Origin of the sequence: Planococcus chinensis, from assembly GCF_020071995.1 — a bacterium.
Taxonomy (GTDB): Bacteria; Bacillota; Bacilli; order Bacillales_A; family Planococcaceae; genus Planococcus; species Planococcus chinensis_A.
In genome coordinates this window covers 461,374-515,872 of sequence record NZ_JABWTK010000001.1, presented here as the reverse complement: position 1 = coordinate 515,872, position 54,499 = coordinate 461,374, and the positions used below count along the sequence as shown (strand labels likewise).

The following is a 54,499-nucleotide window of genomic DNA, read 5'->3' as shown; positions in this document are numbered from 1 at the left end:
TAAATTGCGGAACGGCAACTCCGACCAGCAACGCTCCCGCGATCAATCCTGAAAAGCTTGAAGCAAAATAGCCTGTCCGTTTTTTCTTTGGTTCACTTGAATTGTAATATCCCATAGTTAATCGCTCTCCTTAATTTAATTTATTTTCGATTTCGTATGATGCTTGCTTTTCCGACAGCCACGCAGCATATTCGGTATTCAAGGCTTCATCGAACAGAGTTTCCTTGATCTGCTCTTTGCTGTTTTCCAGTGTTGCTTCCTGTGCTTCGGTTTTGTCCGTCACTTTGATGATGTGGAAACCGTATTCCGTTTCCACCGGTTCACTGATTTCATCGGTTTTCATCGCAAAAGCTGCTTCCTCGAATTCGGGAGCCATTTCGCCTGTGCCAAACGCCCCGAGGTCGCCCCCGCTTTCTGCGGTTGCCGTATCGGTTGAGTACTCTTTTGCCAGTTCAGCAAAATCTTCGCCGTTATCCAACTTCGCCGCCACTTCATCTGCTTTTTCTTTTGTTTCCACTAAAATGTGGCTCGCCTCTACTTGTTCCGGCTGTGCCAGGCTTTCTTTATTTTCTTCAAAATAGCTTTTGACTTCCTCATCCGTGATGTCAATGTTTGGACCAAGCAGTTTTGCGATTTTCACTTGCGTTTCGATATCCGCTGCTAAATCCCCCATTGTCATGCCGGTCGCTTTCACCGCTGTCTCTAAAGCTTCGGAACTGCCGTATGCTTCTTCGTATACAGCCATTTCGGCAGCAAGTTCTTCTTTGCTCACTTTAATATCCGCTTTCTCCAATTCCTGTTTAACGATTTCATTTGCAATCATGGCCTCAAGCGTTTCTACTCCCGTAGCCTTCACCATTTCCCCGTACAGGGCATCCCGCTCAATCGCCTTTCCATTTACCGTTGCCACCGCATCGCTCGGCACAAAACTTGCCACCAAAAATACCGCAGAGGCAATCACTGCTCCAATTGCTATATATACCGCTTTTTTCATCTTCAACCCTCTTCCTTCATCTCGTTAATCAAATCTTAACAAGCAAATATGAATAAACTATGACCAAACCGTTAATAGAGATGTAAACTTTGAACAAAAGAAAAAACCTGAAAGCCAATGCTTTCAGGTTCTGCCACTCTTTTATTCTTCTGTTGCCTCTTCCAACTTCCCTTTATGCGGCAAGCGGATGGTGAATTTTGTGCCTTTGCCTTTTTCGCTTTCTACACGGACGTCGCCGTCGTGCAAAGCGATCAATTGTTTGACAATGGACAGGCCAAGGCCGAATTGGCCGCTTCCCCGTGACAGATCCGCTTTGTAAAAGCGGCGCCAGATCAAATCGATTTCTTCCACGTCGATTCCGCTCCCCGTATCCTGTACTTCAATGACCATGAATTGCGGTTCTTGGAAAGCTTTCAATACAATCCGGCCATTCTCGGTAAACTGAATGCTGTTTTTCACGATATTGGTAAGCACTTGAATGAGCCGGTCCATATCTCCATAGATCATCTGCCCCGGTTCGGTTTTGATTTCAATGACATCGCCTTTTTCAGCCGCCTGCATCTGCAGCTGTTCCTGGATGATTTCCAAAAGTTCATCGGCTTCAATTTCTTCCTTCGCCAAGGTTACCTGATTGGAACGGATTTTCTCATAATCCAGGTTTTCGTTGACAAGGCGCATCAGCCGCTTCGTTTCATCACTCACCAAACGGATGCCTTTTTCCCGCTGGTCTTCCGCAATCATATTATTGCGCAGACCTTCGATAACGCCCGCAATTGTTGTCAATGGTGTCCGCATTTCATGGGAAACATCCGCCATGAATTGGCGGCGCCTGTTTTCGAGGCGGTCGATTTCCTCGCTCGACTGCTGCAATTTATCCGCCATTTTATTGAAATCCTTTGCCAAATCTCCAAATTCGTCAAACTGGGATTCAGGCAAATTGACGGCATAATTCCCTTCGCTGATCATGGCGGCAGCTTTTTGCATACGCTGAAGCCGGCTGACATGCAGCTTCGACAGCAGCAGGCTTAATAACAGTGCCACAGCTAAAGCAATCAGAATCGTCGTCAGCAGCGATTTATTGAGTTCCGAAATCATTTCGCTTGTGCCGCTGATGGGGGAAGCCAGCAGCACACCGCCAATCAAGCGGCCATTTTCCACATAAGGCAGCGCGACAAACGTAACGGTGTATTCAAAACGCTCGACATCCCGGTTAACGACCAGCGTATCGCCTTGTTCAATGACGTTCCACTCTTCCTGCGTCAGCACAACTGGCGGAAAGTTGCCGGTGGAAGGATAAAGAATGCGGCTTTGCTGATCAAAAACAATGAAATTGATGTTTTGCGCATCCAAAATCGACATATACGACTGCAAACCTGCCCCTGGCCGCGGGTTCTCCAATTCTTCCAAAATCTTTTGCCCGTAGCTTTCCAGCTCTTGCGCTTTTTCTTCGTAGGCAAAGTCTTCCACGTACCGGACAAACAATAAACTCAAAATCAAAAAAGCGATAAGCAGAATGCTCAAATGGCTGGCAATCAGTTGATAGAAATACTTAATCCGCATGTTCTTCAAACTTATACCCTACTCCCCAAACGGTATGGAACAGCGCATCCCCGCCGGCTATTTTCTTGCGCAGCCGCTTGATATGGACGTCAACGGTCCGTTCGTCCCCGTAGAATTGATAGCCCCACACTTGTTCAAGCAATTGTTCCCGGCTGAACACCTGCTTTGGATGCTGAAGGAAAAAGACGAGCAGATCAAATTCTTTAGGCGTCAGGCTTTGAACCGGTTCACCGTCTTTCTGAATCTCCCGGGTTTCTTTGTTTACAAGGAAATGCCTGGTTTGAATCATATCGGACACCGGTTCCGCTTTTCGGGCTCTTCGCATGACGGCTTTGATGCGGGCCATCAAGGTCAGCGGGCTGAACGGCTTGGTGACGTAATCATCTGCGCCCATCTCGAAACCGATGACTTGATCCGAATCGCTGTCTTTCGCCGTCAGCATAATAATCGGTACAGAACTGCCTTCTTCCCGTATTTTCCGGCAAAGCGCAATGCCATCCATGCCGGGCAGCATCCAATCGAGGATCAATAAATCAAAATCGTTCTGCCTGTATTTTTGATATCCCTCAAGCCCATCGGCTGCAAATTCTCCGGTTATTCCTTCTTTTGAGAAAAACAGTTCCAGCATGGAACTTACGCTCGGATTGTCTTCCACCACCAAAATTCTCATACATACCCTCCGTCTCTTCTTTCTATAAAAATAAATCACATAGTGGTTGGAAGCAAGCGTTTTAAAAGCTGGCTCACCCGCTCAGATTCCCCGATGCTTATCCCAAAAAAAAAACCGCTCTTTTAAGGAGCGGTTTTCCATCATCTTTTATGCTTTTTTCTCACGCGCCCGGTACTTTTCAAACAAATCGCCGATCATATCGTAATCGATGGCAATGTTGTTCTCGTAAGCGTACTTTACGCCGTAGCCGAGTGCCAATGTCATGGCTGAAGCCACTGTTCCGCCGATCACCGAGCCTGCGCCAGGGATGAATTTCAAGGCCTGGCGGTAAAGCGTATGGCCGATGGTCTGCGTTGCCGTGATGACGATCATGTCTTTGGCCGCTTTTTTGCTGAGCGGCTTATCGTACAGTTTAGAAAGCTTTATAATCATTCCCACCTGAAGGGAAGTCAACGGAATAACATCTGAACCCGGGATTGGGGAAGCTCCGATGACGCCTGCTGACACGCCTGCACCGATAATCCAGCGGTTGGCAGCAGAGGACTTTTCTTTCATGCTTTTAGCGAAGAGCAGGTCTTTCCCCTTCTTTTCGAGCAAAAAAAGGATTTCCTTCTTCAAGTTCTCCAGATTTTCACCGGTCTTTGAAGAAATCGGAATGACTTTGTATTTATTTTTGGTATGGTCTTTAACGAACTGAACAATTGAAGGGATGTTTTCAGCCGCGTCAATTTTGTTCAGGACAATCAGAATGTCTTTGTTGTGCTTTTCAATTGCCGTGAATTTTTCTTTCTCGCTTTCCGAGAACACGGTTCCGGCAGCATTCAAAAAGAACAGCACAACGTCTGAATTCTGGACAAACTCAAGCGTCTTCTTCGGGTTTTCATCGTTCGGGTCGTTCAAACCGGGAGTGTCCATAAATTTGATGTTTTCCAGTCCGCGAATATTATAAGGATCGACACTGATTGTCTCTCCCGGCATCGGGTTCGTGCTGGCAATATCTCCACCGATGATTTTATTGACGGTTGAAGATTTTCCTGCATTCACTTCCCCAATCAACGAGATGAGCAAATCCTGATCAAGCATGTCATTCACTTTTTTCATTTCGTTTTCAAACATGGCGTCCATTATCTGGCTGACTTCTTGTTCAAACTCTTTTACCATCTGGCGTTCCCCCTTTTTGATCTTTACTGACTATTATAACGAATTCAAACGGTTCTGTGAATTTTTTCAGTTTTGGATATACGGTTTCAGCAATGTATCTCCGTACTCCAGAAGTTTCTGCACGTCACGGGTATGCTTTTTGGTTTCGCTGTTTTTCTTTCGCTTTTCCATCGTTTTGATATCCAATAGCATATCCGGCAGTTTGGCTCCAGGTGCTTTATACAGTTGTTCCGATTGGATAAATGACCCTCCCGGCAAATAATAGCGCATGCCAAGCAAATTCTTCTCATACTGGAACAAGTTATGGCCCATCAGCGGCGTTTCATGCTCAATACCGAGAAGTGCGAGTGTGGTCGGCATAATATCCACTTGCCCTCCCAGCCGGTCCATTTTAACTCCATCAAACAAGCCGCCGCCGGTGAATAAGAGCGGAATTGTGTAGCGCTCTTTCATTGAATAGGAATGGCCGAGGAAGTCTTTGAGAAGTATATCGTCTTCGTAAGCGAGCGGAGATCCGTGAATACCGGAGTGGTCTCCGAAAATGACAATCAAGGATTCATCGAACAGTCCTTGTTTTTTTAATTTCTCAATAAAGTATCCGACTTGCTCATCCGCATAACGGATGGCCTGCAAATAATGGCCGACATGGGTGCCTTCGTATTCCATCGGCAAATCCAGATATTGCATGTCTTCCGGCAGGACGAATGGCGTATGGCTGGTCATCATGACAATATTCGAGTAGATGCGCTCGTACGCATCGAGTTGGCGCGGCAATTCACCTAAGGCAAAGTCCATCAGCACTTCGTCTGCCGGTCCAAACCCGACCTGTTTTATTTCCGGAATTTGTTCATTCGAAAATATTTCATCAAATCCCAGAACCGGATACAGCACATTGCGCTTCCAAAACTCGATATCATCCGCGTGGTACGTTGCTGAACCATAGCCATGCCCTTCCAGTGTTTGCGCAAGCGACGGAACTTGGCTGCCGTTCAACTTGTTGACGACCGGCACCATGCCTTCTGTATACAGTCCGGTATTGGCAATCCATTCGGCATCAGATGTCGTGCCTGCCCCAATTTGCTGAAAGACATTAGAAAAATACGCGCTCTCCTCAAGCAAGTCGTTGATGTTCGGTGTAATTTCCTGCCCATTCAATGATCGGCCAACCACAAAATTCTGCATCGATTCCACTTGGACCACGAACAAATGGTGCCCTTCCGCCAACCCGAACGTTTCGTGATTGTTTATCGGGACATATTCATTCCCTTTTAAGGCTTCCAATTCTTCAGGGGATAATGTAGTTGAAGAGGCATGTGCTTTCTCGTTTGCCTGTTGATACATTTGCACAAGCTGAGACTGGGCGTAGCCGTTCTCTTTTGCAAAATATGAGACATCAATAATGGGCTGTTTAATAGCATAGACTGTGGTAACTATACTGATAGCCGCTAACCCAACTGCCGCATATTTGAACTTAGGCGGCGTGCGCGGCGATTCTTTCCATTTTCTCGCAATCATCGCAAGCAACACAACGTCCAGGAAAAACAGGAAATCCGATGGGTTGATCAGCAGCAAAATCGTCGTCCCTACCGTACTGGACTGGGTAGCCTGCTGCAAATCGTAATAGGAAGGGATAGTGGTATAGTAGCGGCTATACAAAGTCACGGCAAAGAAAATTCCCGAAACGGCAAAACTGTAGAGCCAAGCGGCCAACCATACGTGTTTCTTGAAAATCAGCAGCACTGCAGCCAGCAGAAAAGCCCATACTGGAAACTCGACAAAAGCAATATGCCAGATGGATTTGGTATCAAAAATCAGAATGCGAAATGCACTTACCTTTAATAAAAGAAGAAAAAAGATCATTAAATAAGGAACTGCTTTTGTTTTGTTCATGAGGTTCACCTCCCTTTGCACTAATGAACCAAAACAGCGCTGCTTATACCTGCTACTTTCATCGGGTTCTCTTATATTATTCCCATATTCTTGTGATTTGAAATGCATCGCCTTCAATTTCTATCTGATAGACGTCCGGATTCGAAAGGTTTTTCCATTCTTCGAATCCATAAGTTTCATCAATCTGTTTCAACATCAGCCCCAACAGGTTGCCATGAGTCACTAAAATACTGCAGTCAGAAGCTAAAGACAGTACGGCCATTCCCCTTTCCGTAGCCTCCATTCCTGATTCGCCGCCAGAAAGTTTCATGCCTAAATCCTGAAAAGACTCTTTCAACCGCTCCATCCAGTCCGGCAAATCCTCTGTACTGAGTACCCGTTCTGCAAGGCGGTCCTCGATTTCAATCCCCAGGCTAAGGCTGTCCGCTGTCGGTTCAATGGATTTGATTGCCCTTGTAAACGGGCTCGAAATAATATGCTGAATCTCTTTGTCCTGAAAGAAACCGGCAAGCTGCTTAGCCTGTTTCTCTCCTTCATCCGTTAACAAAGCGCCGGGTTCTTGCCCCACTGCTTTGCAATGCCTCACCAAATAAATCGTCTTTTTCATCTGCCACACTCCTAATTTCCTCTTGCAGGACCGTTCTTAGCTCCATTATAAGTCTTTATGAAAAATCCGTCCGTTTTAGACCATTCGGCATACAAAATTTTCTCGATATCACTAAATCCTTCCTTCTCCAATTCCTGATAAAGCCATTCTTTCGATTTTCCGGCATACTTTAAAATACCTTCGTTCATCTCGCCTTCATCTACAAACAAAAATGTCAGCGAGTCGTCTTTTGGCTTGATTCCGATCATTTCTGGCGTGACACTGTCCTTTTCAGCATACTTGCGCAAACTGACCGTACCACCAGGCTCAAGATACAGATCGCGGACTTCACGCAGCGAAAATACGCCATGTTCGCGCAGCATCGTTCGGAGCTGTTCCATTTCCAGATGGTTTTTGTTCAATTCTTCTACCATGAACTCCCCGTCCTGAATCAGAATTGAAGCGTCCCCTTTAAGCATCACCCGGATTTTATCGTATTTTTTCGAGAGCTTTTCAATGCCATAAAGCATAATTCCCCAGACAGCGGCCGCAAACCAGACATGCAGCCCGGAGACTTTATCGTCATAAATGCTTTCTTCTAAAATGCCGCCAAGAACGATGGAATAAATAAAGTCGAACGGTGTCAGCTGGGACATTTCTTTTTTTCCGAGCAGCCTGGTGACCACCAGCAGCGCCACAAGTCCGAAAACCAATTTGATCCCAATGTCAACATACGTCATAACCTTCTCCTCCAGTCACTTGTCCTCTATGGTCCCATTCCCCTTTCCCTGTTTTTTAAGCCAATAAAAAACCCGAAGCACTCGGCTTCGGGTTTTGCCTTACAATTTCTTCATCAAATTAGCCATTTCAATTGCGCCGGCTGCAGATTCCCAACCTTTGTTGCCCGCTTTTGTTCCTGCGCGCTCAATCGCCTGCTCAATTGAATCGGTCGTCAACACTCCGAAAATAACCGGAATATTTGCCTGGTCGCTTGCTCTGGAAACGCCTTTGGCCACTTCGCTGCAAACGTAATCGAAATGAGGCGTCGCGCCTCTGATCACAGTTCCAAGTGTAATAACAGCATCGTAATTGCCGCTTGTCGCCATTTTCTTAGCAACCAGCGGAATTTCAAAAGCTCCGGGCACCCAAGCAATGGAAACATCCGTATCCTTGACGCCATGGCGCTTTAAGGCGTCTTCTGCACCACTCAGCAATTTGCTGGTGATAAATTCGTTAAAGCGTCCGACAACAATGCCGATGCGCAGTCCTTCGCCGTTTAAATATCCTTCAAAATGAGTTTTCATAATCCAGGTCTCCTTTAGAAATTCAGCAAATGGCCGAGTTTCGATTTTTTGGTTTTCATATAGTCTTCGTTGTCTTTAGTCGTCTGCATTTCAATCGGCAGGCGTTCAACCACTTCAAGGCCGTAACCGCCGATGCCGGCAATTTTTCTGGGGTTATTCGTCAATAGTTTCATTTTCACGATTCCGAGATCCCGCAAAATTTGCGCGCCGATTCCGTAATCGCGCAAATCATCTGCAAACCCGAGCTTCTGATTGGCTTCCACCGTGTCATAGCCTTGTGCCTGCAGTTCGTAGGCTTTCAGCTTATTGATCAGGCCGATGCCGCGCCCTTCCTGCCGCATGTATAGCAGGACACCCGATTCCGAGGATCCGATTTGTTCCAATGCAGCATGAAGCTGCGGCCCGCAATCGCATTTATGGGAACCAAATACGTCCCCTGTCAAACATTCGGAATGGACGCGCACCAGAACCGGTTGTTCCGGATCGATGTCCCCTTTGACAAACGCCACATGGTCCTGTCCGGTCAGCACTTCGGTATAGCCGATCGTCCGGAATTCCCCGTATGCCGTCGGAAGCGCAACTTCCACTTCCCGCTTAATCAATTTTTCATTTTTGCGTTTGTAGGCGATTAAATCCTGGATGGTCAATATGCCCAGCCCGAGGCGTTCCGCCACTTTCTGAAGATCATCCACACGGGCCATCGTGCCGTCCGGATTCATGATTTCGCAGATGACGCCAGCCGGCGCGGATCCGGCCAGTTTTGCTAAGTCCACCGCCGCTTCCGTATGGCCGGCACGGCGTAATACGCCGCCCTTTTTGGCGATCAGCGGGAAAACATGGCCGGGGCGTTTGAAATCCGCCGCTTTGGATTCCGAATCGAGCATACTCAAAATCGTGTGCGAACGTTCAAACGCACTGATGCCTGTAGTGGTGTCCCTATGGTCGACGCTAATGGTAAACGCTGTTCCGTATTCATCCGTATTGTTGTCGGTCATCAATCCGATTTTCAGCCGTTTGGCAATTGTTTCTTCCACCGGCACGCAAATCAATCCGCGGCCTTCGGTTGCCATCAAATTAATGATTTCCGGCGTGGCATGCTCTGCCAAAGCGATAAAATCCCCTTCATTTTCCCGGTTTTCATCATCAATGACGATGACAGCTTTTCCGTCTTTTAAATCCCGAACCGCTTCTTCTACCGTATAGAACATATTACCGCCTCCATCAAAATCCGTTTTCAGCCAGCCAGCTCCGAGTCATTTTCGGCTGCGCTGATTGAATCCGTTCTGTGTATTTTGCTAGTAAATCGCATTCGATATTCACGCGTGCACCAATCCCTTTTTCCCCTAACAGAGAATCTTCCTGCGTGGTGGGAATCAGCGAAATGGTTATGGTCTTATTTCCAAGATCGAAAATCGTAAGCGAGGTTCCGTCTACTGCGACAGATCCCTTAAGCATCATGTACTTCATGAGTTCCGGCTCCACTTCAATTACTTTCGTCAGGGCGTTCGACTCTTTTTTAACTGAACGGATGACACCGGTGCCGTCGATATGTCCGCTGACAAAATGGCCGCCAAAACGCCCGTTGGCAGGCATAGCCCGTTCCAGATTCACACGGGAACCGCTTTTCAGTTCCGACATGGTGGAAGTTTTGACCGTTTCAGGAATGACATCGACTGTAAACGTATTGTGCGTAAAAGTCGAAACCGTCAGGCAGACGCCATTGATTGAAATGCTGTCTCCCCGCTTCACATCTTCCAAAACGAGTGAACAGGCGATTGTCAGTTCCATGGCCTGTGGCTTGGCACGGAGAGAAGCCACACGACCCACTTCTTCCACTATTCCAGTAAACACTTGCAATCACGCTCCTTTGCCATGTTTTAAAATTTTCTTTGTCCTGGAACTTTATTCAGTTGTGTCGAGCTTCGAATGCTTTTAATCAGCAGTCGGACGTTCTTCGGCAAACTTGCCGAAAAGGCAATACAAATTATGAGTTCTTTCCACCAAGGGGCAAACGGGTGGTAAGGAAAGGGTAGTGCTGAGGAATATTGAGTACGCGAAACCAATGCACGTTTTTATTGGATCTGCTCTGAAAGCCGGCTTCAAAAGGAGGATCTTTTTCCGCAACAGCATAGACTTCACCAATTTTTTTAAAAAAGTGCATAACAAAAAAAGCTTCAATTCTTCTCCCATCCAGACTTTCACTGTCGGTGCCGGATTTACACCAGCTCCACCGTCTATGAAATGTGCAGGCGCATGGTCAGCCCCTGAATTTCACAGATCGGGTCACGGACTTACAGTTTCCTGCTCACCGCCGGTAAGGAATTTCACCTTGCCCCGAAGAATTGATTCGATTATTCGTCCGTTTAATAGTAACATAAACAGAAGAATAGTCAGTAAATTTCTCTTAAAATGTTATAGGAGGTTAATAAATGTCACATTCTGTCCCTGTTAAAGGCATTGACGTGGATGATGAAACACGCTGCGCCCATTACCATTCCGAAATTGACCGCATCGCCATCAAATTTTTCTGCTGCGGCATTTATTATCCTTGCTTTGAATGCCACCAGGCAGCCGGATGCGGCAAAGCCAAAGTATGGCCAAAAGAAAAGTTCAATGAAAAAGCCGTTCTTTGTGGTGCATGCGGCCACGAGCTGGAAATTCAGGAATACCTGGACTGTGCATCGTCATGCCCGGTTTGCCAGGCACGTTTTAATCCCGGATGCAGTCTGCACAAGCATTTGTATTTTGAATAAGCTGCAGCACCCGCTGCGTATACTTCCACAACTTATCATTTACTCCAAACAAAAAAGAGAACATCAACTGTTCTCTTTTTGCGTATCCACTCTTAAACACATGACAATCTGTTCGCCTTTTGAGCGCATCAGGCGACGGCCGGTGTCCTCAAATCCTGCTTTCTGGTAGACTCGCTGAGCCGGCAGATTTCGCGCATTCACACCAAGCACCACTTCATCGAACTCTGGAAATTCTTTTTGGACAAAGCCCGGCAACGCATAAATCGAGCCGGTGGCAATGCCGCGCCCCTGATATTCCGGATTGACTGAATAGCCTCGAAGCAGCAATGCTTTCGGATTATTGGAATACAGTTTCCGGTCATCCGATTCATCCAGCTCAAAAAAGCCGGCTACTTCGTCCCGTGCTTTTATGACAATCAAATGCTTATCGGGATTTTGGGCATCCCGCTCAATGATGTCCTGCGGCAGGCCTGTAAATTCCAATTGGTCTGACGGCAGACTGTATTCGACAGTCACCTTCGAGGTATAAGGATGAAGCGTGACTTCTTTCTTTTTTATCACTTCGTACGCCTCCTTGCAAAATAGGCATCGCTCGAATTTCCTCACGATGCCAATAAACTTGAGCCCTCTGTTAGTCCTTGTTGTCCACCATGATCAAATGCTCGGTTCCTGACGGCAAGTTATTTAAAGCTTCCCGCAGAAACTCCGGATAAAGATTTACTTGCCGAACTTCTTCAAGCGGCACCCATTGATAAGTCAGGTGATCGCCTTCCGGACCGAAAAATGGTTCGGGACGGTAATGCTGCTCGCCGCGCTTCCCTTTCACTGCATAGTAAAAACCCAGTTCATGGTACGATTTTTCGCTGTACGTGAAAAAGTTTTCTGTCACCCACAGCAGACGTTCGGTTTCCGCTTCTGCATCCAATTCCTCTTTGATTTCGCGTACCAGACACGTTTTCGAGTCTTCCAGCATTTGCGCCCGGCCTCCCGGCAGTGCCCAGTGGGATTCGTGCGTCTGCTTGTGCAGCAAAACATGTCCGTTTTCAATCCATACTGCCGCCACCCGGTAATTGAACACCTGGTTCTCCATTTTGAATGTCGTATCCATTTTGCACCCCTTATTCTTTCTCTAACGTAACCGATACAATCTCCGGCAAATTAAAAATCCTTAACGGAAAACCGCTGTTTCCAAGCCCCCTGCTGAGTACGAGCTGGGTTTCGCCTTTTACAAAAACACCATCTGTCATGGCCGGAAACCAGCCTTGTCCAGGAGCGATCAATCCGCCAAGTCCCGGTATGCGAAGCTGCCCTCCGTGGGCATGGCCGGAAAACACGACGTCGATGCCCTCATCTACGTATGTATTGAACATTTCCGGCCGGTGAGCCAACAGCAGCGTGAATTCCTCTTTCAAATCCGCTTTATCCAGCGCCTCGCGAGTAAACTCTTCTTCGGTCAGATTCACATCCATCAACGGATCGTTAATTCCTGCTATTTGTATGGATTCTCCCTCGAGCTCCCATTGCATGGCATCGTTCATCAAAACAATAACGCCTCTTTCTTCAAGCGCCCCCGTTATTTCTTCAAGCTTGTTTACGGACACTTCGTGGTTTCCGATCACAAAATAAACTTCCGTCATTTCCACTAAGGCATCCACCAAATCCAAGCTCACTTCCAAATCGTACCGGTCACTGTCAATCAAGTCCCCTGTCACAAAAATAGCATCCGGTTTTTCCATCTCCACTTTCTCAATGAGCGTAGACTGCCCTTTCCCAAAACCGGCATTGTGCAAATCCGAAATTTGGACGATTTTCTTTCCATTAAATGCTTCCGGTAATTCTTTGGACGCCACTGAATATTCTGTAGTGACCACCCATTTGTTGTTCACCCATACAAAGCCCCATACAAAAAATACGAGGACTAAAAATACCACTAACTTTTTCATCTATTGTTACCTCTATTCGATCTTGATCAAATCAATAGGCGTAATAATGCCCGTCAACTTCTCTTCTTTTTTACCGTTCCGTGTAATAAGCAGCGCCTCCAGGCGGCTGCCTTCCACCACTGAACGTTTGAATATTTCTTCCGCTTCATAAACGGATGTATTGGAGGCGATAAAACGATGGTTTTCTCCAGCACGTTCATATTTTAAGATATCGCCCATCGTGGTTATTTCCCGGGAAATGATTTTTTCATCCACCGTTTGGACAAGCCACCTTGCTATGCCGGCAGACGTGATCAGGCCGATAAATTCCCCGTTCAAGTAAATGGGGAATTGCAGGAAGTTCCGTCTCCTTACGATGCGCAATACCTTCGCCAGGCTGTCTTCCGCTTCAAACGTATGCACTGCCCTTGCAAACATGGCCCCTGCTGTTACCGGCTGCGACAGCAAATGCTCAATGCGCTCTATCAATTCTACAACTTCAAGATGCGGTTCTGCAATTACATACTCAGTGGAAGTCCGGTGATGGACGATGGCATTTCGAAGATCGGCGAACTCCCGCAAATCCTCTTCGTATTTTCTCACCGTGGCGTTTTCTTTTTTCGCTAAATCAATCGACTTGAAAAAAGTGATATAGCTTGCCCCTCCAATGATCTCTTTCAGCTTTTTTTCAATTTTATTGAATGCCACAATAAAGCGTGCAGAGTTTTTCTCAGCCAAGGGCTCCCTCTCCTTTATCAGCGGTGATTTCGATTTTCAGCCGGTCCGGGTCTTCCATAAAGACGGCATAATAATCCGGTCCGCCGGCAAAAGGATGGCGATCTTCATATAAAATAGGGATGCCCTTTTCTTTCATTTTCAAAGTCAGGCGGTCCACTTCGGCACGCGAGTCCGCACGGAATGCCAAATGATTTAATCCCGTCATTTTGCGGTGATACGGAATGTCCCGGAAAGGCTCCTCCGTCTGGACAAAAACCAGATACGCAGCACCGCTTCTATAACTGAAACCGAGTGGCCAGTTCTGATACTCGGCATATCCGAGTTCTGGAAGCAAAACACTGTAAAATTCCCTCGACCGTTGTAAGTTTGAGACGTTGATTTCTATATGGTGAAGCATATTCATCAACTCCTTTTTTTCAGTTTAACAGAACGGAACGGAAAAATTCACGGCTCAGAAGCTTCCGGAATCGGACAGACAGAAAAACCGCAACTTCAGAAGCTGCGGCAAAGAGGCATCTATACTTTTGTTTTCGAAGCATTGACTTTCGACGACCAGGTTCCGGCCAGTATCATGGCAAAAATCAGCAAAATTCCGATGCCGATGGTCCACCAGAAATCTTCCGGCTTCGGTCCATCGAGCAGCCACTGGGCAGCGTATCCCGGAATTTTCAATGGAGAAACGGACCAGTACGTTCCAAGCAAGCCGTCAATCAGCTGAAAGACAAAGATAAGCAGCAGCGACCCGGCCGCTGCCAATCCGGCGTTCGGCAGCGCAGCGCTCATCAACAGCACCAGGCTCACGATCAGCAAAATCCAGAGGCTGTACGTTGCCCCGAATTTCAGGAATTTCGTGAAGTCGACTCTTTCAAATAATAAGAAGGTATAATAATAAGCCGCCAATAAGCCGGACCAGACACTCAGCATTCCGACTGCACTTGCCAGTATCCATTTGCTTAAAAAGTAAGCCGGAAATGACAATTGGCGGACATACAGCAATGTGGCGGTGCCGTTTTTCCGCTCTCCTGCCACCGACCCCATATAAGCGAGCACTAAAACCAGCATGCCGATCAACTGGTATTGGCCCATCACTGCAACCAAAATTTCTTCTGGTTCAGGAGGCGGGATTTCGATAACAGCGCCCTCCGGCAAATTGCCGACAGAATCCAGAATCTGCGGCAAAAAATAATTGCTTACTGGCTCAATGATTCCGAACAGGATAAAGACGATGGGAATCCAGAAAATCTTGTAATTCCGGAAATTCTCCCGCCATTCCTTCTTCAGCAACACGTTGAATTGAGTCATTCTGCACCCGCCACCTTCAGGAAGATTTCTTCAAGCGTAGCTTGTTGCCGTTCGATACCGGAGACGCCGGATGCATCTTTGGAAAGCGCAAGCATTACTTCTTCCATTCGGGGTCCTGTCTCACCAACTGGCAACAGGACCGCTGCCCCTTCCACACGGGCGTTCCAGTTATGGTGTTCCGCAAAATGGGCAGCAGAACGGGCATCCTGAAAACGAATGCGGATATTCGGTTCAGCATAGCGTTGCCTCACTTCTTCAAGTGACCCCTGCTCCACCAGCTGACCGCGGCGAAGGAACAATACTTGATCAGTCATTTCTTCCGCATCGTTTAAAATATGGGTGGAATATAAAATGGTCGTATCATGCTGCAAAGATTTCAGCAAATTCATGACCTCCCTGCGCCCTGTCGGATCCAAGGCGGATACCGGCTCATCCAGCAGCAGCAATTTCGGGCGGTGGACGATTGCCTGAGCCAGTCCAAGACGCTGTTTCATCCCTCCTGAAAAAGTGCCTGTTTTCTTGTTTACTGCAGAACCGAGACCTACAAATTGCAACGTTTCAATCGATCGGCTTCTGGCTTCTCTGGCAGCAATGCCGCTAAGTCTGGCAGCCATTTCTAAAAATTCAAGAGCCGTCAGCCATGGGAAAAGCTGTGGGTGCTGCGGCAAAAAGCCGATGCCGGAATGGTTTTGCCAATTGACGCTGCCGCTTGTCTGCTTCAATAATCCGGCAAGCATTGACAAGGTCGTCGTTTTGCCGGCGCCATTCGGCCCGATCAATGCTGTTGAAGTTCGCTCTTCCAATGAAAAGGAAAGATTGCTTACCGCGATTTCTGAACCATAACGTTTCGTTAGCTTGTTCACTTCCAGGATGCTCAATAATTCCGCCTCCCAATCACCAAATACAGAATCGGGCCCAGAATATTGACAAAGATAATCAGTATGCCCCACAGCCATTTAGGTCCGTTCGGATTCGGGTTTTTTACCAAGTCCACTAATGTAAAAATCATTAAGCCCAGCTGAATGACAATGATCGGCAGGAGCAACAGCACTAATGTAGTTTGATCCATTTTCTTTCCTCCTCTTTTGTTTATAGCAGAAAAGCAATCAACAGCAGAACCGCAATAGGAAGCAGAAGGTACAGCCAGCTTTTTGGATTGCCAAAATTAATGGTCCAACCGATGCCGAACCGTTTTTCCACCATTACCGAAGGATCTTCTTTATTGATGTAAAAAATTCCGGCTTTCCAATGTTCGTCATGATCTGCATCAATCACACCAGGGTCTGCCTGCTCTTCTTCTGCAAACGACGCACTTTTCACTACCTTAAATGCGTAAAAGGCTGTCCCGCCAAGCACCGCTATTAAGAAACCTACAATTAGTGCCATATACCCCAGCGCAGTGCCAAGTCCGGCATGAATGATGGACAATTGAAGGCTCCCCATCAATAGCGTTGAGGCAATCGCCGAGATGAGAAGAAGCCAGCTGCCGTACTTGCGGGAAGCGAGCTCCCGCTCGCGCGATTGCTGCTTCTGGCTGGCCCTGATTTTTGCTCCGCTCGTTTTCCGCGCCCAATTCAAAGCAAAAAACAGAATCTGCATGACAAGTAGCACCAGCATTAGCGAAATGCTCGTAAAAACTGTTTTCTCCGTAAACCGGTCCGGGCCATCCGGGCCCCAGTGAACCGGAATTTGCGCAGGCAAGATGCCATAATGGCTCAATGTATATAAGATCAACCCAAAGGTAATGATCATCGGAAGAAGGAATGCTGCATTCGAAACCATTTCCAAGTCGTTACGGAACTGCAAGTCAACGACTACTTTTTCTTTTTTCCCTTTGGTCCATCCCTGTTTCTGTTTTTCCTTTTTCACTTTCACATGATTCCTGAGATACAACACCATACTGAATACAATCAAAGCAAGCTGAAGCCCAACACCCCATAAAGCTGCTGTTTCTTCCGGAGTTTCTGTGACGCCGAACCCAATGGCATAAAGCCCAACAATGGCGCCTCCCACAAGCAGAACCTGAACCGTGTAATTCTTCTTCAAATTCTGGAGAAGTTCTTGCTGTGAATATTCCAATGGTACATAAATTCCAAACACTTCTGTTTTCCTTACGAAAAAAGGAACGAAAGCCTGAGCCCCGATTACAAGCAGCATGATAACCGCCATCAGAAATACAGTCATTTAGATCCCCCTTGAATATTGCGGATAGTCTGTTCAATCATTTTTTTCAGTTCTTCTTTGCCCAACTGCAGGCATAGAGCCTCGGCCAATATCGGCCTCAATTCCTGTTCAATACGCTGTTTTTCAGCTTCAGTCGCCACGCGCAGAGCATCTGCGTGAATAAATACCCCTTTTTTCGGAATGATTTCAATCATCTTTTTCTCTTCCAAATAATGATAAGCCTTGTTGACCGTATGCATATTCATGCCAAGGTCTGCAGCAAAAGATCTGCCTGAAGGGAGTAGTGCCCCCGGCGACAGCCCGCCGCTCGCCACTCCTTCCATGATTTGATTCGCCAGCTGCAAATAGATGGGGACAGGAGATTGCGGTTCAATTTCAATAAACATAATTTCCACCTCTTGTTCTATTCTTTGTAGAACAGTTGTTATATATAAAGTATAACAGATAGATTTATCTGTCAACTCCCTGCAATAAAAAAATCCAGGCAACTGCATGCCTGGACTCTTCTTATGGGGCTGGCTATATGGTTACTTTGTAGATAAATTCGTGCTGTTGAAGCTTTTTCACCAGCTCGATTTCATTTTTTATATTGCCTTCTTTTACCACAAAAATATAAGCCGAAACTCTTTTGTCCGTATGGGATTCGAGATGTTCAATGTGGAAATCGAGAATCTCCACATTGCTTTCTTCAAAAAGCTTCTGGATGGATGAAAAGCTTTCTTTCCGGTCTTCTGCAACAAGTGAAATTTCTTTGCGGCTATGGGATGGAAGAAACTTCGCCTCCAGTTTCCCAAGAATCGACAGCGCAATCAGCACAATGACCGTCGTTAAAGCGGCTACAAAATACATGCCGATTCCCACGACAAGCCCCAGCCCTGAGGCTACCCACACCGAAGCGGCCGTCGTTAATCCTTTTACTGATCCGCGGTGCACAATGATGGTACCTGCCCCTAAAAAACCAATGCCGCTAATGACATAAGACGGGATTCGGGCAGGATCAAATCGGATGGCATCGCTGTCCCGTTCCAAAAACGTGTCAAATCCAGTGACCGATAGAATCATCATCAAACACGATCCAGTTCCAACGAGCAAGTGTGTCCGGAGCCCTGCCGGCTGCTGCTGCGCTTCCCGTTCGATTCCAATCAATCCGCTCAGGAAAGCCGCAATCAACAGCCGCATGACAATACTGAGATAATCGCCCGGCAGAAAATCCATCACTTTTCCTCCTGACCTCTTCCCTCTCTTATACTAAAGTTTACCCGAATATATTTTTATCATTCTCAAAAATAGATGCTATAAAAAAAGAACATCATGACCTATGAGGTTCTACCATTTAAGCGCCATAAATGTTTCCGCCAGTATTTTCCGGCTGGCCTCTTCAATCGGCCAGCCGAGGATTTCCTGCCTTAGCCCTTCTCTTGTCCCGAAGCCTTTGACAAAACCGTTCAGGCGGGCGGCAAACGCCGAATCGAGGAGAAGTTCCGGCTCTGGATAAATGGCTTCCAGCTGGGCCAATGCTTTTGGATAACGCTTCAAGTAATATTTTTGATGGCGTTCTTCTGCAAGCGTAAATTCGGTGTAAGCATCGATTTCCGTCTCAATTTCTTCTCCAAGTTCCGCTTCCATTTCTTTTTTCACCCGGCTGATTGTTTCCGCTTGCGCCTCATTGTGGTAGCGCAGCAAGGAAATATACTGCCTCCCTTTGTATTCATCCCGGTTCGGATAATGGTTTTTCCAGAACTGTTTAAGCACTTCTTCGTAACTGATAAGAGCTGGTTCAAAATCAACCTGAACCGTCTCGGTATGGTCACCCATTTTGCGGTAAGTGGGATTTTTCGTGGTGCCTCCTGAAAAGCCGACCCTTGTCCGAAGAATACCCGGCAGGCTTCCAAAGCGTGCTTCCGGCCCCCAGAAACAGCCCATTCCAAAAGTCGCCGTTTCCATATTCTGCTCACGGCTCTCCATTCCTTTTTCCAACTCCACAATGGTACGTTGTTGCTCCATCTCAGTTCCCTCCAATTTACTATCAGTAAAACACACTTAAGAAAACATGAAAAGCTTGAAAGTGTTGGCCGGTTGAAATAGTGGGCAAACTGCACCGGTTTTATTACAATGAAGGCAAGAATACAGTCATGAGCGAAAGCGAGTGGTGGCTATGAAAAGCCGTAAAAGAGAAATCATTGCTTACTTCCGGGAATTGGATCGGCGCTTTTTCATGGATTCGCATAAAGAATTGGCGGGTCTGGATGAAGCCCTTCCCATCGGTTTTGACCAAACAATTTCCCAGCCTTCTCTTGTCCTGGAGATGACGCTTGCCCTGGGCCTTCAGCCGGATTCAAAAGTACTTGAAATCGGGACAGGCTCCGGGTTTCAAACCGCGCTGCTGGCTGAGTTTTCGAAAGAAGTTTATACGGTTGAACGCATCAAGGAGCTGCACGACCGTGCCAAAGAACGCTTGGGTGAAGCGGGATTCAAAAATATCCGCTTCCAGCTTGATGACGGCAGCATGGGATGGCAGGAATTTGCCCCGTATGACCGCATCATGGTGACTGCCGCAGCTTCAACGGTACCGGATGAACTGCTGGATCAGCTGAATGCAAACGGCAAACTGCTGATTCCTGTTGGAACGCCCGCCATGCAGAAGCTGACCTTGCTCGAAAAAGATGCAAACGGCAAGGTGACTTCCACCGTTTTGAATTACGTGAGGTTTGTTCCGCTAAAAGGAAAATATGAATAAAAAACTGTGCGTCTCCGTAAGCAGAGACGCACAGTTTTTTTATCCGTTCTTCTGCGCCGTTAAGCGCGGACGCGCAAAGACAAACCATTGGTAGCAAAAGATGGTGATCAGCACGGCATCGATGGTATCCCCGCCGTAATACATCAGCATCCCACCCGCTTCTCCCTGGCTTTTAGGCACTGTTTGCGGCGGACTCGCGTAAATCAATTTCGACAAAATTCCGTGTGCAGCAAGAGCTGCCACCAAGACGATCGCACGCAGCTGAAAACTGGCTTTATGTGCCACTGGATCCATATAAATAATGGAAGCGGTAAATAAATATCCGGCTGCCAATAAATGATAATGGACGAGGGCATACAACAGAATGTGTTCGTGCATCAACAAGAACAAGTCCGTCCTATACAACAGGAATAAGCCGCCGGTATTCAAAATGGCAGCTGTAAGGGGATGGCTCAATAAATACACAGGTCTGCTTTTCAGGAACCGCGTCACTTTCCTTGCAGAAGAAACTGAAAGCGACCTTAACAAAAGCGTCATGGGCGACGCCAGCACCAAGAGCAAGGGCGCCAGCATCCCGATCAGCAGGTGGGTAGACATATGCGCAATAAAGTTGTGATGGGCCTGATTAGCCAAGGGCCCTATTAAACTTACACCGATAGAGAAAACTCCCAAAATCCAAAAAACGGACCTGTACGCCGGCCATTTTTTAAACTTATTCCGGGATTGGATGGCTGCATGAAGATAAATGACAATACCCGTCAACAATAGAAGAGCCATTCCGAAGGCTGCAGCAGATATTTCCGGGTGCATTCCCTGCTCCATTTAACTGCCCTTTTTTTCTGCCGGCTGCCGGGTTTTCCAAAGCAGTACAGCGCCCACAAGCAGCAATAGGACCGCAATGGCATTCCATGCCAGGTCATACGGCAAAATGTCGACATTATAGCGGATTTGATGCAGTTTCAGCAATTTGTGCTGGATTGTTCCGTCGTAAAGCTGAAAAGCTCCGGCGCCAATCAGCATGCCGCCGATCCATCGCTGTGGCCAGAAGGCGTTCCTTCTTCTCAAGTCAGCAAAAAGGAAGAGCGAGGCAATGGTTGCGAACCAGCTGAATGCGTGAAACAGGCCATCGGACACCAAACCGATATCACTTGTCGATAAATCGTAGAAATGGTGCCAGTGCAACAATTGATGAAACACCACTTCATCAATAAAAGCGGCTGTCCCTATACCAAATAGCACCCCTGACCATAAATTGCGGCCAGATAAAACTTTCCGGTTCTTTCCATTGGCATAAGCTCTTGCATTTTCTGTATTTGTAAACATCTTCAGCAGCCTCCTTTACGCACCTATGATTTCCATGCTTAGAAAATCTTTGTCAAGGCTTATTGTGTTGAGTCAAGATACCCTTATTCCTAAAAGTCAAAACCCTTTTGACTCTTTAACCTGAATAAACATACAGAAAAAAGAACGAAAAAGAAAAGCGGACAAAATAAAAAAGAAAGCAGATTCTTTAGCGGTACAACACTTACGCAAAGAATCTTCTTCCCTTTTCCACCATTATTTTTCCGGTTGCAGAATCAATATAATATACCCTTTATCTTCATCAAAATTCCAATCGAGAAACACTTCACGAATGTTTTGCCCCAGCTCCAGCTGTTCCAGCATTTTTCGCTCCAGCGGCCTCTTGACCAATTTCAATTCTTCAAAAAAACCGGCCCGGATCAGTTCTATTTCAATATGGATGAAAATCCCTGATCTTTCGATGAGAATCGTCCGATCATTCAATGAGTATATTTCAAAGTTATCCGGGACTTTCTGTACTTTCTCAAAAACTTCTTTCACCGCTCTCAAGAATTTTTGGTTTTTGATTTCTTTCGTTAACCCCTTCACCGGATTTCCTGTCGGCCGGTCAAATATGCCGAGGATCAGTCCCGTCTTTTCTTCAAGGTTCCAATCCGCATAGATTTCATTCACCTGAAAATCTCCGATTTTATACAATTCTATACTGATTTCTCCTCTTAACTCGTTCATCAGAATATCGCGGGTTTCCAGGATGCGCCTTGTTTCATTTTGTTTTAAGAGGATTTTTTCCGTCGGCGCTAAAAATCCGCGAAGGTGGATCACTATGTAAGGGTCAGCAATGGTTACATAAACCGACGATGGCCCTTTTCCGAAGTACTCCCGCAGCAAAGTGGATATATAGCTGCCAACTTCTTTTTCTATCATTTTTTCTCTTGCCATGACTATCTGCTCCTTCGTTCCGGGAAGAAATACACTTTTTTATTGGGGGATGGGAGTGGGGCGAATAGAATCCATTGCCAGCACAAAAACCACCTGCTGCGCAGGCTTTTCTGTGCAAAGTCCTCTTTTTTCAACTGTTCTTCTTCATTTACTTTAGCTTTCCTCTTCTTTGCATCCCGCGAGAAAAGCTTCTCTTTCTCTTTTTGACCATTTGTATTTGCTTTCTTGCACTAGTTAGTCAATGGCCATCTGTGCGGTCCGGCAATGCGGACATTTCAAGTATTCACTTTCCTCTTGAAGACGCCCGATATAAGCAAGCGAATCGGTGAACTCTCTTTTTTCGACCGGCGTCTTCATAAAGCCGCATCGATCTCCTGCATATTGTCTCTGATGGATCCGTTTACGCTTATGATCGATGAAGTATTGCATGAAATCCAGCTCCTCTTCTAGCAAAAAAACGAAAAAAAGCCGAAAAGAATCGCGAGGATTCTTTTCGGCTTTGTTCACAGCTCTATTGTCTGAAACATGACGCCAAAATATGAGAGTAGATAATGATTGTTGAATTGTTTTAAATATATGGACTACCAACTATTTTAATAAAAGCAAATTTACGTCACAAATCGGAAACGCTATTGTTTTCCAAGTACACTCATTTTACATTACTTCTCCAGCACCGTAAAGGAATTTCACGTCTATTTATTATTCGATATGAAATCCTTCAAGTTGGATTCTTTTAATAATTTGATCTTCATCCACTTGGTTTTCATCATAGGTAATCTTGATTTCGCCCACTTCGACGTCCACAAGCGCCCGTTCAATTTCATCCATTTTCAGCAGGAGGCCTTCAATCTCTTGGATCGGTGTTTCCGAAGTGGCTTCTTTTACATGAATCGTCATAACCGCCATGTTCACTCATCCTTTCAGATTCTGTTTCTTTTGTCTATACCCGTTAACCGGGCAGATAAAAGAAACTTCTTTGTGGATGTTAAAATTCCATCTTCAGTTTTCCTTCTTCAAGCACCAGTTTGGCACTGAACTTCTTGCCGTTTTTGGAAACAAACCCTTTAATAACCGGCGTTTTCCCTCTAGTGCATAAATACTCAATTTGTTTGGCAGTCAACCGTTTTTTCAGAAAGGTAGCCGGAAACGACTGTTTGCAGCCGTTCTCATATTCGGTGCAGCTGTAGAAACCTTTGCGTGAAACGATTTTGCCTTTTTTGCATCTCGGGCATACCGCAATTTCGTCTTTGGCATCAAGTGTCGGCATTTGTTCAGGCAAGCCGTTTTTTTGCATTTGCGCCGGCACTTCTTCCAATAATTTATGGATGAATTTGCCGATGGTTGAAAGAAATACTTCCGGAGACCCTTCGCCTTTCCCTATTTTTTTCAAATAGGTTTCCCATTTCGCGGTCATTGACGGGCTGGACAATAAATTCCCTTCAATGGACTGGCACAGGATTCGCCCTTTATCGGTGATTGAAACGATGTTTTTGTTTACCGTAATGTACTCATGCCGTTTGATGGTTTCGATAATGCCGCTTCGCGTCGCTTCCGTTCCCAGGCCTTCGATTTCCTTCAGAATTTCCGTATCTTCCACATCTTCAACAAACTTCCCGCACGTTTTCATCATCGCAATCAGCTGGCCTTCCGTGTAAGGCTTTGGCGGAGTTGTCATTCCTTCTTTAATGGCTACATCCGCTTTCACCGGCTCCTGTTCCCGCAATTCAGGAAGAGAAGGTTCCTGCTTCGTTTCTTTGGCGGGTGGAAACAATTCTTTCCAGCCCTGCTCCAGATCGGTCTTGCCGGTTGTAAAAAATGCCAGCCCCTTCACATCCGTCGTCACCTTGGTTTCAGCATACCGGTAATCACGGCGGAACATGGCAAGCGTCGTGCGCAGCACTTCCTCGTATAAATTTCGCTCGTCCCGTGCAAGCCCTTCGAGTTTCCGGGCTGTCGGAATCGACTTTGTCGGGATAATGGCATAGTGTTCCTGCACTTTCGCGCTGTCGACAAAGCGCTTTTTCGGCGCTTTTGAAGCAATCGGGAATTCGGTGCCGATCAATGTCTGGTACTTCTCCACCTGGTTAGCCAAATAACTGAATTCGCCCGGCGTAATGTGCTGGGCGTCTGTTCTCGGATAGCTGACCAGTTTTTTTTCATACAAGCCTTGCATAACGGACAGAACTTTTGCCGGACTGTATTTCCATTTCCGGTTGGCTGCCGCCTGCAAAGTGGACAAGGAATGAAGCATGGGCGGCAGCACACGCTTTTCAGTCGTTTTCAGCTGAGCTACGACACCGTCCGCTTTTTTGGCAATCTCATGTTTAGCCAGTAATTCTTCCGCTTCTTTGCGCTCTTTGGCTTTGATTTTCGCTTTTCCTTTATATTTTCCCTTTTCAGCCTGGAAAACGCCTTCAATTTCATAAAAAGGCTCCGGCACAAAGGCCTCGATTTCTTTTTCCCGCTGATAAATCAGGAAGACGGTCGGCGTCTGGACCCGGCCGATGGCGAATACTTCCCGGATGCCTTTTTCCTGCAGCAGCAACGAATACAAGCGGGAACCGTTCATGCCGACCAGCCAGTCGCTGATCTGGCGTGCCCGTGCTTCCTGATAAAGCAATAAGTCCTGGCGGTTGTCGCGCAGCTCCTGAAACCCTTTGCGCACTTCATCCACTTCGAGCGAGTTGATCCACAAGCGCTGGATCCGTTTGCCTTTTGCTCCTGTCTGGTAGTAGATGCTGTAAAATATATTCGAACCTTCCCGGTCAACATCACAGGCATTGATGACGGTATCGGTCCCTTGGATCAGTTTCTTGATGATGCCAAATTGCTGCGCTTTCCCGCGCGCCACCTGGAATTGGTACTCTTTCGGCAAAATCGGCAAAGCATCCAGCTTCCATTTCCCCCATTTCGGATCATAGGCTTTTGGCTCTTTCAATTCCACAAGATGGCCGATGCCCCAGGTAATGTACGCGCCTTCCGGAAAGATCGGATCCGGAGCCACTTCCATATAACCTTCGCGCTTAGTCGTTTTGAACGCTTCAGCATAGGCTTTTGCCTGGCTCGGCTTTTCAGCCACGATTACTGGTTTCATACGTTTCGTCCTTTCGTTCTGCCCTTTCTTCCATTGTACTCGTTCACGATGAAAAACATAATGATTTAATTGCGAACAAATGCTCGTTCTTTTACGCGTGTTCATCCACCAACATTCCCGCAAACTTGTTTTTGATGGCTTCTTTATCTCCGAATATCATAATCCGGTCGCCAGCCTGCAATTTCTCTTCCAGCAATGATTTCCTCAAGATGACATTTCCCCTTTTGATGAATAACAAGTGGATATCATCGCCTCTTAAAATCATATTTTCACATGCCTGGTTTGTATATTCCGAGTCTTCTTTTATCTCAACTTCAGCCACCATGTCATTTTCATCCAAAGACAATGCAGTCTTAAGCGGCCAGTCTTCCAAATCGTATTCTTCATCCATTTCATGTTCGAATTTATTCGTTAAATAGCTGGGAATGATTTTGTTTTTTAAAAACATCCAGATGGCAAAAAATACGGCAATGATAATAACCAAAAGATTGGTCCGCAAATCATTTGATAATACAGACGCAATCGATGAAATCATGACGGCTAGAGAAAAATACCCGAACAAAATGACGGCTGCGCTGATTCTTCTTCGGATGGGGTGGTCGATGATCAGTGAAGACTCATCTGTTGTGAATCCGGTAGCGGTTATCATCGATATGACCTGATACCGGGCGATTGGTTTCTTTAAGCCGGTTGCTGCAAAAAGGACCACGGCAATTTCAATAACGAGCCACATAATGACAGAATACAATAAGATAAACAGGATTTCCGTCATACTCTTTCCTCCGTTCCCGACATTAAAAATAGTATTCCCTTTCCTCTAAATTTAAATTCTTCAGCAGAGAGAGATTCTAAGTAGTATAATAAAAAAAAGTTTTTTCTTGCTTAACCGATAAAGCCAGCAAAATAGATCCAACCGAAGCAAATACCAGGATTGTTCTGTAGAAAAGGATGAGCGCATATTATGACGATGAAAAGCAAAACTGCTTTGCTTGCCGGAGCCAGCGGACTGGTCGGCACCGAATTATTGCATATACTGCTGGAAAGTCCGAATTACGAAGAAGTAAAGGTTTTGGTTCGGAAAAGGCTGGAGATCCAACACCCGAAGCTGGATCAAGTATTGGTGGACTTTAACCGCCTCGAAAACTACGAAGAGTATTTTCAGGTGAACGATGTTTATTGCTGCCTGGGCACGACAATCAAGAAAGCAGGTTCACAAGAAGCGTTCCGGAAAGTGGATTACGAATATCCGGTTAAAATGGCGCAGCTGGCCAAAGAACAGGCTGCTGAAAATTTCCTGATCATCTCAGCGCTTGGGGCCGACCCAAAATCAAAAGTGTTTTACAGCCGGACAAAGGGCGAAGTGGAAAGCGTACTAAAAAATATGCATCTGCAGGCTCTTCACATTTTCCAGCCTTCACTTCTTTTGGGCGACCGCCAGGAGTTCCGGTTTGGCGAAAAAATAGCCGGTATGCTGTCTCCTTTGTTAAGCCCTTTGCTATTTGGCAAGCTGAAAAAATACAAACCTGTCAGTGCAAGGCGGGTCGCTTACGCTATGTACCAAGTCGGCCAGACAACTCAAAGCGGCCATTTCACATATCCTTCCAACCGGATTTTTGAACTGAGCCGCTCGAAAACTGCAGAACAAAAAAAATGACACCGGAGACCGGTGTCATTTTTCGCTTTCGGTGGAACCTATTTATTTTTTCCCGGTACGTCTTTCCGGATCACATCGAACAAACCGGCACCGATAATTTCAAGTGCTGATTGCATACGCTCGCTCGAAACATTGTCTTCAATCGTATCTTCAGGAGTGTGGTAAACTTTCTCGATATGGTAAACCAGCGGATCCCAGCTGTCGATTCCCATCCAGATGAACAAAGCTGCTGGAATGCCGGCGTTATGGAATGGTACATGGTCGCTTGAGCCGAACTGCCCTGGCAGGATATCCGAATTCCCAAGACGTGCACCAGCCGCTACCGTAGAATCTGTCACGATGTTTTTGCTGCCGTCAACCGTCATGGCATACAGGTTTTTTGCCGGCTCGTACTTCGTAGCCACCATATCCGGATTGAATACAGCTTCTATCTCGTCTCTTTCCGGCTGCGTTAATTGGTCTACATAGTATCTGGCTCCAAGCAAGCCTCTTTCTTCTGATCCGAAGGCGATGAATTTCAGGTCTTTATCGGTGTTGTAGCCTTTATAAACGCGTGCCAATTCCAGCATCAGCCCGACGCCTGACGCATTGTCATTCGCTCCGGGAGCGCCGACGACGCTATCCATATGCGCGGTCAAAAGCACTTCTTTCGTATCCGCTGTCTTGGTTTTCGCTTTTTTCGTGCCGATGACATTGACCGACTGAAGATCCGTGTGGCGGACAGCCGTCAAATCAAGTGCAGCCGTACCTTTTTCAATCCGTTCTTTCAGCCACTCACCCTGTACATACGCAGCTCCGTACACCGGTACATCATATGATTTGGCCAAACTTGGGTTGAATGTCGAACCGTAGTTGCCGCGGCTCCCCACTACACTTTGCAGGATAACGCCCGCAGCGCCTGCCTGGATGGCATTATCGACTTGCGTGCGGTAAGCGGCTGTCGTAGCTTCTCTCGTCAACAGCACGATTTTCCCTTTGGTGTCTGCCGGGAAATCCGTAGCCTTTGAGCCTCCTTCGACATAAATCGCTTCGCCGGATACTGCTTCCTTACTTATTTTTCCGTTCGGTGCCGCCCCCAATTCCCAAGACGTCCCGTCTTCAAAAGCCACATCCGCAATATACTGGTCCGCTACCGGGAAATATTGATATTCCACGTCATAGCCGTTGCTCTTCAGGTTTCTGGCCACATAGTCCGCCGCTTCTTTTTCCCCTTCAAGCCCGCCCGGCCGTGATCCGATTTCTTCCGATAAGTAGCGCACGTGCTCAATCGCACGCTCCGCTTCTACGCGTTTTACGATTTTCTGGTCTTGTGCTGCGTTGTTGGCAGCCGCAGCCGTTCCTGCTTCCGCTATAGGAAGTGCAAATGGTGAAGCGCTGAACACCAAAGCTCCAGCAAGCGCATAAGCAAGGATGGATTTTTTCATTTTAACGGGCGTGCTTTCGTTGCGGTCCAATAATTTCTTCATCAGTTTCCGACACTCCTTTAGAATTGGTTTTGTGTAAAAGCAAAAGCCTCATTATTATTCTTCAGACGGACGGTTTGTCTGTGTCGCCAGTGTATCCCAGAAAGAAACATCCGCATCCGCGATAGAGCCGTCTGCAATAGCACGCACTGCCGCATCCAACGTCGTAATGGTCTGCTTGATCAAATAGCCGTTGCTCTTCTGGCCAAGGACATACGGCTCGTATTCGTGGTCGGACATGCCCCGCATTTCAAATAGCAGCGTAGAAATGCCATACTCTACAGCAATGCCGTTGCGGCTGATCGTTTCTGCAGTGCCTCCGCTGTACTTTCCGATATGGCCCCAGCCAGTGGAATCGACAGCATCAAAGACCACCGCCCCAAGCTGTTTGGATTTCAATAAGACATCCGGATCGACATTCGGTGTAGTCGGATATAGGATGGAACCGGATACCAGTTGGCCGTCCCGCTCGCTCCGCGTACCTTGGTGATGCAAATCGATCATGTAATCGATGTCATATTTGCGCATGACGTTGTTGTGGAGTGCCTGCGTTTCCGGCTGGATTTTATTGACATGGTCACGGTTCAAATCCACTTCGCGGGCATTGTAGCGCGTCAAATTGCGGTCGCCGCTGGCTACATAATCTTCCAAAGAAAAGTCGACATCGCCCATCGCTCCATCTGCATTCAGCATCGGCACAATGAGAATATTGACGCCATCTGTTACCCCTTTCATTTTCCCAGTCCCCAAGTGCTTGATAAATTCAAGCGCGCCTTCAGTCGTCAGCTGCTCATTGCCGTGCTGCTGAGTAAGGAAAAGAATAGTCGGATTTTCAGGATTGGTCATGTATTTTACCAGATAGAGATCACGCCCTTTCACACTCTGCCCGATCACTTCCAGTTCCATGTTTTTTTGTTTAGCCTCTTGCGTTTTCAAATAGCTCACCATTTCATCGTAGGTGTGCAATATCGAGGTATTGATGGTTTCGTTGCCGCCATATCCCGGCCCGTTGCCAACAGCCTCGGCAACCGGCGCCGTAAACGGCGCGGCACTGAGCATCAATGCTCCTGCCACTGAAAAAGCCATCAGTTTTCTCTTTGTGCGGTTTTGCTTTTCAAGCTTCTGATCTGTGAATCGATTTGCCATTAATCCAACACTCCCCTTAGTTTGATAAAAGACTTTCCGGTAACGGATGCATTAATCAGTGAACGCGACAAACTCCTCCCCCTCCAAAGTTTCGCATCCCTAAGGGTTATTCATTTCTAAGTTTGTAAAATCCTTCTATAAAAATAAAAATAGTACTTAAGTTTCTTAATATTCAATAAACTTAAATCAATTGGACTACTCAGGCTCGAAAAATAATTTATCCATTAAAAAACACCCGTTTCTGAGTTTAGAAACGGGTGCTCAAATTCCTTCTAGTGTTTATTCTCCAACGGAAATATTGGCCTGCAGCTCAATTTCCACATTGCCTTTGATGGCCCGGCTAATCATGCAGGAGGATTCCGCTTTTTCAGCCAGTTTATGGGCCAGGGAAAGATCTTTTTCCGATGCCTCTTTGTGAAGCACCAATTTTGGCCGATGAATGATTTTCTGGTAAGTGATAACGCCGTTCGTTACATCAACAATACCTTCCGATTCCATCGTCAATGCTGCTTTTTCAATCTTGCTGCGCTCCAGCATAGCGGCAAGCGTAATGATGTAGCAAGTTGCGGCAGCCCCCAGCAGCATTTCGTCCGGATTTGTCCCCACGCCAGGGCCGTCCATTTCCGGGGGAATCGAAATTTGGGTTTTTAAGTTGCCGGCTTCAATTTCCCCCACATCGTTGCGGAGCCCCGGCCAGTCTGCCGTTAAATGAAAACTGTGTTTAGCCATTCCCGATCTCTCCTTTGCTCTCTATACTCCTTAAGACAATCGTTCCAAATCTTCAAGCTTCGGCATCGCCGTAAGAGCACCAGGTTTAGTAGTGCAGAGCGCCCCCAATTTGTTGGCAAACAAAGCACAGTCCACTACTTCGCTTCGGGTTTTAGGCAACCCGTTCAAATGGATGTAGCGAAGCGTCCCGGCAACAAATGCATCTCCCGCACCGGTGGTATCCACCGGCTGGACCGGAACGACCGGGACATGGAAGTTCTCTCCTTCAAACAACGCATGTGTTCCGTTTTCCCCGTCCGTTAAAAATACGAGTGGAATATCGAACTCCGACAAACGGCTGATGCCTTTTTCAACTGAGTCGGTTTCCATCAAGAAAGCCAGTTCATCCGTAGTCAGTTTCAAGATGTCGACATCTGCAAGAAACTGAAAAACGGTATCCCGGCATTGAGCTTCACTGTCCCAACGGAGCGGCCGGATGTTGACATCAAAAGAACAAAGAGCCCCACCTTCTTTTGCCAGGCGGACAGCTTCAAGCGTAGTCTTTAACGCTTCCGGATGAAACATCGTGCCTGTGCACATATGGAAAACGCTGGCATCCTTGAATGCCTCTTCCGCCAAATCTTGCATGGTCACTTGAAGGTCTGGCGTCTCATTTTCATATTTCGCAAAAATCCGGTCGTATTCCGGAGTAAAGTGGACATAAACACCGCTCACCCGTTTTTCCGGGATGATAATGGAATAGCTTAAATCGACGCCTTCGTTTTCCAGTTCTTGCCGGACGAATGCAGAAGTGTCATCATCTCCTGTAATCGTGATGAATTTAGAAGGCAAGCCCAGACGGCTCGCGCCTGCTGCTACATTGACTGTCGCGCCTCCTAAATGCCTGTTGAATTGATCGTTTTTTGTGTTTACTGCAATATAATCGACAAAAGCATCACCGTACGTAAGGATATGCTTTGGGTTATCCATAGAAATTGCCTCCCGGTTTTAACGCTCGCCAGCGAAAGGTTTTTAGCAGCAAATGATGAATTTTTTAACTTTGGCAATACCATGCGGCCATTTGCTTTCTCTATTATTTCAGGCATTGTTATAATTAAGCAAGTAAAAGGAGTGGAAACGATGGACCTCACGATAAGGCAAGCTACACCAAACGAGCGCCGCTCATTATTAATGCAATTGGCGACATTGCAGCCAATATGACAGCCGAGACGGAACCGGACGCCATAAAACAAAAAATCGAAGCGATGATCCGCGGCAAAAACACCCGGCACAGCCACCGCTTTACATGGGTGGCCGAACTCGGCGGAAACGTTGCAGGGGCGCTCGTGCTTTATCACGGAAGCGCGGCACGCGAACTGGACCAATTTCTGATTGACCTATTGAAAACCGAAGGCCATGAACGCACGATTGAAGCGGAAGCCCATCTTGACGAATGGTATATCGATACGGTTTCGGTAAACCCTGCTTGCCAGGGACAAAAAATCGGCACCAAGCTATTGTCTTACGCCGACCAATTGGTCCGCCAAGCAGGAGGAAGCAAACTCTCCCTTAACGTCGATGTTGATAAAACAAATGCCATCCGGCTGTACGAGCGGCTTGGCTTCGTAATTACGGAACCCTGGACCATAATCGGCGAACCGTTCCATCATATGGTAAAAAAAGTGGACTAACTGTCTTTGATTAAAAAAGTGCCGCTCCTGTCTTCATAGCAGGAGCGGCATTTTGTTTTTATTTTTCTGCCGGTTTTTGAAAACTGCTGTACAGTGCTTCACGGCGGTCCGCAAACACAGGGATGCGCTTGCGCACTTCTTCCACTTCGCTCAAATCGATGTCCGCATAGCCGATGCCTTCTTGCATCGCCATATCCAATCGGACTTCTCCCCAAGGGGCGATGACCATCGAACTGCCGCCGAATGCATTTTTCGGATCACTGCCGACCCGGTTAACGGCCACGATAAAGCACTGATTTTCAATCGCCCGGGCTTGAAGCAGAATTTTCCAATGGTCGATGCGGGCTGCCGGCCATTCCGCAGGAACGAAAATGACCTTTGCATCATTTAATGCCTGAGCCCGGATCCATTCAGGAAAACGGATATCGTAGCAAATTACGCCACCGCAAACCACACCTTCCAACTCGAATGTGCCAAGCCCGGATCCTTCCTCCAGATGGATATGTTCATCCATCAAGCCAAAACGGTGGGCTTTGTCATACTCGGAGACAAGTTCTCCGTCTTTGTTCACTACATACATCGTATTGTAAAAACCATCTTCTTTTATGATGGATACAGAGCCCCCGACAATGTTCACTTGGCGGGTTTTCGCAAAATCTTTCAGAAATTCCACTGTACGGCCGGAACTGTCTGCCAAAGTCTCCAGTTCGGTCAATGCATATCCGGTGTTCCACATTTCCGGCAGCACAATGGTCTCTGCACCGTTTTGCGCCGCTTCTTCCAGATACTCTGTTACCTTCCGGAAATTTGTTTCCGGCTCTCCGAATGCAATATCCATTTGAACACAAGCAATCTTCATATCTTTCCCCTCCTGTAGACAAGTTTACCTAAACTCTATAAGATTTGGAGTAGATGTGCAATTATTTAGAAAATGAGGGACTTACTAATGGAATTTTCAAATCGACTGCAACAGCTGCCGACGCAGTTTTTTTCAAAACTGGCTGCAAAAACGAGCCAGGCATTGGCAGAAGGACGGGATGTTATCAACTTAGGCCAAGGCAATCCTGATCAGCCGACGCCGGAACATATCATCAAAGCGATGCAAGAAGCAGTGGCCGATCCCAAAAACCACAAATACTCGCCTTTCCGCGGAATCCCGGAAATGCGCCAAGCCGCTGCAGATTTCTATAAACGCGAATACGATGTAGACATCGACCCCGACACAGAAGTGGCCGTTCTTGCCGGCACCAAAATCGGCCTGGTTGAACTGCCGCTTGTTTTTCTGAATCCCGGCGACTTGATGCTGCTGCCGGATCCCGGCTACCCGGACTATTTGTCGGGCGCTCCGTTAGCGGAAGCACGGTTTGAAACTTTTCCGTTGAAAGCAGAAAACGGCTTTCTGCCGGACTATGAAGAAATTCCGCAATCAGTAAAAGAACAAGCAAAACTGATGTACTTGAACTACCCGAACAATCCGACGGGAGCTGTCGCCTCTCCAAACTTTTTTGAAGAAACAGTGGCATTCGCTAAAGAAAACGAACTGGCTGTTGTCCATGACTTTGCCTACGGTGCCGTCGGTTTTGAGGGGATCAAGCCGCCCAGCTTCCTTCAAACCGAAGGTGCAAAAGATGTGGGCGTTGAAATGTATACCTTGTCGAAAACCTACAATATGGCAGGATGGCGCATCGGTTTTGCCGTAGGCAATGCGAAAATGATCGAGGCATTGAACCTTGTGCAGGACCATTTGTTTGCGGGCCTTTCCCCTGCCCTTCAACTGGCCGCTGCGGAAGCACTGACCGGCGATCAACAATGCGTCACTGAACTTGTCGACATGTATGAAAAACGTCGCGCTGTCCTGAAAGAAGAATGCGGGCGCATCGGCTGGCAGATTGAAGCCCCGAAAGGCTCTTTCTTCGCCTGGCTGCCGGTTCCAAATGGCTTTACCAGCGTCGGATTCGCAGATTACCTGCTTGAACACGCCAATATCTCAACGGCAGCCGGAAGCGGCTTTGGCGAAAGCGGCGAAGGCTATATCCGCGTCGGCTTGCTTGTAGATGAAGCACGGATTGCTGAAGCAATTTCACGGATCGAGAAATTGAATTTATTTTAATTTCTGCTTCGTTCAGTAACGTTCATGATCTTTTTGAAATAACTCATAAAAAGCTCAGCCGATGTTTTCGGCTGAGCTTTTTCTATTCTGTATGCAGTCATTCATTGAAGAGTGCGGCATACTTTTTTCATTCCTTTTCCGGCTCGACCGCAATCACCATTTCCATATCCCAGTACACATCGGAGCTTTGGGCATCGTCCTGATGCACTTCCGCTGAAAGGACGTTTCGGCCTTCAATCAGGTTATCCAATTGGCGTTGATCCAACTGAAGTCTTTCCACTTCCCCCGGTTCCGCCATTTTTTCATCGGCCACGTCATATAAATAATCGTCGTACGCGATATCGCCTTCCGGCAGATTAAAGCGGCCGATTTCCTCCCCGTTCAAATACAGGATGACGCTGTCGTCAACTGTGAATTCAATGTATCCTTGATCTTTGACAGCAGACAGGTCTGCTATTTCAAATTCTTTCCGGAAATAAGTGGTGGCATACTTATCGTATTCTTCCGGCCCATATTCAACGACCGTCTGGATCTCTCCGAACACATCATATTCATCGCCTTCCGGATAACCAAGCGGGGCATTTCCGGTTCCCCAATTGCTGTCGTCAAATTCCGGCTCTCTCCATTCCGTGCCTTGATCGGAACCGTCATCCAGATAAGACCATTCACTGTTTTTTTCAATCAATTTTTGCTCCTTGTGATCCACGATGGAAAGCGTGAGTTCTTCTGTCTTAAACGTCTTGCCTTCTATCGCTACTTCCGCCCAAACCTTAATTTCACCGGGCTCTGCATTGTCTGCCAGCGCCACTTTACCGTCCCTGCCAACCGTCACTTGCCCCTCAGGACTGCTCCGGTACTGGACTTGGTCCGGCAGGATGTCGTATTGGGTGCCTTTGACATTCGTCCCTTTTACTTCGAGATTCACTTTCGGGTAGAAGCTGGTGTCTTCAGTCGGCAATACCGTACCCGTTGAAGCCAGCGCTATTTTCTCCAGTGCCGGGATTTCAACGGCAATGGAAGGATCTTTAATGATTTTATAAGAATCCACTACTTCCATTGTATCGGTGCGGTATGTCAAGAATTCCAGGCTGGTAGGGGTAACCGCCACATTGGTGAAAGTCGTTTCTTCCAGCTGTGCCCGGACGGCAGAATAAGGTTCCGTTTCCGGTTCAATGGCATAATACTTGCTGCCGCTTGAGGAATTGGCGGTAAAATAAACCGTGCCGTCCGGATTCACTACGGCGCCGTCCTGCATCATCTGATTTTTCAGCGGCTGCAATGCTTTCATCTGATAAGTACGCACATAGGAATGGTCATGCCCCATTAAAACAGCATCAATGTCCAGTTCATCAATAGCCGGCACCAGGCTCTCCCTCAGCTTAATGACGTTTTCCGAATCGGAATGGGCTGCCGCGCTGTAAATGGAATGATGGAACACGACAAATTTCCATTTAAAGTCCCGTCCAGCATTGGCTGCCATCGTTTCTTCCATAAATTGAATATGTTCTTCCGCGTTTTCATTGTTGGAGTTCAAATTCATGATCAGCGTGTCGCCGTAAGTGAAATAATAGTCGCCGCCTGAATTGTCGTAATTGCCCAGTTCCGGATTTTGGTTCGGTACATTGAAATGAAATTCGTAATACTCGTTGTAGTCGTGATTGCCGACCGTAGTTGCGGTCGGATATCGGCGCAGAGCGTCCGGCGCGAAATAAGCGACAAACTCTTTTTCCGAACTGCGGTAGTCCACCTGGTCGCCTGCCGACTGTATAAAACTCGTATCGGGATATTTCTCAAGCGCTTTGTTCAATGTATTTTCCCACGCCCGTCCATCCTCATGCGGATCGCCGGAAGCACCGATTTGCGGATCACCCATCAGCAGAAAGTTGTACGAGTCCGTATTGCGCGTCTTAAAGCTGTAAGGTCCGCTCCAATTGCCCTTGCCGTCTCCCAGGCGGTAGATATACTCCGAGTCCGCTTCCATGCCGGTAATCACCGCTTCGTGCGCTGTAAAACCGAACGATGCTTTGTCCAGGGTTGCCTGGACCGAAGCGGCGCCTTGCGGAAATTCGGCCGGCACACCGTTTTCAGCCTTCGAAAACTCAATTACGCCGGGCGCATTTGTTTTTGGGGAATACCAGGAAAAGTTAAAACTTGTTTCATCAGCTCCTGGAGCAAAGGCGATGGAGACGGCAGGGTAAACGTCTTTTTTCTCATATAAGGCCAGGAATTCTTCATCCCAAACGTTTAAGGACGCATATAATTTATCCTGGTAAGACTGCCGCTGCTTGTCTGCCAATTTTTCAACGGGGCCGTATGTCCCAAGTCCGGCTCTTTCCAAAAAGCCCTCACTGCTCCATGTGCTGAATGTCTCTTTTTCAGCCCCTTCATTCAGCACCGCTTCTGCACGCGGCGCAAAAGAGGGAAATGCGATTAAAAGCCCGAGGGCTGCCAAACAAATGGTTTTTGCTGCTTTCGAAGTTCCGGGTGTTCTTGCCATGTTCATCGCTCCCAGCTGTCGTTTCGTCTGCTTTGCAATTAAAAATACATATTTTTGGTGTATAAAATAAAGAAATTCAAATAGTTTTCTGACTTTTCATATTATTATACATGAAATTTGATGAAATGAAAGTATAGACTAGGATTCTTGGACTACCATTTACGTCCTTAAATGTGACGAAAGCCGTTAATTATTTCATTTAACCGGGATATATGAAAATAAAGCCATTATTATTTCCACAAAAATAAAAAAGCCCGGAAATTTCCGAGCTTTTACAGGACAACTAATTCTTATTTGACTGTTCCAATATGGTCTATTGGAGAAATTCGGAACTTCACTTCCCCGATCACCGCTTCTTCCAGAATAAAACCGATCATGCGGGAATCCACACTGTTCAAACGATTGTCGCCTAATACGAAATAGCATTCACCGGGAACGGTAAATTCACCAAAATCAGTGGTCAGCTGAGGATAACCATTCGCTTCAGCCCATTGCCGGTTCTCTTCAAGATATGGTTCATCTATCGGCTCGCCATTTAAGTACAGCTGGTCGTCTTTCATTTCCACCCGGTCTCCCGGAATTCCGATTACCCGTTTGATGTAATTTTTCTGATCCGGTGCCACAAATACAATCATATCAAAATTATCGATGCTGCTGATTTTGCTCAAAATCACTTTGTCGTCTTCTTCAAATGTGGGCATCATCGATTGTCCATGCACCGCTACCGGTTCAAACAAAAATTGGCGGGACAGCAGAACAATGGCGGCCGTCAAAATGATGATTTTCATCCAGGCAATCAGATCGTTTATCGCATCTTCGTTCATGGCCATCCCTCTCTTACTTTTTTCTCTTTTTATCATACTATAGCATCCTTCTGCATGCACTTTGCCTTTTGCTATTCCCCTATTGTCTTGCTACAATTGTGTAAATATTATAAAAAAGGAGAAAAAAATCATGAGAACCTTGCCGACAAAAGATGTCATTTATAGTTTTTCATCGCTGAATCCCCCTGTTATGCATGCCAAACCGGGAGAGACGATTGTCATTGAAACTTACGATTGCTTTAAGAACCAAATCCAATCAGCAGACCAGGAAGTGGCGGCAATCGACTGGAACGAAATCAATCCGGCCACCGGACCGATTTTCATTGAAGGAGCAGACATTGGAGATCTGTTGAAAGTGACAATCGATGACCTGGAGATCGGAAATCAGGGTGTCATGGTAACGGGACCGGAACTCGGAGTGATGGGACACCGCATGGAAGCAATGGAATCAAAAATCATTCCAATCCAGGACGGCAAAGCCATATTCAGCGACAACCTGCATTTGCCGCTGAACCCGATGATCGGCGTAATCGGCGTTGCTCCTGAAGGCAAGCCGGTATCCTGCGGCACTCCGGGGCCGCACGGGGGCAATATGGATACCAAACTGATCACTAAAGGCGCGACGCTCTACTTTCCGGTTTTTGCAGAAGGTGCGCTGTTTGCCTTAGGCGATTTCCACGCCGCCATGGGCGACGGCGAAGTCAGTGTGTCGGGAATTGAAGTGCCGGGACGCGCTACTGTCACCTTCGATGTGATCAAAGGAACGCATTCCAAATTTCCGATTCTGCAGAACGCGGACGGCTTCGCCATCCTTGTCTCAGCCATGACGCTTGATGAAGCGGTCAAAATTGCTGTTGAAGAAACCATTGATTTTCTGCTGCCCCATACCGATATGACCGTGAGTGAAATGACGATGCTGATGAGTGCTGCAGGCGAAGCCCAAATTAGCCAAGTTGTCGATCCACTCGTCACAGTGCGCTTTTTTGTGCCGCAACATGTACTCGACTCTCTCGGCATTCAACTATTCAACTGAGGAGGCCCATTATGTTTAAAGGACAAAAAGTTCGCTTGACCGCTATGCGGACCGAAGATTTGCAGGATTACCGGGAGTGGAATGGCCAAGCAAGCTTCGCCCGCAACTACAATTCCAGTCCCATCCGTGAGTTGTCCGAGAAACAGGCTACCGACTGGTTCAACGAACATTCGGACCGGGACTTCCGTTTTTCCATTCGTCCGCTTGGCCTTGACACCTTTATGGGCGTCTGTGCCATTGAGGATATCGAGTGGACGCACCGGGTCGGCTGGCTGTCCATCGCTCTAGGACCTGAATTCCAAGGGCACGGCTACGGCATCGACGCCATGCAGTTAATGATGTATTATGCTTGGAATGAATTAAATCTTCACCGGCTCCAGCTTACGGTATTTGAGTACAACCAGCCGGCAATTGCCATGTATGAAAAGCTGGGCTTTCAAAAAGAAGGCGTTTTCCGGGAGTTTTTGCAGCGCGACGGCAAACGGCATGATATGTATTTATATGGAAAATTAGCGTCAGAATCGTCCGACTTTTGAGCGAAACGCCATTCTGTGTTACACTCAAGAAAAAATGTAGGTGATTAGAATGGTAGGAAGAAACGATCCGTGCCCATGCGGCAGCGGCAAGAAATACAAAAAATGTCACGGAAAAGAACAATCCGTGTCCATTAATGATCTAGTGAACGATGAACTTTTTAAAGTTCGCCAGCAATTCTTTTCAGAAAATCCAAATCAGGCTCAACTGCCGGCTTTTCGTGAGCTTCAGCAGGCATGGCAGCCCCGTTTAATGGAATCGATGGCAGAAAACGATGCGCAAGCATTCGTCATCGAAAACTTCTTATTTATGCAAAAACCGGAGCTTTGGCAGGAGTTTTTAGTGAAGCACATTGACCTTGCTCAACGCCCGACTACTAAAGAAGTCCTTGAAAACTGGAAAAATGTCCGGGTATTCCTTGGACAATACATCAAAGGTGATGAAGCAGCTGCTCAGTTTAAAGATGCTTTCACTGGAGACGTTTATAAAATGACAGACCAGCCGCCGACCGATATGCAGGACGGACAAGGATTATTGGCTATTTTGCTTCCGGATGCACGCATCGGTGAAGATGGTGCCTTGTTCTTGAACGGCTATCTGACGGTTGTCGGGGAATTCAATCCATTCTTCGAGCAGCTAAAAGCCAAAATGGCATCTGCCAATGCAACAGATGGCACTCAATATGTACACGAGCATTACCTCGAAGTGGTTGAAAGCATCGTTAAATATTCAACCGGCACAGTAGACGAAAGCATTGAGCTTTCGCCTGAGCACGAATCCGTGATGGCCGAACTTCGCAAGCATATTGACCAAGCAGACTTTGACGCAGAAACTGTCGACAACGTCACGAGCATCTTAAACAGTTACCTGGTGAGCCAGCAGCCGACTGTCCAAAAACCGGAAGCTCTTGTTGCCGGTTACTGGAGATTCCTGCAGGATCACGAACTGATTAAAGGGCCAATGCTTGCGCCAAAAGATTTAAGCGAAAAATTCAACGTTTCTTCAAGCACAATTTTGAAACGTTCAAAAGAATTCGGTTCTTATTTCGAAGAACTGCTAGCAAAAAATTAAAGCATAAAAAAAGCAGCCGCGAAGGCTGCTTTTTTATGCTCTTTTTGAAATTATTCCCCTTCTCTTCTCCGGAACCGGATCAATATATAAACCAGTATCCCGGTCACAGCCAGAAACAGATAAAGCCGCCAAAAAGAGATGCCCAGCCAATTGGCTGCTGCAAAACCGATGCCGTAATTTAAAAGGGTCAAAATCAACAAAATTATGCCCGCTGCAAAGAAAAACAAAGCCACTCCTTTTGAAAAGGTCTCCATTCTCTCATCTCCTCAAGCGGTTCGGAAAACAGCTTATCAACAGATGTTTTCTGAAAATAGCCACTTTAATAACGATTTATGCACAAAATCAAAAAGTTATCCTTTTTTTCTGTGGACTAATGGCGATAAAGGCATTTATTCACATGTGGATAACTTTTTTTACCGTTTTTTATCCACAGCTTTAAAATTACTTTTCTTAATTCGTCCGCGGTGTTTTCGCACGCATTTTTCGGTGTTCTCTCCGGGCAGGCGCCGTATTGAAAAACAGTTTTTCGCCTTCAGATTCCGGAATGACCGGCGGCACCGGTGTGGGTTTTCCGTCATCGCCCATTGCAACCATCGTCAGAAATGATTCGGTCGTCAGTTTTTCTTCGCCCGTCTGCAAATTCTGGGATTTGACACGGACATACACTTCCATTGAAGTGCGTCCCGTCGATGTTACATTGGCTTCAAGTTCCAGTACATCTCCCACATGGGCAGATGACAAAAAGTCGACAGAGTCAATCGAAGCCGTAACGACAACTTGACGGCGCGAGTGCTTCATCGCTGTAATGCCGGCGATTTCATCAATATAGGCAAGGACCTTTCCCCCAAAAATCGAATTCATATGGTTTGTATCCGGCGGCAGCACCAATTTCGTCTGGATCGTCCGGGATTCTTTCATCATTCTACCTTCCATTTATAACACTCCTTCTTCTTAATGCTACCTCGCAAAAACGAAATCAGCAAGTTCTCTGGCTATGGTATATTAACCTTAAGGGGGAAAACAAAATGACTGAATTTCTGCATATTTTAAACACACCTGAATTCCAATCGAAAGACACATTAAAACAACAGCTTCATGAATTGGGCATTAAAGCCGGCGATTCCCTGATGGTCCATTCTTCGTTAAAATCAATGGGCTGGATAGCCGGAGGCGCACAAGCGGTAGTAGAAGCCTTATTGGAAACTGTTACGCGCGAAGGAACCCTTGTCATGCCTTCCCAATCCGCAGACAATTCCGACCCGGTTTACTGGATGAATCCGCCAATCCCGGAAAACTGGCATCAGTCATTCCGTGACTATGCACCGGCTTACGATCCGCATTTAAGCGAACTCCGGGGAATGGGAAAAATCGCAGAATGTTTCCACCGCCATCCCGAAACCATCCGCAGTCCCCATCCTGCCCATTCATTTATCGCTAACGGCAAACAGGCTACGTACTGGATGAGCGAACAACCGATTGACGATTCCTTTGGCAAGAGATCGCCCCTTGCCAAAATGATGGAAAGCGATGTAAAAATCCTGTTCATCGGCACCGGTTTTGATTCGTGCACCGCACTGCATTATGCAGAATTTGTCCAGGAAACACGGACCACCTCTCCGCAAGGCGCTGCAGTGAAAGTCAATGGCCAGCGCGTCTGGCAGACCTTTGACTGCGTTGATATGGATTCCGACCGGTTCCCGGAACTAGTAAAAGACTACAGGGGAGAAATTGCGGCCGGGACGCTCGGGCAGGCAGAAGTAAAACTCGTGAAAATGCGGCCTCTGGTCGAATTCGGCATCGAATGGCTGCAAAAACATCCGGCTCCAATTGAAAAATAACATGAACAAAAGCCGGCCCTCAGGGACCGGCTTTTGTTAAGAAAGGATTTCATCCAATAATTTTTCTAGTCTTTCATTATTAGCATTAAATGAGTCCACAAAAGCATTGATGATTTCAGCAGGCTCAGGAATCCTTTCCCACTCCAACTGGTAGCCGGCATTCAAAGACAATTGCCGGGCAAATTCACGCACCGTGCGCCCGTTTCCTTCACGGAAAGGATGCAGGGCATTCAATTCCGCCAAAAAATAAGCGAGCCGCGGAATAAATTTCTCTCGGGGCAAATCCTTCAGATAATTCTCTTTCGCCAATTCTTCAAAGATCTTGTACAGCTCCGGTTCAATAAACTTTGGATGGGCGAACGAAGAAGATCCTTTCGAGATCATCTCTTGCCGAAGTTCACCGGCAAATGGATAAACATCCTGCAGAATGCTGCGGTGAATATCCAAAAATGCTTCCCGATCAAGCGGATCAACAGGCTTATTGATCTTCAATTCAGAAAGACGGAAAAGCGTATACACCGTTTCCAGCTCTTTCAACTTTTCCTCATCCATCAAGTTAAACTTATTGATCAACACATCCGAATCGGGATAACAATACATGGAAGAGTGCAGGTACTTAGACATTGAACTTCGTCTTAATGGCCCGGTGGAATTGTGCTTCCGTCTGTTCACCAGTCAAGACCGACCGAACAAAATTCTGATCCTCATTTGTCACGTTAAACCCTTCAGTGGTAAGCGAATGTGACGCATAGGAAATCGCATGGTTGGCTTGTTCACGGGAAACCCGGTTCACTAATTTCGTCAAAATCATGACCACCTTTCATTCTCCCATTATAGCATTTTCGGACCCGAATTTCCATTATGAACCCCGTATTAGAGCGGTTTTCAGGCTTAAAATCTCTATAAAAAAATAAGAAAGAGCGGATGCAGAAAACAAGAAAAACCGGATGCTTTTGCATCCGGTTCTTCTTATTTTTGCTGCTGCAATTCTTTTGTTTCTTCCGATGTGAATGCACGCGATCTCGTTAAAAACCGCTTGCCTTCCACCCCTTCAAGTGAGAACATGCCGCCCCGCCCTTCAACGACGTCAATGATGAGCTGGGTATGGCTCCAGTAGTCAAATTGGTTTTTGTGCATATAAAATTTGCTGCCGCCGATTTCTCCAAGCAGCACATCTTGATCACCCAAAAACAAATCGCCTTCCGGATAGCACATAGGAGAGCTGCCATCACAGCAGCCGCCTGATTGATGGAACATGACCGGTCCATGCTTTTGTTTCAGCAGTTCAATCAGTTCGAGCGCCTCGTCCGTTGCGGTTACGCGTTCGACCATTTGCAACCCTTCTTTCTGGTAAAGAAAAACTTGGTTTTGCTGAAATGCCATAAGGATTTTGAGCAATCCCAATGAGGCAATTACGCCGTCAGGATTTGATCAAAAGAATCCTTGTTTGTTATCGCTGTAGCTGACCAGCATGTTTTTCGTTTGCTGGTAGTGGTCAAGCATCATTTTGTGGTTTTCACGGCCAATGCCGGACATTTTGTATCCGCCGAATGCCGCATGCGCTGGATACTGGTGGTAGCAGTTTGTCCATACACGGCCAGCCTGGATGCCGCGGCCGAAGCGGTAAGCGGTATTCGTGTCGCGTGTCCAGATCCCTGCACCCAGTCCGTATAGCGTATCATTTGCGAGTTCAAGCGCTTCTTCTTTCGTTTTAAACGTCGTCACCGATACAACTGGCCCGAAGATTTCCTCTTGGAAGATGCGCATTTTGTTGTCGCCTTTGAAAACAGTCGGCTTGATGTAATAGCCTTCCGCCAAGTCGCCTTCTAAAATATTGCGGTCGCCGCCGATCAATACTTCAGCGCCTTCCTGCTTGCCGATATCCAGGTACGACATGATTTTCTCCATCTGTTCCTGGGAAGCCTGAGCACCCATCATTGTTTCAGGGTCAAGCGGATTGCCGATTTTGATAGCAGCTACCCGTTTCAATGCACGCTCCATGAATTCTTCATAAATGTCTTCCTGGATCAATACACGTGAAGGGCAGGTGCACACTTCCCCTTGGTTTAAAGCGAACATGACAAATCCTTCAATCGCTTTATCAAGGAAGGCATCATCCTCGTCCATAATATCTTTAAAGAAGATGTTCGGCGATTTGCCGCCAAGCTCTAGTGTTACCGGAATCAGGTTCTGGGAAGCGTATTGCATGATCATACGGCCCGTTGTCGTTTCACCTGTAAAGGCAATTTTGCTGATGCGCGGGCTCGAAGCAAGCGGTTTTCCGGCTTCAAGGCCGAAACCGTTGACGATATTCAATACACCCGGCGGCAATAGGTCGCCGACCAATTCAGCCCACACCAAAATGCTGGCTGGCGTCTGCTCAGCCGGTTTTAGCACGACGCAGTTGCCGGCAGCTAAAGCTGGAGCGAGTTTCCAAGTAGCCATTAAAAGCGGGAAGTTCCAAGGAATGATCTGTCCCACAACTCCAAGCGGTTCATGGAAATGGTAGGCTACTGTATCTTCATCGATTTGGCTGATTGAGCCTTCCTGTGCACGGACAACGCCGGCGAAATAACGGAAGTGGTCAATTGCCAAAGGCAAATCCGCATTTAAAGTTTCACGGACCGCTTTCCCGTTATCCCAAGTTTCCGCAACAGCCAGCATCTCCAGGTTCTGTTCCATACGGTCTGCAATTTTAAGCAGGATATTTGAACGTTCCGTAGTGGAAGTGGTGCCCCATGCCGTTTTGGCTGCATGTGCTGCATCCAGCGCCGCTTCTACATCTTCTGCTGTAGAACGGGCGATTTCTGTGAATTTCTTGCCGTTTACCGGAGAAACATTATCAAAGTATTGGCCTTTGGCAGGAGCCCGCCATTCGCCATTTATATAGTTTTCATATCTTTCTTTAAATCTGCTTTTTGCGCCTTCCGTGTTCGGTGCTGAATACAATACCATTCTGTTTCCTCCCCTATCTTTTTTTGCCTCAATGTATCCGCTTACATTCCGTAGAACAAAAGATGCAGAGCATTGAGACGGCTTCTCTTCTATATTGTCAAATTTATCGGAAAATTGCAACCTTTTATTTGGAAACTGCTTTCCTTCCTGTTCTGCCGTTTTGTTTAAGGGTTCGTAAGGGTATAATAAAGACAAGGAAAAGAAATATGTATTCGAAGGGATTTTTTTATGAGAATTAATAAGTTTTTAAGTGAAACAGGAATTACTTCAAGACGCGGAGCGGATAAATTCATTGAAGACGGACGCGTGACGATCAATGGCCAACCCGCTGAACTGGGCAGCAAAGTCCAGCCGGGCGATGAAGTACGCGTCGACGGCAAAGTCATTGAACAGCCGGACCAGGAATATGTCTACATCGCACTCAATAAACCCGTTGGCATCACCAGCACGACAGAACGCCACATCAAAGGGAATATCGTCGATTTCGTCAACCACCCATTGCGGATTTTCCATGTCGGCCGCCTCGACAAAGATTCTGAAGGGCTTATTTTATTGACCAATGACGGTGATATTGTAAATGAAATCCTGCGGGCAGAAAACGAACATGAAAAAGAGTATATCGTCCGAGTGGATATGCCGGTAACCGAGTCATTTCTGAAAAAAATGGCGGAAGGCGTGGAAATTCTGGATACGAAAACCTTGCCCGCAAAAACAGAGAAATTATCCAAATACACGTTCCGCATCGTTCTGCAGCAAGGGCTGAACCGGCAAATCCGCCGGATGTGCAGCGCGCTCGGCTATGAGGTCCGTGATTTAAAGCGGATCAGAATCATGAATATCCATCTGGGCGACTTGCCTGTCGGCGAATGGCGGGATTTAACCGATAAAGAGCGCAAGGATTTATTTAAAGCGTTGGACTATAAACCGAAACGATAGGAGAATCCCGGATGCTTACAATGACAAATACTCCGAACCATGCAGGCGTTAAAATCAGCGGCGATTACTTTGATCTGGATGAGTTGAACCAGGCGATTTATCACGTAATCGGCGATGAGAATAAATACTACGACTATGCCGGCTCACGTATGCGGATTCTTGGAATTTCCTACGAAATTCGCCATGCCGCCCAGGGAGACCGCAATGTGGAATCCGTTTTTAATGGATTGCATGACCATACCAAAAAACAGCATAGTTTTATTGCGCCCGATAAAAATATTTATTTCTCTGCTGAAGTGCTTTGGCCGGAAATTCTATATGCAGCCATTGCGTTGAAAGACTTCGTCCGGATGCACCGCGAAGATGCGAAGTTCCCGGACTGGGACAGCCACTTGCACGTCATTGGCCGCTTTCAATCATTGGTGCTGGACTGTCTGCACGGACAGGTTCCGGAAGAAGAATACCAGGCAATCTTAAAAGCATTCCAGCAAGCGGCTCCGGTAGAAGAATACGCCATTCAGTATATCGATTTCTTAAATTTGAAATTTATCGGCATGCCGAAAAAACAGCGCGAAAAGAGCCTTGCTGCTGTGGCCCTGAAGATTGCCATGCAAGACAACGACTATCTGGCATTCCGCAGTCAGGTGCTGGAAGCTGCGAACCCTAATAAAGTACCCATTCATGAAATCAGGCTTCAGGCGGAATATCCGGAAGAAATTGAATGGTAAAGTCTAAAAGGCCGGCCATAAGTCTATTATTCGACTTATAGGCCAGCCTTTTGCTTTTAACTAAAATTCAATTGTTTCTATCGATACGCCTTAACGGAGTTTGCCTTCATCATTTTAAGCCAATTCTTTTTTCAGCGTTTGGTTTGAATAATCATCAAATCACTTGCCTCTACCGCAGTCAGGCTGTGCTTTTCAAGTGGTGCCATATATAGGACGTTCTGCGGAGACACTTCCACAGCTTCTCCTTCAACCGTAAAATTCACTTTCCCGCTTTTCGCAATGATGACAACATCTGCATCCACTGCGTGCTCCGGGATTGTCTCCCCTGTTTGCAGCTGGATATTAATGATCTTCATTTTTTCTACGTTGAGTACAGGCTGGATCTTTTTCGTTTTATCGTTCAAGTGATAAGGAGTAGCAATTAACTCCATTTCCCCATCCCCTTTCTTTTGTTCTTTAACTATACCCGCAGTGGGCATTCAAAACCTACCGTCCACCTGATTCTTTAAGTTCTAAAGGCTTCTCATTTCGGTTTCCGGCATTTCCGTTTAGCAGACACCTGCCAAAGGGTATATTTCTTATAAGAAAATTTATAAATATGGTCGGGGGTTGACTGATATGGTGAAACGATTTATTCCATTTATACTCATTTTAAGCTTGGCAGCTTGCGGCGGAGAAAATGCAGAGCTTACAGAGGAAGGACAGACAGAAGTCAGTGCTCCGGAAGGTGAATTGGACCCAACCGCTCCAGAAGATGTCGATGAAGCGGAACCTACTACATTTACCGCGTTAACAGGCGGAGAGGTAGCTGAAGGGGAAGCTGTCATTTTAGCCGGGACTGCGGAAGAATTGACCGATGACGGTGCTTTCCCCGCGTTTATCTTAACGGACGGAGAACAGCAGGTGTTTGTCCGCAATATGGCTGAAACTCCTGTCGAAGCCGGTGATGCAGTGACCGTTCACGGAATTTACGACGGGATCGCAGAAGAAGATATGCCGTTTATTTCAGCTTCTGTAATTGAAGTGGATTAAGCCCCTGCTTCTAATAAAGGGTGTGGTAATACTATTGCTTCTGTTTCTGTTTCTGCATCGCTAGCTTCGAAACATAAAAGAGCGTTGCAAAAGAGTTGTCCCAAATTACTTTTGGGACAACTCCTTTTTCATGGAAAAAGGAATCCGGTGCCGGCACCGGATTCCTTTAGGCTAAATCGCTTGTTCATCTTACTGAACCAATTGGATAAATTGGCGCGTCCGCTCGTTTTTCGGGTTTTCAAAAAAGGTTTTGGGATCGGCCGATTCAATGATGACGCCTTTGTCGAGCATAATAATGCGGTCGGCCACTTCTTTGGCGAACTTCATTTCATGCGTGACGACAACCATCGTCATTCCTTCTTCCGCCAGCTGCTTCATTACTTGCAGAACTTCCCCGACCAATTCCGGGTCGAGTGCCGATGTCGGCTCGTCAAACAACAGTACTTTCGGCTGCATCGCCAACGCACGGGCAATTGCCACACGCTGTTTTTGGCCGCCTGAAAGCTTGCTCGGATAAACGTTTGCTTTTTCTGCTAGCCCTACTTTTTCAAGCAGTTCCATGCCGAGCTGTTTTGCTTTTTCTTTGTCCATCTTCTTTACAGTGACAGGTGCTTCAATCACGTTCTCCAAGGCTGTTTTATGCGGGAAAAGATTGAAATGCTGGAATACCATTCCCACATCGGCGCGAACATCCGCCAGCTTGTCTTTTTTCGGATTGATGACCTTGCCGTCAATCGTAATTTGCCCGCTGTTCATTTCTTCTAAAAAGTTGAAACAGCGCAGGAGCGTACTTTTGCCCGATCCACTGACACCGACAAGAACAACCACTTCCTGCGGTTTCACATGCAAATCGATGCCTTTTAGCACTTCCAAATCCCCGAAGGACTTATGGATGTTTTCTCCAATAATCATGATGTGTCCTCCTTTACGCTTTGTCTACATCCAGTCTGTTTTCATACCATCTGACGATGTACGTGAAAATCATAACCAGCACTAAGTAATAGAATCCGACCACAATAAATGTCTCAAATTGCTTAAATGAACTCGCCGCTGAACGGTTGGCAACGGAAAACAGCTCTGCTACCCCGATCATCCAAACAAGAGACGAGTCTTTCAGCGTGATGATAAACTGGTTGCCAAGCGGCGGGATGGAGCGGCGCAGCGCTTGTGGAAAAACGATTCTCCGCATAGCCTGGTTGTTTGTCATGCCAAGTGCCCGACTGGCTTCGGTTTGTCCATAGTCAATCCCTTGGATGGCGCCGCGGAATATTTCGGCAATATAAGCCCCGTTATGCACCCCAAGCGCAATGGCCCCTGCCCAGAAATTGTCCAAAACAATGATTTGGGTAATCCCGAAATACAGGAACATAATCTGAACCAACAATGGAGTTCCCCGAATGATGGTGATGTAAAGATTGGCGATGCCTTGCAGGATTTTGGATTTCGATATTTTCATCAATGCAAAGACCAAGCCCAGCACTGTACCAAGTACAATCGAAATCGCCGTTAATTCAAGCGTAATGATTACGGCTTCCAAAAATCCCGGATAAGTCGTTTTAAAAATGTCAAATATCGTCTGAATAGTCTCCATGCCTATTTCCCCTCTCTCAGTTTAGCGCAGAACTTCAATTCCTTCTGTTTCCACTTCGAGAAGGTTCGTGCCGAACCATTTTTCAGAGATTTCCGCGTATGTTCCATTCTCGATGATGGCATCCAATGCTTTGTTGACTTCTTCTAATAGCGCTGTGTCTTCCGGACGCACGGCAATTGCCGCTTCTTCAATCCATAGGTTTTCGCCGATATCCTTGATTTTCAATCCGGCTTTCTGCGCTTCAAATCCGACAACGTCAGCCGTGATGACCGCATCTACACGTCCTGGCTCCAATTCCTGCAAAGCGACAACGTCACTGTTGTAATACTCGATGTCATCTGTAAATTCTTTAGCAGCTGGTTCATAGGTCGTTTGGGCAACAATTCCGATTTTTTTGCCTTCAAGGTCTGAAGGCTCTTTGATTTCTGTATTGTCTTCAGCAACCCAGATTTTGCCCCCTGACAAGTAGTAAGGGTCTGAGAACGCTACTGTCTTTGCACGTTCATCTGTAATGGCCATAGATCCGAGAACGGCATCATACTTCTTGCCGATCAACCCTTGAATGATCGTTTCAAACGGATTTGTTACCGGGTTATGCTCCAATCCCATTTCTTCTGCCAATGCAGCACCGATTTCGATATCAAAACCTGTCTGCTTTCCGCCTTCTTCATAATTGAATGGTTTATAAAGTCCACTGGCTGCAGTAGTGAATTTTCCTTCTTCCAATAAGCCCAGTTCATTGCCTCCGCCTTCAGTGCTTGATCCTTCCGAACCGGATGAGTCTTCTGATCCTCCGCAAGCTGCCAATAACAATCCTGCTGAAAAAATTACACTTAAAAATGATAATTTCTTTTTCATCTTATTCTCCCCTTTTCGTTATTTATAATTGACCAAAGCGCCGAAGCGTTTCGGGACTTGCCAGTAAATTGAGCGCTCTTTAATAAAAGATGTTCTTGTCGTTGTACACAGCTTCAAGCTTTGCCAGGTTATCCTTTACCTTGGCGTGTTCTTTCACGTAGACAAAGCGCATCACAGAAGTCAGCAAAGCATGGACTGCTGTATACGAATCAATATTCAAATTGGTGCTTACGTCTACAGTCAGTGAGATATCTGCGAAATTGACAGCGGGCGACTTCACAGAATCGGTCAGCAGCACAACGCCCGCTCCCCGCTCTTTGGCAGATTGTACGGTTTCCACAACCATTTTTGTATAGCGTGGAAACACAAAGGCGATCAGAATATCTCCCGTCCCAAGCTTAGCCAGCTGGCTGTAGTAATGCCGGTCTGAAGGGAAAATCATTTCCGTGGATCCGACCGTCATATCCAGCCATCCCGCGAACCAATGCGCCAATCCGTAATCGAAAAAATCACTTGTTACATAAATTCGATTTGCTGAACTGATCAAATCGACGGCCTGAAGAAGCACATCTTCTTTCATCGACTGCTTGAGCTTGACGATGCTTGCGATTTCCGCATCAAACAGGTTTTCCAGAAACGACTGGTCAGCATTTGGCGGCCGTGTTTCCTGTTCGGTCTGTTCAAGCCGATCTTCTGCGAGCTTACGCTGAACCACTTGCTGGAATTCGGTGTACCCTTTATATCCCAGTTTCTGTGTCCAGCGAATCACGGTGGATTCGCTGACGTTCACTCGTCTTCCAACTTCGAGCGCGGAGGAGAAAGCCAGAAAAATAGGCTCACGAAAAAACAAATCACCGACTTTCTTTTGGCCGGAAGTAAAATGTTCATAAGATTCCGACACACTACGCAGTAAATCCTGCATGTAATCCCCCTCCAAAACAAGAACTTACTCAAATCCTTATAAAAAGTGTAACCTTTTGCAGGAAAACCTGCAAGACTTCTCTGAATATTCTTTGAATCTTTTTTCATATGGTTAATTTTACTTTTAATGTATTTTCATTGTCCTATTCTTTTTATGTACAATAATTAAAATAATTTTTGCTTAGATTGTCCTATGAAAAATACTCATTCAAAGAAATTAATGGCTTTAAAAAAGAAGTGGGAAAGGAAGAGAAAAAAATGCAGGATATGCTTCATAGTTAATTTTTAGAAAATATTCCCTTGCATAATCAGCTTTAAACACAGTTCTTAAGTTATTTAAAAAAATAACGATATGCCCGTCTTTTGGAACGAATATAGGGTAACGAAGGGTATGGATAGATTTTAAAAGAAACTATGAGTAGAATAAAAATATAATATTCATATAAGAATAGTATTGGAGTGGAGACGTATGGTTTGGGATACACGCATTTTTCGGCTTTTCATTGTTTGGTATTGCATCGGCATCATCTTGCTCAGTTTCGACTTGCTGCCGCCATGGCTTGAATGGGCAAATGCATTTTTCTTAATGCTCGCCGGCACGCTCGGTTTCCTTTATTTCTTCCGGAAGTTTGGCAAAACTGCCGGAAGCATTCTTGGCATCGTCATTTTTGTGGTGACTTTTATTGTGGAAGGAGCAGGAGCCAGTATAGATTTTCTGTTCGGTTCCTATGATTATACGGAACGTTTCGCTCCAAACCTTTTCGGAGTGCCGATTGCAATCGGTTTTGCTTGGCTGATGGTCATGGCGACCACCCATGTCCTGGCTTTATCCATTTTCCCTCAAGGCGGATGGAAGTATGCCGTTGCCGGCGGGGTAGGCGCCGTTATTATGGATTTGATCATCGACCCTGTCGCATACTTATTGAAAGGCTATTGGATCTGGGAAGACAGCGGTCTATACTATGATATCCCGTGGACAAATTTTACCGGCTGGTTTATCCTCGCATTTATTCTTCACCTGCTAATCGACAGGCTGATGAAAAGGCAGCCCGGCACGAAAAGTTTCGGTCTGCTTGAAAAGCGGATGGTTCTTCTGTACATACTGATTACTGCGATGTTCGTGCTCTTAGCTGTACTCGGCGGCTTGTGGCTGGCAGCTGTCCTTGCCACACTGCTTTCCGCCTTGTTCGTTGCACTGGCGCAGAAAAGGAGGCCTGTATGATCAAAGCGAAAAAAATGCCGCTGTTTGAAAATGCCTTTGAGCTGTATTTGAACCCGCTGATCCGCCGCTCTTTTGCCAATGTGTTCGGCAAAGATATTGTTCAGCCCTCGTCCAAGCCGGTTCTTTTTATCGCAAATCACAGTTCCTGGTGGGACGGCCTGCTGTTCTTCTTTCTGAACAGGAGCGTCTGGCACCACGATGTCCATATGATGATGGACGAAAAAGGCCTGAAACGCTATGGATTTTTCCGCTACCTTGGGGCTTTTTCCATCAACCGCAGCAAGCCAAAAGATATTTTGGCTTCTTTGCAATATGCGGAGCAATTGCTGCTAAACGGCAAAACCGTCATCCTTTTTCCGCAAGGCGAAGAATTTCATCAGGAAATCCGGCCGCTCGGCTTTAGCACCGGCATTGCTTATTTGATGGAGCACTGTCCGGATGTTCCGGCCGTCCCAGTTTCTTTTTATTATTCATTCCGGCACGAACGCAAACCGGAAGTATGGGTACAGCAAGGCACCCCTTTCTACTATGCAGAAATTCCGGGGTCGGCAAGAAAAGAGAAAACCGACTCTATTGAACAAGCTATTACAGAGCAGCTGAATCAATTGAAAAGCCAGATGGTTGCTGAAAATACTGCTGCGTTCCGGAAATTTACAGGAAGGAGGAAATGACATGTTCTTTCTGATTGCCGCCCTATCCGCTTTTCTTCTCTGGACTGTTTTTAATAGCTTTTTTCTTCCTTCGCTTCCGAAAACCTTCACATTGCAAAATTCACCGTTAGTATCCGTACTGATTCCGATGCGCAATGAAGAACGAAATGTTGAAACATTGACGTCGGCGTTAAAAGCCGCGGTGTACCCGAATTTGGAATTTATCATTTTAAATGACCAGTCTACTGACCGCACAGGCATTTTGCTGGAACAGATGACTGCCGGCGATTCCCGGTTTACTGTGATTGGCGGAAAAGAGCTGCCCCCTGATTGGGTAGGGAAAGTCCATGCCTGCCATCAATTGCAGCAGCATGCCAAAGGAGAGTACCTGCTATTCATCGATGCGGATATCCGCTTTTCCCCTGAAGCAATCAGCCAGGCGCTGGCACTGATGACCCGGCGCAAAGCAAAACTGCTGTCAGGTTTCCCTGCTTTTGATGTTCCGCCTTTTTTAAGCAAACTGCTTGTGCCGATGCAGCATTTTGTCGTGCTGTTCCATTTGCCGCTTGTCTTAGCAAACTATACGAACTTTCCGGCAGCCACTGCTGCCAACGGCATGTGGATGATGTTTGAACGGAAGAGCTATGACGTAATCGGCGGCCATGCCGCAGTGCACAATTCGCTCGTCGAAGACGTTCACATCGCCCGGCTCTTTAAAGCTTCGGGATACAAGATGCTGCTTGCCAATATCACCAAATCCGTGCAATGCCGCATGTACGACACCAACCATGACGCATGGGAAGGTTTTCTGAAAAACAGTTATACAGGGATCGGACGCTCGCCTCTCTTTGCCGCCATATTGACATTTTTCTACAGCTTGTTCTACATTCTGCCGCTGTTTCTTGCGCTGTACGGGATAAGCACAAACAAACTGTTTTTCACTGTCCCCTACGTTTTGGCGGTTCTGCAGCAAGCATACATCATGGCGCGTACCCGGCAGCATCTGTATCTGGCTCCGTTAATCCCTCTTCAAGCGGCAGCGATGATAGCCGTCTTGCTTCAATCCATGTGGAAAAGCTGGCGGAAAAAACCGTATACCTGGAAAGGCAGGCAATATTCATGAAAAAAGTGATCATTATCGGAGGAGGGCTCGGCGGTTTATCGGCAGCGGTCACGTTGGCGTATGCCGGGTTCCAGGTCCATCTTTTTGAAAAGAACCAGCACCTCGGCGGCAAATTGATGCCGGTGAAGCTCGGCTCCTATTCCTTTGATTTTGGGCCGAATACCATTACGATGCCGGAAGTATTCAAAGGAATCATTGAACAAACAGGAGAACGTTCAGAAGATTATTTTGATTTCATCCCGCTGAAGAGCCATACACGAAATCATTTCCCCGATGGAACGCAGCTTGATTTTTCCTCTGATCCGGATGCCATGGCGGATGAAATCACAAAGCTTTCTCCAAAGGATGCTGCCAACTATCCTGCTTTTTTGAAAGAAGCGGAGCGGCTGTACGGCATGTCCGAGCGCTATTTTTTCCCTGCCACTTTCCAGTCATGGAAAGATTATTTGTCGCCGTCGCTCGGCTTGGCATTGTTGCGCGCCAGACCTACTGAAACGCTGCACCATTTTTTCAGCCGCTACTTTTCAGACCGCCGCATTGTCCAGGCGCTTGACCGCTACGCCACTTATATTGGTTCGTCGCCATTTAAAGCTCCGGCTACTTTTTCCATGATTGCCCATCTTGAACTTGGCCAAGGCGTTTATTACACCAAAGGCGGAAATGTCCGCATCGCTGACGCTTTTGCCGCAGTGGCCCAAAAACACGGAGCTTTGCTGCAGACAGAAGCGGAAGTCGAAAAAATCCTTGTCCGAAACGGCAAAGCGGCCGGCGTCCAGCT

At 46.7% G+C, this 54,499-nt stretch carries 64 protein-coding genes and 1 riboswitch (2 of these 65 running past the window's edge); of the genes, 16 read left to right on the top strand and 48 right to left on the bottom strand.

What is annotated here, in order from left to right:
• The 11 genes from HU147_RS02560 to ribE all read right to left on the bottom strand — a co-directional run.
• Window positions 1-115, bottom strand: the beginning of a protein-coding gene (locus tag HU147_RS02560) for a S1C family serine protease (RefSeq protein ID WP_224074743.1). The gene continues 1,073 nt to the left of window position 1, outside the view; the window shows 115 of its 1,188 coding nt (coding positions 1-115); its start codon is at window positions 113-115; its stop codon lies off the left edge, out of view.
• Window positions 116-130: 15 nt separating this feature from the next.
• Window positions 131-994, bottom strand: coding sequence for a peptidylprolyl isomerase (locus HU147_RS02555; RefSeq protein ID WP_224074742.1), 864 nt, complete (start codon window positions 992-994; stop codon window positions 131-133).
• Between the two features lie 141 nt (window positions 995-1,135).
• Entirely contained in the window at window positions 1,136-2,554 is a 1,419-nt protein-coding gene (locus tag HU147_RS02550; protein WP_224074741.1) for a sensor histidine kinase, read from the bottom strand.
• Window positions 2,544-3,224, bottom strand: a complete 681-nt coding sequence (locus tag HU147_RS02545) for a response regulator transcription factor (RefSeq protein ID WP_224074740.1) — start codon at window positions 3,222-3,224, stop codon at window positions 2,544-2,546. The genes HU147_RS02550 and HU147_RS02545 overlap by 11 nt, the downstream gene beginning before the upstream one ends.
• A 147-nt stretch (window positions 3,225-3,371) precedes the next feature.
• Complete coding sequence (locus HU147_RS02540) at window positions 3,372-4,385, bottom strand: GTPase (RefSeq protein WP_224074739.1); 1,014 nt, start codon at window positions 4,383-4,385, stop codon at window positions 3,372-3,374.
• A gap of 66 nt (window positions 4,386-4,451) precedes the next feature.
• On the bottom strand, window positions 4,452-6,275 hold the full coding sequence (locus tag HU147_RS02535; protein ID WP_224074738.1) for an LTA synthase family protein: 1,824 nt from the start codon (window positions 6,273-6,275) through the stop codon (window positions 4,452-4,454).
• A gap of 76 nt (window positions 6,276-6,351) precedes the next feature.
• Window positions 6,352-6,882, bottom strand: coding sequence for a histidine phosphatase family protein (locus tag HU147_RS02530; RefSeq protein ID WP_224074737.1), 531 nt, complete (start codon window positions 6,880-6,882; stop codon window positions 6,352-6,354).
• Between the two features lie 11 nt (window positions 6,883-6,893).
• Window positions 6,894-7,601 (bottom strand): DUF421 domain-containing protein, encoded by a 708-nt coding sequence (locus tag HU147_RS02525; RefSeq protein WP_224074736.1) that lies wholly within the window; start codon window positions 7,599-7,601, stop codon window positions 6,894-6,896.
• A gap of 99 nt (window positions 7,602-7,700) precedes the next feature.
• Window positions 7,701-8,165 carry a 6,7-dimethyl-8-ribityllumazine synthase gene (ribH, locus tag HU147_RS02520; protein ID WP_224074735.1) on the bottom strand — a complete coding sequence of 155 codons (465 nt, stop codon included), beginning with the start codon at window positions 8,163-8,165 and terminating at the stop codon, window positions 7,701-7,703.
• A 14-nt stretch (window positions 8,166-8,179) separates the two neighbouring features.
• Window positions 8,180-9,373 (bottom strand): bifunctional 3,4-dihydroxy-2-butanone-4-phosphate synthase/GTP cyclohydrolase II, encoded by a 1,194-nt coding sequence (locus tag HU147_RS02515; RefSeq protein WP_224074734.1) that lies wholly within the window; start codon window positions 9,371-9,373, stop codon window positions 8,180-8,182.
• Between the two features lie 13 nt (window positions 9,374-9,386).
• Window positions 9,387-10,016: a riboflavin synthase gene (gene ribE, locus HU147_RS02510; protein ID WP_224074733.1), complete on the bottom strand. Its 630-nt coding sequence runs from the start codon at window positions 10,014-10,016 to the stop codon at window positions 9,387-9,389.
• Between the two features lie 323 nt (window positions 10,017-10,339).
• A riboswitch (FMN riboswitch) is annotated at window positions 10,340-10,511 on the bottom strand.
• Between the two features lie 83 nt (window positions 10,512-10,594).
• Between ribE and HU147_RS02505 the strand changes: the two genes are divergently transcribed.
• Complete coding sequence (locus tag HU147_RS02505; protein ID WP_224074732.1) at window positions 10,595-10,918, top strand: CHY zinc finger protein; 324 nt, start codon at window positions 10,595-10,597, stop codon at window positions 10,916-10,918.
• A 63-nt stretch (window positions 10,919-10,981) separates the two neighbouring features.
• On the opposite strand, the gene HU147_RS02500 is transcribed toward HU147_RS02505, so the two are convergent.
• From HU147_RS02500 to msrA, 12 genes are all read right to left on the bottom strand, one after another.
• On the bottom strand, window positions 10,982-11,479 hold the full coding sequence (locus tag HU147_RS02500) for a GNAT family N-acetyltransferase (RefSeq protein WP_224074731.1): 498 nt from the start codon (window positions 11,477-11,479) through the stop codon (window positions 10,982-10,984).
• A 70-nt stretch (window positions 11,480-11,549) separates the two neighbouring features.
• Window positions 11,550-12,026, bottom strand: a complete 477-nt coding sequence (locus tag HU147_RS02495; protein ID WP_224074730.1) for an NUDIX hydrolase — start codon at window positions 12,024-12,026, stop codon at window positions 11,550-11,552.
• 10 nt (window positions 12,027-12,036) lie between these two features.
• Complete coding sequence (locus tag HU147_RS02490; RefSeq protein ID WP_224074729.1) at window positions 12,037-12,861, bottom strand: metallophosphoesterase; 825 nt, start codon at window positions 12,859-12,861, stop codon at window positions 12,037-12,039.
• 12 nt (window positions 12,862-12,873) lie between these two features.
• The gene (locus tag HU147_RS02485) at window positions 12,874-13,578 is read right to left on the bottom strand and encodes a CBS domain-containing protein (protein ID WP_224074728.1); all 705 of its coding nucleotides are present in this window, start codon (window positions 13,576-13,578) and stop codon (window positions 12,874-12,876) included.
• Window positions 13,571-13,975 (bottom strand): VOC family protein, encoded by a 405-nt coding sequence (locus HU147_RS02480; RefSeq protein ID WP_224074727.1) that lies wholly within the window; start codon window positions 13,973-13,975, stop codon window positions 13,571-13,573. Before HU147_RS02480 ends, HU147_RS02485 begins: the two co-directional genes overlap by 8 nt.
• A gap of 119 nt (window positions 13,976-14,094) precedes the next feature.
• Complete coding sequence (locus HU147_RS02475) at window positions 14,095-14,880, bottom strand: ABC transporter permease (protein ID WP_224074726.1); 786 nt, start codon at window positions 14,878-14,880, stop codon at window positions 14,095-14,097.
• Complete coding sequence (locus HU147_RS02470; protein WP_224074725.1) at window positions 14,877-15,758, bottom strand: ABC transporter ATP-binding protein; 882 nt, start codon at window positions 15,756-15,758, stop codon at window positions 14,877-14,879. Before HU147_RS02470 ends, HU147_RS02475 begins: the two co-directional genes overlap by 4 nt.
• Window positions 15,755-15,949 carry a PLD nuclease N-terminal domain-containing protein gene (locus tag HU147_RS02465; protein WP_224074724.1) on the bottom strand — a complete coding sequence of 65 codons (195 nt, stop codon included), beginning with the start codon at window positions 15,947-15,949 and terminating at the stop codon, window positions 15,755-15,757. Before HU147_RS02465 ends, HU147_RS02470 begins: the two co-directional genes overlap by 4 nt.
• 20 nt (window positions 15,950-15,969) lie before the next feature.
• Window positions 15,970-17,064, bottom strand: coding sequence for a DUF1648 domain-containing protein (locus tag HU147_RS02460; RefSeq protein ID WP_224074723.1), 1,095 nt, complete (start codon window positions 17,062-17,064; stop codon window positions 15,970-15,972).
• Window positions 17,061-17,450, bottom strand: coding sequence for a GntR family transcriptional regulator (locus tag HU147_RS02455; protein WP_224074722.1), 390 nt, complete (start codon window positions 17,448-17,450; stop codon window positions 17,061-17,063). Before HU147_RS02455 ends, HU147_RS02460 begins: the two co-directional genes overlap by 4 nt.
• Before the next feature lie 133 nt (window positions 17,451-17,583).
• Window positions 17,584-18,279, bottom strand: coding sequence for an MgtC/SapB family protein (locus HU147_RS02450; RefSeq protein WP_224074721.1), 696 nt, complete (start codon window positions 18,277-18,279; stop codon window positions 17,584-17,586).
• A gap of 111 nt (window positions 18,280-18,390) precedes the next feature.
• Window positions 18,391-19,068 carry a peptide-methionine (S)-S-oxide reductase MsrA gene (gene msrA / locus HU147_RS02445; protein ID WP_224074720.1) on the bottom strand — a complete coding sequence of 226 codons (678 nt, stop codon included), beginning with the start codon at window positions 19,066-19,068 and terminating at the stop codon, window positions 18,391-18,393.
• Between the two features lie 151 nt (window positions 19,069-19,219).
• Between msrA and HU147_RS02440 the strand changes: the two genes are divergently transcribed.
• Window positions 19,220-19,801, top strand: coding sequence for a protein-L-isoaspartate(D-aspartate) O-methyltransferase (locus HU147_RS02440; RefSeq protein ID WP_224074719.1), 582 nt, complete (start codon window positions 19,220-19,222; stop codon window positions 19,799-19,801).
• 39 nt (window positions 19,802-19,840) lie between these two features.
• Here the strand turns inward: HU147_RS02440 and HU147_RS02435 are convergent, their stop codons facing one another.
• The 7 genes from HU147_RS02435 to HU147_RS02405 all read right to left on the bottom strand — a co-directional run bounded on the left by HU147_RS02435 (window position 19,841) and on the right by HU147_RS02405 (window position 25,908).
• Window positions 19,841-20,623: a cytochrome c oxidase assembly protein gene (locus HU147_RS02435; protein WP_224074718.1), complete on the bottom strand. Its 783-nt coding sequence runs from the start codon at window positions 20,621-20,623 to the stop codon at window positions 19,841-19,843.
• The gene (locus HU147_RS02430) at window positions 20,624-21,124 is read right to left on the bottom strand and encodes a DUF2243 domain-containing protein (protein WP_224074717.1); all 501 of its coding nucleotides are present in this window, start codon (window positions 21,122-21,124) and stop codon (window positions 20,624-20,626) included.
• A gap of 234 nt (window positions 21,125-21,358) precedes the next feature.
• Entirely contained in the window at window positions 21,359-22,042 is a 684-nt protein-coding gene (locus HU147_RS02425) for a DUF2294 domain-containing protein (RefSeq protein ID WP_224074716.1), read from the bottom strand.
• A gap of 234 nt (window positions 22,043-22,276) precedes the next feature.
• Window positions 22,277-22,471, bottom strand: coding sequence for a hypothetical protein (locus HU147_RS02420; RefSeq protein WP_224074715.1), 195 nt, complete (start codon window positions 22,469-22,471; stop codon window positions 22,277-22,279).
• A 270-nt stretch (window positions 22,472-22,741) separates the two neighbouring features.
• Window positions 22,742-22,948 (bottom strand): heavy-metal-associated domain-containing protein, encoded by a 207-nt coding sequence (locus HU147_RS02415; protein ID WP_224074714.1) that lies wholly within the window; start codon window positions 22,946-22,948, stop codon window positions 22,742-22,744.
• Window positions 22,949-23,027: 79 nt separating this feature from the next.
• Window positions 23,028-25,136, bottom strand: a complete 2,109-nt coding sequence (locus tag HU147_RS02410) for a type IA DNA topoisomerase (RefSeq protein ID WP_224074713.1) — start codon at window positions 25,134-25,136, stop codon at window positions 23,028-23,030.
• 91 nt (window positions 25,137-25,227) lie between these two features.
• Window positions 25,228-25,908, bottom strand: a complete 681-nt coding sequence (locus HU147_RS02405) for a hypothetical protein (protein WP_224074712.1) — start codon at window positions 25,906-25,908, stop codon at window positions 25,228-25,230.
• A gap of 195 nt (window positions 25,909-26,103) precedes the next feature.
• On the opposite strand from HU147_RS02405, the gene HU147_RS02400 reads away from it, so the two are divergent.
• Window positions 26,104-26,790 (top strand): oxidoreductase, encoded by a 687-nt coding sequence (locus tag HU147_RS02400; RefSeq protein ID WP_224074870.1) that lies wholly within the window; start codon window positions 26,104-26,106, stop codon window positions 26,788-26,790.
• Between the two features lie 38 nt (window positions 26,791-26,828).
• Here the strand turns inward: HU147_RS02400 and HU147_RS02395 are convergent, their stop codons facing one another.
• From HU147_RS02395 to HU147_RS02380, 4 genes are all read right to left on the bottom strand, one after another.
• Window positions 26,829-28,214, bottom strand: coding sequence for a M20/M25/M40 family metallo-hydrolase (locus tag HU147_RS02395; protein WP_440137284.1), 1,386 nt, complete (start codon window positions 28,212-28,214; stop codon window positions 26,829-26,831).
• A gap of 96 nt (window positions 28,215-28,310) precedes the next feature.
• Window positions 28,311-29,339 carry a M14 family zinc carboxypeptidase gene (locus tag HU147_RS02390; protein WP_440137283.1) on the bottom strand — a complete coding sequence of 343 codons (1,029 nt, stop codon included), beginning with the start codon at window positions 29,337-29,339 and terminating at the stop codon, window positions 28,311-28,313.
• Window positions 29,340-29,678: 339 nt separating this feature from the next.
• Window positions 29,679-30,128 carry an OsmC family protein gene (locus HU147_RS02385; RefSeq protein ID WP_224074709.1) on the bottom strand — a complete coding sequence of 150 codons (450 nt, stop codon included), beginning with the start codon at window positions 30,126-30,128 and terminating at the stop codon, window positions 29,679-29,681.
• A 30-nt stretch (window positions 30,129-30,158) separates the two neighbouring features.
• Window positions 30,159-31,097: a carbohydrate kinase family protein gene (locus tag HU147_RS02380; protein WP_224074708.1), complete on the bottom strand. Its 939-nt coding sequence runs from the start codon at window positions 31,095-31,097 to the stop codon at window positions 30,159-30,161.
• 227 nt (window positions 31,098-31,324) lie between these two features.
• Between HU147_RS02380 and HU147_RS02375 the strand changes: the two genes are divergently transcribed.
• Entirely contained in the window at window positions 31,325-31,798 is a 474-nt protein-coding gene (locus HU147_RS02375; RefSeq protein ID WP_224074707.1) for a GNAT family N-acetyltransferase, read from the top strand.
• A 58-nt stretch (window positions 31,799-31,856) separates the two neighbouring features.
• On the opposite strand, the gene HU147_RS02370 is transcribed toward HU147_RS02375, so the two are convergent.
• Window positions 31,857-32,657: a carbon-nitrogen family hydrolase gene (locus HU147_RS02370; RefSeq protein WP_224074706.1), complete on the bottom strand. Its 801-nt coding sequence runs from the start codon at window positions 32,655-32,657 to the stop codon at window positions 31,857-31,859.
• A gap of 87 nt (window positions 32,658-32,744) precedes the next feature.
• Here HU147_RS02370 and HU147_RS02365 point away from each other — a divergent pair, with 87 nt between their 5' ends.
• Window positions 32,745-33,908 (top strand): pyridoxal phosphate-dependent aminotransferase, encoded by a 1,164-nt coding sequence (locus tag HU147_RS02365; RefSeq protein ID WP_224074705.1) that lies wholly within the window; start codon window positions 32,745-32,747, stop codon window positions 33,906-33,908.
• Window positions 33,909-34,035: 127 nt separating this feature from the next.
• On the opposite strand, the gene HU147_RS02360 is transcribed toward HU147_RS02365, so the two are convergent.
• Window positions 34,036-36,405, bottom strand: coding sequence for an FN3 domain-containing metallophosphoesterase family protein (locus HU147_RS02360; RefSeq protein WP_224074704.1), 2,370 nt, complete (start codon window positions 36,403-36,405; stop codon window positions 34,036-34,038).
• Window positions 36,406-36,695: 290 nt separating this feature from the next.
• A complete protein-coding gene (lepB, locus tag HU147_RS02355) occupies window positions 36,696-37,235 on the bottom strand; it encodes a signal peptidase I (protein ID WP_440137280.1) in 540 nt (179 codons plus the stop codon).
• Between the two features lie 124 nt (window positions 37,236-37,359).
• Here lepB and HU147_RS02350 point away from each other — a divergent pair, with 124 nt between their 5' ends.
• From HU147_RS02350 to HU147_RS02340, 3 genes are read left to right on the top strand one after another with little or no spacing between them, the layout of a single operon-like run.
• Window positions 37,360-38,262, top strand: a complete 903-nt coding sequence (locus HU147_RS02350; RefSeq protein WP_224074703.1) for an acetamidase/formamidase family protein — start codon at window positions 37,360-37,362, stop codon at window positions 38,260-38,262.
• Window positions 38,263-38,273: 11 nt separating this feature from the next.
• The gene (locus HU147_RS02345) at window positions 38,274-38,798 is read left to right on the top strand and encodes a GNAT family N-acetyltransferase (protein WP_224074702.1); all 525 of its coding nucleotides are present in this window, start codon (window positions 38,274-38,276) and stop codon (window positions 38,796-38,798) included.
• A gap of 49 nt (window positions 38,799-38,847) precedes the next feature.
• Entirely contained in the window at window positions 38,848-39,867 is a 1,020-nt protein-coding gene (locus tag HU147_RS02340; protein WP_053165072.1) for an SEC-C metal-binding domain-containing protein, read from the top strand.
• 50 nt (window positions 39,868-39,917) lie between these two features.
• Here HU147_RS02340 and HU147_RS02335 read toward each other — a convergent pair whose 3' ends face one another.
• Both HU147_RS02335 and HU147_RS02330 read right to left on the bottom strand, forming a co-directional pair.
• Window positions 39,918-40,121: a hypothetical protein gene (locus tag HU147_RS02335; RefSeq protein ID WP_224074701.1), complete on the bottom strand. Its 204-nt coding sequence runs from the start codon at window positions 40,119-40,121 to the stop codon at window positions 39,918-39,920.
• Window positions 40,122-40,317: 196 nt separating this feature from the next.
• Window positions 40,318-40,800, bottom strand: coding sequence for an acyl-CoA thioesterase (locus tag HU147_RS02330; RefSeq protein WP_224074700.1), 483 nt, complete (start codon window positions 40,798-40,800; stop codon window positions 40,318-40,320).
• A gap of 92 nt (window positions 40,801-40,892) precedes the next feature.
• Here HU147_RS02330 and HU147_RS02325 point away from each other — a divergent pair, with 92 nt between their 5' ends.
• The gene (locus HU147_RS02325; RefSeq protein WP_224074699.1) at window positions 40,893-41,705 is read left to right on the top strand and encodes an aminoglycoside N(3)-acetyltransferase; all 813 of its coding nucleotides are present in this window, start codon (window positions 40,893-40,895) and stop codon (window positions 41,703-41,705) included.
• 36 nt (window positions 41,706-41,741) lie between these two features.
• Here HU147_RS02325 and HU147_RS02320 read toward each other — a convergent pair whose 3' ends face one another.
• From HU147_RS02320 to adh, 4 genes are all read right to left on the bottom strand, one after another.
• On the bottom strand, window positions 41,742-42,329 hold the full coding sequence (locus HU147_RS02320) for a Fic/DOC family protein (protein ID WP_224074698.1): 588 nt from the start codon (window positions 42,327-42,329) through the stop codon (window positions 41,742-41,744).
• The gene (locus tag HU147_RS02315; RefSeq protein WP_224074868.1) at window positions 42,322-42,516 is read right to left on the bottom strand and encodes a hypothetical protein; all 195 of its coding nucleotides are present in this window, start codon (window positions 42,514-42,516) and stop codon (window positions 42,322-42,324) included. The genes HU147_RS02320 and HU147_RS02315 overlap by 8 nt, the downstream gene beginning before the upstream one ends.
• Window positions 42,517-42,674: 158 nt before the next feature.
• Complete coding sequence (locus HU147_RS02310; protein ID WP_224074697.1) at window positions 42,675-43,037, bottom strand: DUF779 domain-containing protein; 363 nt, start codon at window positions 43,035-43,037, stop codon at window positions 42,675-42,677.
• A 99-nt stretch (window positions 43,038-43,136) separates the two neighbouring features.
• The gene (adh, locus tag HU147_RS02305; protein ID WP_224074696.1) at window positions 43,137-44,660 is read right to left on the bottom strand and encodes an aldehyde dehydrogenase; all 1,524 of its coding nucleotides are present in this window, start codon (window positions 44,658-44,660) and stop codon (window positions 43,137-43,139) included.
• A gap of 228 nt (window positions 44,661-44,888) precedes the next feature.
• Here adh and rluF point away from each other — a divergent pair, with 228 nt between their 5' ends.
• Together rluF and HU147_RS02295 are read left to right on the top strand one after the other, a co-directional pair.
• Window positions 44,889-45,596: a 23S rRNA pseudouridine(2604) synthase RluF gene (gene rluF, locus HU147_RS02300; RefSeq protein WP_224074695.1), complete on the top strand. Its 708-nt coding sequence runs from the start codon at window positions 44,889-44,891 to the stop codon at window positions 45,594-45,596.
• Window positions 45,597-45,607: 11 nt separating this feature from the next.
• On the top strand, window positions 45,608-46,324 hold the full coding sequence (locus tag HU147_RS02295; RefSeq protein ID WP_224074694.1) for a DUF6904 family protein: 717 nt from the start codon (window positions 45,608-45,610) through the stop codon (window positions 46,322-46,324).
• A 131-nt stretch (window positions 46,325-46,455) separates the two neighbouring features.
• On the opposite strand, the gene HU147_RS02290 is transcribed toward HU147_RS02295, so the two are convergent.
• Window positions 46,456-46,755 carry a cupin domain-containing protein gene (locus HU147_RS02290; protein WP_224074693.1) on the bottom strand — a complete coding sequence of 100 codons (300 nt, stop codon included), beginning with the start codon at window positions 46,753-46,755 and terminating at the stop codon, window positions 46,456-46,458.
• Between the two features lie 187 nt (window positions 46,756-46,942).
• Between HU147_RS02290 and HU147_RS02285 the strand changes: the two genes are divergently transcribed.
• Window positions 46,943-47,356 carry a hypothetical protein gene (locus tag HU147_RS02285; protein ID WP_224074692.1) on the top strand — a complete coding sequence of 138 codons (414 nt, stop codon included), beginning with the start codon at window positions 46,943-46,945 and terminating at the stop codon, window positions 47,354-47,356.
• Between the two features lie 189 nt (window positions 47,357-47,545).
• On the opposite strand, the gene HU147_RS02280 is transcribed toward HU147_RS02285, so the two are convergent.
• The 4 genes from HU147_RS02280 to HU147_RS02265 form a co-directional block, all read right to left on the bottom strand.
• A complete protein-coding gene (locus HU147_RS02280; protein WP_224074691.1) occupies window positions 47,546-48,268 on the bottom strand; it encodes an amino acid ABC transporter ATP-binding protein in 723 nt (240 codons plus the stop codon).
• Between the two features lie 13 nt (window positions 48,269-48,281).
• The gene (locus tag HU147_RS02275; protein ID WP_036805157.1) at window positions 48,282-48,947 is read right to left on the bottom strand and encodes an amino acid ABC transporter permease; all 666 of its coding nucleotides are present in this window, start codon (window positions 48,945-48,947) and stop codon (window positions 48,282-48,284) included.
• Window positions 48,948-48,968: 21 nt separating this feature from the next.
• A complete protein-coding gene (locus HU147_RS02270; protein WP_224074690.1) occupies window positions 48,969-49,805 on the bottom strand; it encodes a transporter substrate-binding domain-containing protein in 837 nt (278 codons plus the stop codon).
• Window positions 49,806-49,884: 79 nt separating this feature from the next.
• A complete protein-coding gene (locus HU147_RS02265) occupies window positions 49,885-50,727 on the bottom strand; it encodes a MurR/RpiR family transcriptional regulator (RefSeq protein ID WP_224074689.1) in 843 nt (280 codons plus the stop codon).
• A 468-nt stretch (window positions 50,728-51,195) separates the two neighbouring features.
• Here HU147_RS02265 and HU147_RS02260 point away from each other — a divergent pair, with 468 nt between their 5' ends.
• The 4 genes in view from HU147_RS02260 to HU147_RS02245 are tightly spaced (at most 1 nt apart) and all read left to right on the top strand, a layout consistent with a single transcriptional unit that may run on beyond the window.
• Complete coding sequence (locus HU147_RS02260) at window positions 51,196-51,948, top strand: carotenoid biosynthesis protein (RefSeq protein ID WP_224074688.1); 753 nt, start codon at window positions 51,196-51,198, stop codon at window positions 51,946-51,948.
• Window positions 51,945-52,619 (top strand): lysophospholipid acyltransferase family protein, encoded by a 675-nt coding sequence (locus HU147_RS02255; protein WP_224074687.1) that lies wholly within the window; start codon window positions 51,945-51,947, stop codon window positions 52,617-52,619. Before HU147_RS02260 ends, HU147_RS02255 begins: the two co-directional genes overlap by 4 nt.
• Window position 52,620: 1 nt before the next feature.
• Window positions 52,621-53,721, top strand: a complete 1,101-nt coding sequence (locus HU147_RS02250; protein ID WP_224074686.1) for a glycosyltransferase — start codon at window positions 52,621-52,623, stop codon at window positions 53,719-53,721.
• Window positions 53,718-54,499, top strand: the 5' portion of a protein-coding gene (locus tag HU147_RS02245; protein WP_224074685.1) for a phytoene desaturase family protein. It continues 697 nt past the right edge of the window; 782 of the gene's 1,479 nt are visible here — the first part of the coding sequence; the start codon lies at window positions 53,718-53,720; its stop codon lies beyond the right edge, outside the window. The genes HU147_RS02250 and HU147_RS02245 overlap by 4 nt, the downstream gene beginning before the upstream one ends.

Excerpts from the sequence above, each read along its gene's own strand:
- HU147_RS02555 (WP_224074742.1), bottom strand. The coding sequence starts at position 994 with ATGAAAAAAGCGGTATATATAGCAATTGGAGCAGTGATTGCCTCTGCG.
- HU147_RS02550 (WP_224074741.1), bottom strand. The coding sequence starts at position 2,554 with ATGCGGATTAAGTATTTCTATCAACTGATTGCCAGCCATTTGAGCATT.
- HU147_RS02545 (WP_224074740.1), bottom strand. The coding sequence starts at position 3,224 with ATGAGAATTTTGGTGGTGGAAGACAATCCGAGCGTAAGTTCCATGCTG.
- HU147_RS02540 (WP_224074739.1), bottom strand. The coding sequence starts at position 4,385 with ATGGTAAAAGAGTTTGAACAAGAAGTCAGCCAGATAATGGACGCCATG.
- HU147_RS02535 (WP_224074738.1), bottom strand. The coding sequence starts at position 6,275 with ATGAACAAAACAAAAGCAGTTCCTTATTTAATGATCTTTTTTCTTCTT.
- HU147_RS02530 (WP_224074737.1), bottom strand. The coding sequence starts at position 6,882 with ATGAAAAAGACGATTTATTTGGTGAGGCATTGCAAAGCAGTGGGGCAA.
- HU147_RS02525 (WP_224074736.1), bottom strand. The coding sequence starts at position 7,601 with ATGACGTATGTTGACATTGGGATCAAATTGGTTTTCGGACTTGTGGCG.
- ribH (WP_224074735.1), bottom strand. The coding sequence starts at position 8,165 with ATGAAAACTCATTTTGAAGGATATTTAAACGGCGAAGGACTGCGCATC.
- HU147_RS02515 (WP_224074734.1), bottom strand. The coding sequence starts at position 9,373 with ATGTTCTATACGGTAGAAGAAGCGGTTCGGGATTTAAAAGACGGAAAA.
- HU147_RS02505 (WP_224074732.1), top strand. The coding sequence starts at position 10,595 with ATGTCACATTCTGTCCCTGTTAAAGGCATTGACGTGGATGATGAAACA.
- HU147_RS02495 (WP_224074730.1), bottom strand. The coding sequence starts at position 12,026 with ATGGATACGACATTCAAAATGGAGAACCAGGTGTTCAATTACCGGGTG.
- HU147_RS02490 (WP_224074729.1), bottom strand. The coding sequence starts at position 12,861 with ATGAAAAAGTTAGTGGTATTTTTAGTCCTCGTATTTTTTGTATGGGGC.
- HU147_RS02480 (WP_224074727.1), bottom strand. The coding sequence starts at position 13,975 with ATGCTTCACCATATAGAAATCAACGTCTCAAACTTACAACGGTCGAGG.
- HU147_RS02475 (WP_224074726.1), bottom strand. The coding sequence starts at position 14,880 with ATGACTCAATTCAACGTGTTGCTGAAGAAGGAATGGCGGGAGAATTTC.
- HU147_RS02465 (WP_224074724.1), bottom strand. The coding sequence starts at position 15,949 with ATGGATCAAACTACATTAGTGCTGTTGCTCCTGCCGATCATTGTCATT.
- HU147_RS02460 (WP_224074723.1), bottom strand. The coding sequence starts at position 17,064 with ATGACTGTATTTCTGATGGCGGTTATCATGCTGCTTGTAATCGGGGCT.
- HU147_RS02455 (WP_224074722.1), bottom strand. The coding sequence starts at position 17,450 with ATGTTTATTGAAATTGAACCGCAATCTCCTGTCCCCATCTATTTGCAG.
- HU147_RS02450 (WP_224074721.1), bottom strand. The coding sequence starts at position 18,279 with ATGGATTTTCTGCCGGGCGATTATCTCAGTATTGTCATGCGGCTGTTG.
- msrA (WP_224074720.1), bottom strand. The coding sequence starts at position 19,068 with ATGGAGCAACAACGTACCATTGTGGAGTTGGAAAAAGGAATGGAGAGC.
- HU147_RS02440 (WP_224074719.1), top strand. The coding sequence starts at position 19,220 with ATGAAAAGCCGTAAAAGAGAAATCATTGCTTACTTCCGGGAATTGGAT.
- HU147_RS02435 (WP_224074718.1), bottom strand. The coding sequence starts at position 20,623 with ATGGAGCAGGGAATGCACCCGGAAATATCTGCTGCAGCCTTCGGAATG.
- HU147_RS02430 (WP_224074717.1), bottom strand. The coding sequence starts at position 21,124 with ATGTTTACAAATACAGAAAATGCAAGAGCTTATGCCAATGGAAAGAAC.
- HU147_RS02425 (WP_224074716.1), bottom strand. The coding sequence starts at position 22,042 with ATGGCAAGAGAAAAAATGATAGAAAAAGAAGTTGGCAGCTATATATCC.
- HU147_RS02420 (WP_224074715.1), bottom strand. The coding sequence starts at position 22,471 with ATGCAATACTTCATCGATCATAAGCGTAAACGGATCCATCAGAGACAA.
- HU147_RS02415 (WP_224074714.1), bottom strand. The coding sequence starts at position 22,948 with ATGGCGGTTATGACGATTCATGTAAAAGAAGCCACTTCGGAAACACCG.
- HU147_RS02410 (WP_224074713.1), bottom strand. The coding sequence starts at position 25,136 with ATGAAACCAGTAATCGTGGCTGAAAAGCCGAGCCAGGCAAAAGCCTAT.
- HU147_RS02405 (WP_224074712.1), bottom strand. The coding sequence starts at position 25,908 with ATGACGGAAATCCTGTTTATCTTATTGTATTCTGTCATTATGTGGCTC.
- HU147_RS02400 (WP_224074870.1), top strand. The coding sequence starts at position 26,104 with ATGAAAAGCAAAACTGCTTTGCTTGCCGGAGCCAGCGGACTGGTCGGC.
- HU147_RS02395 (WP_440137284.1), bottom strand. The coding sequence starts at position 28,214 with ATGAAAAAATCCATCCTTGCTTATGCGCTTGCTGGAGCTTTGGTGTTC.
- HU147_RS02390 (WP_440137283.1), bottom strand. The coding sequence starts at position 29,339 with ATGGCTTTTTCAGTGGCAGGAGCATTGATGCTCAGTGCCGCGCCGTTT.
- HU147_RS02385 (WP_224074709.1), bottom strand. The coding sequence starts at position 30,128 with ATGGCTAAACACAGTTTTCATTTAACGGCAGACTGGCCGGGGCTCCGC.
- HU147_RS02380 (WP_224074708.1), bottom strand. The coding sequence starts at position 31,097 with ATGGATAACCCAAAGCATATCCTTACGTACGGTGATGCTTTTGTCGAT.
- HU147_RS02375 (WP_224074707.1), top strand. The coding sequence starts at position 31,325 with ATGACAGCCGAGACGGAACCGGACGCCATAAAACAAAAAATCGAAGCG.
- HU147_RS02370 (WP_224074706.1), bottom strand. The coding sequence starts at position 32,657 with ATGAAGATTGCTTGTGTTCAAATGGATATTGCATTCGGAGAGCCGGAA.
- HU147_RS02365 (WP_224074705.1), top strand. The coding sequence starts at position 32,745 with ATGGAATTTTCAAATCGACTGCAACAGCTGCCGACGCAGTTTTTTTCA.
- HU147_RS02360 (WP_224074704.1), bottom strand. The coding sequence starts at position 36,405 with ATGGCAAGAACACCCGGAACTTCGAAAGCAGCAAAAACCATTTGTTTG.
- lepB (WP_440137280.1), bottom strand. The coding sequence starts at position 37,235 with ATGGCCATGAACGAAGATGCGATAAACGATCTGATTGCCTGGATGAAA.
- HU147_RS02350 (WP_224074703.1), top strand. The coding sequence starts at position 37,360 with ATGAGAACCTTGCCGACAAAAGATGTCATTTATAGTTTTTCATCGCTG.
- HU147_RS02345 (WP_224074702.1), top strand. The coding sequence starts at position 38,274 with ATGTTTAAAGGACAAAAAGTTCGCTTGACCGCTATGCGGACCGAAGAT.
- HU147_RS02340 (WP_053165072.1), top strand. The coding sequence starts at position 38,848 with ATGGTAGGAAGAAACGATCCGTGCCCATGCGGCAGCGGCAAGAAATAC.
- HU147_RS02335 (WP_224074701.1), bottom strand. The coding sequence starts at position 40,121 with ATGGAGACCTTTTCAAAAGGAGTGGCTTTGTTTTTCTTTGCAGCGGGC.
- HU147_RS02330 (WP_224074700.1), bottom strand. The coding sequence starts at position 40,800 with ATGGAAGGTAGAATGATGAAAGAATCCCGGACGATCCAGACGAAATTG.
- HU147_RS02325 (WP_224074699.1), top strand. The coding sequence starts at position 40,893 with ATGACTGAATTTCTGCATATTTTAAACACACCTGAATTCCAATCGAAA.
- HU147_RS02320 (WP_224074698.1), bottom strand. The coding sequence starts at position 42,329 with ATGTCTAAGTACCTGCACTCTTCCATGTATTGTTATCCCGATTCGGAT.
- HU147_RS02315 (WP_224074868.1), bottom strand. The coding sequence starts at position 42,516 with ATGATTTTGACGAAATTAGTGAACCGGGTTTCCCGTGAACAAGCCAAC.
- HU147_RS02310 (WP_224074697.1), bottom strand. The coding sequence starts at position 43,037 with ATGGTCGAACGCGTAACCGCAACGGACGAGGCGCTCGAACTGATTGAA.
- adh (WP_224074696.1), bottom strand. The coding sequence starts at position 44,660 with ATGGTATTGTATTCAGCACCGAACACGGAAGGCGCAAAAAGCAGATTT.
- rluF (WP_224074695.1), top strand. The coding sequence starts at position 44,889 with ATGAGAATTAATAAGTTTTTAAGTGAAACAGGAATTACTTCAAGACGC.
- HU147_RS02295 (WP_224074694.1), top strand. The coding sequence starts at position 45,608 with ATGCTTACAATGACAAATACTCCGAACCATGCAGGCGTTAAAATCAGC.
- HU147_RS02290 (WP_224074693.1), bottom strand. The coding sequence starts at position 46,755 with ATGGAGTTAATTGCTACTCCTTATCACTTGAACGATAAAACGAAAAAG.
- HU147_RS02285 (WP_224074692.1), top strand. The coding sequence starts at position 46,943 with ATGGTGAAACGATTTATTCCATTTATACTCATTTTAAGCTTGGCAGCT.
- HU147_RS02280 (WP_224074691.1), bottom strand. The coding sequence starts at position 48,268 with ATGATTATTGGAGAAAACATCCATAAGTCCTTCGGGGATTTGGAAGTG.
- HU147_RS02275 (WP_036805157.1), bottom strand. The coding sequence starts at position 48,947 with ATGGAGACTATTCAGACGATATTTGACATTTTTAAAACGACTTATCCG.
- HU147_RS02270 (WP_224074690.1), bottom strand. The coding sequence starts at position 49,805 with ATGAAAAAGAAATTATCATTTTTAAGTGTAATTTTTTCAGCAGGATTG.
- HU147_RS02265 (WP_224074689.1), bottom strand. The coding sequence starts at position 50,727 with ATGCAGGATTTACTGCGTAGTGTGTCGGAATCTTATGAACATTTTACT.
- HU147_RS02260 (WP_224074688.1), top strand. The coding sequence starts at position 51,196 with ATGGTTTGGGATACACGCATTTTTCGGCTTTTCATTGTTTGGTATTGC.
- HU147_RS02255 (WP_224074687.1), top strand. The coding sequence starts at position 51,945 with ATGATCAAAGCGAAAAAAATGCCGCTGTTTGAAAATGCCTTTGAGCTG.
- HU147_RS02250 (WP_224074686.1), top strand. The coding sequence starts at position 52,621 with ATGTTCTTTCTGATTGCCGCCCTATCCGCTTTTCTTCTCTGGACTGTT.